The following is a 46612-nucleotide window of genomic DNA, read 5'->3' as shown; positions in this document are numbered from 1 at the left end:
CCATCCGCAGCAGCTCGACCAATGGCTCGCCGGCGTGACCAGCCGCGATGGCAAGCCTGCCGCCGAGGTCGTCAAGGCTTCGCTGGCGAACTGACACCCGCCGCCTGCCCGCCTCGTGCCTGCAGGCCGAGGCCGCGGCTGAAAAGGACGGACAGGCGCCGTCCCTCTGCTCCAGGCGTCCGCCACCAGCCCAGGCCGTTAGCGGCGCCCCCTCGCCTCAGCGTCTCGACGCCATCGCCTCGAACACCCCGTCCTTGCGGATCAGGGCATGCATCAGGGCGGCGGCCACGTGGATGACGATAAGTGCAAAGAAGCCCAATGCCAGCGTCTTGTGCGCGGTCCAGAGCGCCGCGTGCAGGCTGTCGTTGGGTGGCAGGATGGCGGGCAGTTGCAGGCCAAGCACGACCACCGGGTAATCGGCAGCCGAGAGCATCCCCCAACCGATCAGCGGCAGCAGGATCATCAGCCCGTAGAACACCCAGTGCGAGGCTTTGGCCGCCAGCTTCATCGGCTCGGGCATGACCGCTGGTAGCGGCGGTGCGCCGTAGCGCAGGCGCACGACCAGGCGGATCAGGCCGAGGATCAGGATGAGGATGCCCAGTGGCTTGTGGATGGAGACCAGGGTCAGGTAGCGCGGCGCGACGGTGGAAACCATGCCGACGCCGATGAACAGCATGGCCAGGATGGCCACGGCCATGAGCCAGTGCAGACCGCGCTGCAGCGGCGTGAAGTGCGTATGGGACGTGCTCATCGCTTGGCCTCCTGGGCAGCCGTGTGCGGATAGGCGTCGGCTTCGGCGGTACGGCGGTTGAAGGACACCGAATAGGCGGCGGAGCGCGCCGCTGGGAAGGGATCGTCCGAGACCTGCAGACCGGGCGGGAGCACCGTGGGATCGAAGTTGAGGTCGCGACAGGGACCGTCGGGCTCAGGCTGGATGGCCTGGACCACCAGGGTGCCCGCCGTGACCTTGCGCCGGTCGTCCGGCCAGACCTGGCTCGGGTCCGCCGTGGGATCGCCGGCATTGGCCAGGGTGAGCTGTAGCGTCCAGCGCTGGGGCGCCGCCCCTACCCGCTGAGTCAGGTCGCTGGCGAGGAAGTCGGCACCCTTGGCCTTGAGTTCGTCCGCCGAGAGGGGTTGCACGGGCGCCGCAGGCAGGAAGGACCAACGCACCGCCTGGCGCTCGCCCTTGTCGTTCTCGAGGATGAAGCTGTTGAGGCTGTTGTAGCGCTCCTGCACATAGGAGGAAGTCCAGGGCGCCGTGGTGGCCCAGCCAAGGAAGTTCTTGAATTCGGGATGAGCGGCAATGAAATTCTTCATGGCAGCGGGATCGCTCTTGTTCGCCCCGGCCTGCAACAGGGCATAGAACGCCTGGGGCGTGGCGACCGGGAAGAAGGGTGCATCGATCATCGCCGAGCGCCATTCGCGGCCGTCCGGCGTAGCCACCCTCAGGCTGAGCCCACGCACCCGGGCGCTGGGATCGGCGGCGACCGGATCGGGCGTGGCCAGGTTGAAGCGCCCCACCACCGGGTAGGCACCCGCGGCGAACAGTTGAGCACGCGACAGACCGGCGGCAGCACCGTTGGACTCGAAGGTGCCGGTGAAACAGATGCCCTTGGCATGATTGCGGCGAAACCCGGGCACGGCGCCGGTAGGCGGCGCCAGGGTATCGACCAGCTTGGTCGGGGTGAGCCGCGCCGGCGTCAGCCAGCCGGCGGTATAGGCGAAGGCGCCTACCGCCACGACCACGACCCCACCGATGAGCAACCAGGAACCGAGATGAGATGAAGCGGACCGGCCAGCCATCGAGCCTCCCTAGAGCGCAGCACTGATAGGAAAGACCCTAGTGGATGAACGTGAATTGCGCTAAACGATGGCGGCCGCAGGCGACGAGCGGTAAAGGCTCATCCGCGCAGGCCAGCGCGCCCTGTTCCGGTTTCCCGAGCCCCCTGGTCTAGCTACAGCCCCGCCAACAGGCGGGCATCCCTGCCCTCTTCCACCGCTCGCGACCTGGCCGCGACACCCGCTCTTCAAGCCAGCTTGAAGCGCCGCACCAGCGTTTGCAGCTCCCCTGCCAGTTCCGACAGTTGCTCGCTGGCGCCCACCGTTTGCCGATTGCCATCGCTGCTCTGCACCGAAAGATCACGGATACTGATGAGGTTGCGATCCACCTCACGGGAGACGTGGGCCTGTTCTTCGGCAGCGGTGGCGATCTGCAGGTTGCGCTCGTCGATCAGGCGCACGGCCTGGAGGATGTCGCTCAGCGCCGCGCCGGCTTCCTGGGCCACGGCGTAGGTGGCCTGGGCCTGGTTGGTGCTGAGTTGCATGGAATCCAGGGCTTGGGCCGAGCCCTGCTGGATCGCCTGGATCATCTGTTCGATCTCGCGCGTCGAGGTCTGGGTGCGGTGCGCCAGGGCTCGCACCTCGTCGGCGACCACCGCGAAACCGCGGCCCTGCTCACCGGCCCGGGCGGCTTCGATGGCAGCGTTCAGCGCCAGCAGGTTGGTCTGCTCGGCGATGGCACCGATCACGCCCAGCACCTGGCTGATGTCCTGCGCCTGGCCGGCCAGTCCCTCGACCTGGACCGAGGTCGACTGCACCTGCTGACTGAGACGCTGCATGGCGTCCAGCGCCTGGCCGACCTTGGCGTTGCCGCTCTCCGCGGCGGCGCTGGATTCGCGCGCGGCCTGGGAGGTGGACGCCGCGTTGCGAGCCACCTCTTCCACCGCGGCGCTCATCTCGGTGACCGCCGTGGCGGCCTGGTCGATCTCGGCGTTCTGGTGGGACAGCGTGCGACTGGCGCCATCGGTCACGACCGTCATGGTCTGGGCCGTCTCGCTCAGGCGCTGGGACGAATGCGAGATGCCGTGCAGGGTAGCCTTGAGGTTGTCCTGCATCTGCGCCAGGGCGCGCATCAGGCCGGCGGCTTCATCGGCGCCGCTCGGATCGATCTTGCCGGTCAGTTCGCCTTGGGCGATGGCATTGGCCACGGCCAGGGAGTCGCCGATGGGCAGGGCCAGGCTGCGCGTCAGCCGCCAGGCCAGCAGCAGCGTCATCAGCACCGCCAGCGCCATGATGGCCAGGACGACGCCCACGCTGTGCTCATAGATGTCGGTGGCGGATTGACCGGCCAGGCGAGCGCCCTCGGCGTTGAACTCACGCAGCCGGGTGAGTTGCTCCTGATAGGCTTCCGCCCGGCCCCGCTGTTCGCCATTGGCCAGGCTGAGCGCCTGGTCGTGGTCGGTCCTGGCCAGGGTGACGACGCGATCCAGGCCATCGAGATAGTTCTTCATCTGCGCGGCAGCCTGCTCGAAACTGGCCCGCCCTTCAGCCGTCGTGATGAGATGTTCGCGATAGTAGTTCGTCCGCGCGTTCATCACGTCGCGATTCTGCTCGATCTGGCGGGTCGCCATGTTGATGGCGGCACTGTCTTCGGTGGCCAGCAGGCGGATGCTTTCCAAACGAGTGTGTAACAGCGCGACCTGGATATCGTCAGCCGTTTGCACGCTCGCCAACCACTTGGCCTCCATCGCCTGCTCGGTGGCGCGCAGGGCGCCGAGCTGGATCAGGGCGAAGACGCCCAAGAGGATCACGAACAGGGTGACCGCACCGAAACACAGGGTGGCGCGGGGAGCGATACGTAGCGAGCGAAGATTCACGGCGGACTCCTTGGATCGGCGAAAGCGATCCTCTAGAGCCCTTTAATCGACTTACTATTGTATTTCTTTAGCGCAATTCTGATTACCCTACAATGAGAGCGTCCCCCAGGTCTTCGCAGCGCAACGATCTAGACTCGCGCCCCCTCCAGCCGCTCCACCATCTTCACCAACTCCGCCAGCGAGCCGGCCTGCAGCTTGCGCATGATAGCGGCGCGGCGCACCTTGACGGTGATTTCGCTGACGCCTAGCTGGGCGGCGATCTGCTTGTTGAGCAGGCCGGTGACCACCCGTGCCAGCACCGCTCGTTCACCCTCGTTGAGGGTGTCGACCCGGGCCTGCAACTCCTGCAATTGCGCGCGCTGCGCATGGGCTTCGTGGGCCTTGCGCAAGGCCTGGTCGATGGCATCGAGCAGGTCCTGGTCGCGGAACGGCTTGGTGAGGAATTCCAGGGCGCCCTGCTTCATCGCCCGTACCGACATGGGGATGTCGCCGTGACCGGTGATGAAGATGATCGGCAGGGCCAGGCCCCGGCGCTGCAATTCCTGCTGCAGATCCAGGCCGTTCATGCCCGGCATGCGCACATCGAGCACCAGGCAGCCCGGGGCATCCAGCGTGGCCCGTTCGAGAAAGTCGGCCGCCGAAACGTAGCTGCGGGTGGAGAGACCTACCGAGGCCAGCAGGTCTTCCAGGGCGGCGCGCACCGAGGCGTCGTCGTCCACCAGGTGGACCAGGGTGGGCAAGGCGTTATCCATCAGGGTTCCTGATCCTTTGGCAGGCTGCAGTAGACACCCGTCCCCCCTTCCGGCAGCGAGGTGGCCCAGATGCGTCCGCCGTGAGCTTCGACGATGGAGCGGCTGAGCGCCAGCCCCAGGCCCATCCCCTGCGGCTTGGTGGTGTAGAAGGCCTCGAACATCTGCTCGCGGGCGACGGGGGTCAAGCCGCGACCGCTGTCCTCCACCCCCAGGCGGAGGGCGCCGGCCGTGTCCTGCGCCACCTTGACGACGATGCGCCGCGCCTCGGGCGGTACGCCTTCCAGGGCATCGAGGGCATTGAGCAGCAGATTGAGGATGACCTGCTGCAGCTGGCTCTGGTCCGCCAGCAACGGCGGCAGGCCCTCTTGCAGTTGCAGCTCCACCGCCACCTGACGCTGGGCCAGTTCGCCGCGAACGAAATCCAGCACCTGCTCCACGGTGTCGGCAACGTTGAGCCAATCCTTGGCCACCTCGGCCTGGCGCACCAGGCCACGCACCCGGGCGATCACGGCACTGGCGCGATGGGCGTCGTCGATGACCCGTTGCGCCGCCTGCACGGCGCGCTCCACCTGCGGCGGCTCATTGCTCAACCAGCGCTGGCAGGCGTTGCCGCTGGCGGCGATGGCGGTCAGCGGCTGGTTCACCTCATGGGCGATGGAGGCCGCCAGTTCGCCGAGCTGGCTCAGCCGACTGGCCTGGGCCAACCGCGTCCGGGCCGCGTCGGCGGCACGCTTGGCGGCATCCAGGCGCAGTGCCAGGGCGGCGACCGCGACGATGGCCATGAGACTGATGATGCAGTTGACCAATCCGGCATCCCGGTCGCCGCTGCGGGTGGCGGCATAGCTGCAGAGCACCAGCAGCGCGCAGCCCAGGGCGGTGACGGTGACGCCGCGGGTGGACAGGAAACCCGCGGCCAGCAGGACTACCACCACCTGGAAGACGCCGATGGCGATCTCCCGGTCGGTAAAGGTATCCAGCAGGGCGATGCCCAGCGCCAGGGCGCAGAGGCCCCCTAGCCGCAGCCAGTGGGTAGTGGTGGCGAAGGGTCGTCGATCCATGGCGAGTCTCTCGTTCGAAGTTGCGCGCCCTCATGGAGCGGCTAACAAAACGTAGCGAGCGGCTGTCAGACGGGTGCGCGCGGCGCGCAGGAACCGCACCGGGCTCGCGTACGAGTGTATGGTTGATACATGAGGATTCCGAGCACTGCACGCGCCCGTCTGGCGGACGCGCAGTAGTTTTGTTAGTCGCTCCTAGCCCGGATTCTCCAGGCTGAACATATCGGCCGCTTGATCATAGGCGAAGAGCTCGCCGTAGCGCCCCCATTGAATGGCGCTGCCCAGGGTGCGAGCGGCGTCGGCTTCGTCCATGAAGTCCTCCAGCTCGTCACGGAAGCGGCGTGCCGGCGCCGTGTGGCCCTGGCGATCATCCAGCACCCGGCGGATGTGGCCCACCAGTGGCACGCAGTTGAGCAGTTGTCGAGCGAACAGCTGCTTGCGCACGTCCACCCCCGCCTCGACGTAGGCGCGGCCGGCTGGCAGCAGGTGCAGGTCCCCGCCTTCGAGCACGGCCAGGCGCAGCAGTTGCAACACCTCGGCCAGGGGGAAGAGTTCGTCCAGCGCGTAGCCCAGGCCGCCGGCCAGTTCCGGCAGGTCGGCGCGGCCCCGGTAGGGCTCGGCGTGGACCGCTTCCAGCAGGCCCGCCAGGGCGTTGGTGGAGACGCTCGGCAGCAGCATGCCGAGGCCGCTGCCGGGGAACACGTTTTCGTGGGGCGTCGGCGTGGTCTCCCCAGTCATGCGCACGTAGATTTCCTCCACCAGTTCGCGGAAGGCCGGATCGTGCCGATTGCGCGGCTGCGGCAGGTCGATGCGGATCTCGCTGGCGACCCGGCCGGGGTTGCTGGAGAAGATCAGTACCCGGTCGCAGAGCAGCACGGCTTCGGCGATGTTGTGGGTGACCATGAGGATGGAGCGGATCGGCATGCGGCCCTCCACCCAGAGGTCCAGCAGGTCGGTGCGCAGGGTCTCGGCGGTGAGCACGTCCAGCGCCGAGAAGGGCTCGTCCATCAGCAGCACGTCCGGATGCACCACCAGGGCACGGGCCAGGCCGACGCGCTGGCGCATGCCGCCGGACAGTTCCTTGGGATAGGCACTCTCGAAGCCGTCCAGGCCGATCAGGTCGATGGCCGCCAGGGCCCGGCGCCGACGCTCCTCCAGCGGCACGTGCAGCGCCTCCAGGCCGATCTCGACGTTCTGCAGCACGGTCAGCCAGGGAAACAGGGCGAAACTCTGGAACACCATGCTGACGCGGGCGCGCTGGCCGTCGTCCTTGGGCGGGAAGTCGACGGTACCGCCGCTGGGGGTAAGCAGCCCGGCGATGGAACGCAGCAGGGTCGACTTGCCGGAGCCGGAGCGGCCCAGCAGGCCGACGATCTCGTTCTCGTGCAGGGTCAGGGAGACTTCGTCCAGCACGACCCGGGCCGGGCCACCGGCGTTGCCATAGAGCTGGCGGACGTTCTGGACGTCGATGAGGGGACGCTGGTTCAAGGTGTTCAGGTTCATGGCGTTTCTCCTCTGGAGCCTGTTTAAAGGCTAGCGAGCTAGAGACAGACAAGGCGGAAATGGCTGAGGAAGCGGACCGGGCTCGCGCTCGAGTTTACGAGCGGTAAATGAGCATTCCGACCGGGCTGGCGACCCAGGCCATTTCCAACGCAGTTCGGCCGACGCGCAGCAGCCTTTGAACAGGCTCTTAGTCGAGCCGTAGGCGCCGCTCGGCGTAGGCATACAGGGGCCGCCAGAGCAGCCGGTTGAATCCGAGTACGAAGACCGACATCACCACGATGCCCAGGGCCACCCGGGGAAAGTCCCCGGCGGTGGTCATCTGCGCGATGTAGGCGCCCAGGCCATGGGCCTGCAGGCGTTCGTTACCCCAGCTCACCACCTCGGCGACGATGCTGGCGTTCCAGGAGCCGCCGGCTGCGGTCAGGGCGCCGGTAACGTAGTAGGGAAAGATCGCCGGCAGGGCCAGTTGCCGCCACCACTGCCAGCGCTTGAGGCCGAACAGCCGGGCCGCCTCGCGCAGGTCGTTGGGCAGCACGCTGGCACCGGCGATGACGTTGAACAGGATGTACCACTGGGTGCCCAGCACCATCAGCGGCGACAGCCAGATGTCCGGATTGAGGTGGAAGCTGACGATGCCCACCACCGCCACCGGGAACAGCACGTTGGCCGGAAAGGCGGCCAGGAACTGGGCCACCGCCTGCAGGCGCTGGGACCAGCCCGGGCGCAGGCCGATCCAGACGCCGATGGGCACCCAGATCAGGCTGGCAACGGCGATCAGCAACAGCACCCGGACCATGGTGATCAGCCCCAGGCCGAACACCGAGACCACCTCGACCCAGTAGACGCCTTCGGCGATGAAGCGGAACAGTGCATAGACCCCATAGGGCAGCACCAGCAGCAGCAAGGCGTACCAGAGCACATCCAGCCCCCGCTGCAGCCAGGCACGACTCTGCGGCGCCAGCTGCCAGTGCGGCCAGCCAAGGCGGACCCGCGGGGTGGCGAGCTGGCTGCAGAAGCTACCGAAGCCGGCCAGCGCGCGGCCCAGGCGGGCCCGGCGGACCAGGTCGTAGACCCAGGAGCGCGGTACCTGCTGGCTGGCGGTCTGCTCGACACGGAAGCGATCGGCCCAGGCCACCACGGGGCGGAAGAACAGCTGGTCGTAGAGCAGGATCACCAGCCCCATGGCCAGCACCGCCCAACCGATGGCGGCGATGTCCTGCTTGGCGATGGCCAGCGCCAGCCAGGAACCGATGCCCGGCAGGTTGATGGTGTTGTCGCCGACGGTGATGGCTTCCGAGGCCACCACGAAGAACCAGCCGCCGGACATGGACATCATGGTGTTCCACACCAGGCCGGGGATGGCGAACGGCAGCTCCAGGCGGAAGAAGCGCCGCCAGGGGGACAGCCCGAACTGGCGGCTCACCGCCTGCAGATCCTCGGGCACGGTGCGCAGCGACTGGTAGAAGCCGAAGGCCATGTTCCAGGCCTGGCTGGTGAAGATGGCGAAGATGGCCGCGCACTCGGCACCCAGCTGGCGTCCCGGGAACAGGCCCAGGAAGAAGCTGACGGTGAAGGTCAGGAAGCCGAGGATGGGCACCGACTGCAGGATGTCGATGGCGGGCAGGATCAGCAGCTCCGCCTTGCGGCTCTTGGCGGCCAGGGTCGCGAAGACGAAGGTGAACAGCAGCGAGGCGCCCAGGGCGATGAACATGCGCAGGGTGGTGCGCAGGGCGTACTCGGGTAGCCGCGCCAGGTCCAGGGTCATGGGATCGGCGTCGAGCACGGCCAGGGGCGCGCGCATCTCGCTCACCCCGTGCCAGACCAGGGCCAGGGCGATGACGCCGAGCAGCACGCAGAGACCATCGGCCCAGAGGGAGGTCGGACGGTGCCGCGGCAGGCGCGGCGCCACGGCAGGGCTGTAGAGGCCAGGCAGCGTCTTCATGGCGTACCTCGTGAATGACGGGTCTAGGGAGAGCGGTGGGCCACCTGCCACACAGGTGCCAACCGCCGGCCTAATCTAGGTCCGCCGCCGCGTCCAAGCCATTGAAACGATGGATGTCTGGCTATACCAAGGTATATCCGGCCAGGTAGCTCCGTGCGGACCGCCGCCCGCGCCCTGAAGCCGGTGCCAGGGCAAAACCTTCATCTCACTGTCATCGTCCCGACATCTGACGCCGGCATTGTCTGCCCTCGATGAGATCGATCTCAAACGAGGCAGTCATGACCGATCTGAAACAGGTGGCGGAAGAGGCCGGGGTGTCCAGGGCCACGGCGGCACGGGCGTTTGCCAGTCCCGAACAGGTACGCGAGAGCACCCGCGAGCGGGTAATGGCCGCCGCGCGCGCACTCAATTTCCGGCCCAACCTGCTGGGCCGCCAGTTGCGCCAGCAGAGCACCCAGCTGATCGGCGTGGTGGTACCCAGCCTGCTCAACCCGGTGTTCGCCGAGCAGTTGCACGCCATGGAACGCACCGCCCGCGGCCAGGGCTATTCGCTGGTGGTCGCCACCACCGACTACCAGCCAGAACGCGAGGCGGCAGTGGTGGAAGAGCTGCTGCGCCAGCGCGTGGCCGGACTGGTGCTGACGGTGGCCGATGCCGACCGCAGCCAGGTGCTGGCCGAGCTGAGTCGCGAGCGTACGCCCTTCATCCTCGCCTATCACGAACCCCAGAGACCCTATGCGGCGGTGGCGGTGGACAACCGCCAGGGTATGGCCATGGCCACCGAGCACCTGCTCGGCCTGGGCCATAGGCGCATCGCCCTGGTCTCGGGACCGGCCCAGCAGTCGGATCGCGCCGAACGCCGCTTCGCCGGCTACTGCCAGGCCATGGCCGCCGCCGACCTGCCGACCCTGCCGCGCCTGGAGTTGGCCAGCCACATCGATGCCGACTGGGCGCAACTGGCCCCGTTGCTGGAACGCCATGCCCCGACCGCCCTGCTCTGCACCAATGACCTGCTGGCCATCAGCGTCATCGCCGAGCTGCAGCGCAATGGCTTACGCGTCCCCGACGAACTCTCGGTGGTGGGCTTCGATGGCATCGCCATGGGCGCCCGCCTCGAACCCAGCCTGTGCAGTGTCATGCAGCCCCTGCAGAGCCTCGGCGCCCTCCTCGTCACCGAACTGCTGGCGCTGATCGCCGGCAGTGCCATCCACCAGCAGTGCCTGCCCTGCCTCGTCCGTCCCGGCTCCAGTGCCGGTCCTCTGAAGGAGCCTTACCGATGAAATCCCGTTTCCCCTTGCGTCGCCTGCTGGCCGGCGTAGCCCTGGCCTGTGGCCTGGCCAGTGCCCAGGCCGCCGAAACCGCCATCTGCTACAACTGCCCGCTGGAATGGGCCGACTGGGGCGCCCAGCTCAAGGCCATCGCCGCCGACACCGGCATCGAGGTACCCCAGGACAACAAGAATTCCGGCCAGTCCCTGGCGCAACTGGTGGCCGAGCGCGAAGCCCCGGTGGCCGACGTCGTCTACTACGGGGTGACCTTCGGCATCCAGGCGGAAAAGGCCGGCGTGCTGGCCCCTTACCAACCCAAGCACTGGGACCAGGTACCCGCTGGCCTCAAGGACCCCCAGGGTGAATGGACCGCCATCCATTCCGGCACCCTCGGTTTCATGGTCAACACCCAGGCCCTGGGTGGCAAGCCGGTACCGCAGCGCTGGGCCGATCTGCTCAAGCCCGAGTACCGCGGCCTGGTGGGCTACCTGGATCCTTCCAGCGCCTTCGTCGGCTACGTCACCGCCGTGGCGCTCAACCAGGCACTGGGCGGTAGCCTCGATGACTTCGGGCCGGCCATGGCCTTCTTCAAGAAGCTGGCCGCCAACGATCCCATCGTGCCCAAGCAGACCGCCTATGCCCGCCTGCTGTCCGGCGAGATCCCGATCCTGATCGACTACGACTTCAACGCCTACCGTGCCCGCTACAAGGACAACGCCCCGGTGGCCTTCGTCATCCCCCAGGAAGGCAGCCTGACCGTGCCCTACACCATGAGCCTGGTGAAGGGCGCACCGCATCGCGCCAATGGCGAAAAGGTGCTGGACTTCGTGCTGTCGGACAAGGGCCAGGCGCTCTGGGCCCAGGCCTATCTGCGCCCGGTGCGGGATGTGCCGCTGCCGGACGAGGTCAAGGCGCGCTTCCTGCCCGCCGCCGACTACGCCCGCGCCGGCACCGTGGACTACGGCCACATGGCAGCGGTCCAGGAAGCCTTCGCCAAGCGCTACCAGGCCGAGGTGCGCTGAGATGCAGGGCCTCGCCGTTCCTCTCGGGCGCCCCCGGGTGCCGCGCCGGCTACCCTGGCCGGTGCTCGTCGCCCTGGCCCCGGCGAGCGCCTTTTTGCTGGCCTTCTGGCTGCTGCCGCTGGCCCAGCTGCTGGTACTCGGCGCCCGCCCGGACGCCGCCGGCAGCTCCGGCTACTGGCAGGTGCTGACCAGCGCCGGCTATCTGTCCGGACTGGCCCAGACGGTGGCCCTGGCCGCCGTCACCACCCTCGCCACCCTGCTGGTAGCCGGCATCGCCGGCTGCTTCCTGGCGCGCCATGCCTTCGCCGGGCGCAGCCTGCTGGTGGCGCTGCTGACCTTTCCGCTGGCCTTTCCCGGCGTGGTGGTGGGCTTCCTGATCATCCTGCTGGGCGGTCGCCAGGGCCTGTTCGCCGGTCTCGGGCGCAGCCTGTTCGACGCGCCCTGGGTGTTCGCCTATTCACTGTTCGGGCTGTTTCTCGGCTATCTCTATTTCTCCATTCCGCGGGTCATCCTCACGGTGATGGCGGCCTGCGAGACCCTCGACACCAGCCTGGAAGAAGCGGCCCGCTCCCTGGGCGCCGGCCTCTTCGCCGTGGTGCGCGATGTGCTGATCCCCGGGCTGACCCCGGCGCTGCTCTCCAGTGGCGCGCTGTGCTTCGCCACCGCCATGGGCGCCTTCGGCACCGCCTTCACCCTGGGCACGCGGCTGGCGGTGACGCCCATCGCCATCTACGACACCTTCACCAACTTCGCCAACTTCGGCGTGGCCGCGGCGCTCTCGGTGGTGCTCGGCCTCGTCACCTGGCTGGTCCTGTTGCTGGCGCGCCGCCTCGGCGGCGTCCAGGGAGACCTGCGATGAACCGCCCCCTGCGTTTCTGGCTGCAACTGCTGTTCACCCTGCTGGTAGCGGCCTTCCTGCTGGTACCGGTGCTGCTCTCGGTACTCGCGGGCCTCACCCGCAACTACTTCCAGGGCGTCGCCAGCGGCCTGACCCTCGACTGGGTGGTGCAGGTCTGGCAGGCCTATGCCCCCACCGTCTGGCTGTCGCTGCAACTGGCGCTGGGCACGGCGGCCCTCGCGGTAGTGCTCGGCGTACCGGCGGCCTATGCCTTGGTGCGGCTGGACAATCGTTTCGCCCGCGCCTTCGAAGAGCTATTGGTGCTCCCGGTAGCCATGCCCGGTTTCGCCTCGGCCCTGGCGCTACTGCTGACCTACGGCCACCTCGGCGGCTTTCGCCGCAGCCCGGCGATCATCCTGGTGGGCCACCTGCTGTTCACCCTGCCCTTCCTGATCCGCCCGGTGATGGCGGTGCTCAGGCGCAGCCAGTTGCCCCAGTTGGAAGAAGCCGCCGCCAGCCTGGGCGCCGGTCCCTGGCAGCGCTTCTTCGGCGTGGTGGTGCCCAATGCCCGCGCCGGCATCCTGGCCGGCAGCCTCATGGTGATCACCCTGTCGCTGGGTGAATTCAACCTCACCTGGATGCTGCATACGCCCCTGACCAAGACCCTGCCGGTGGGCCTGGCCGACAGCTACGCCTCGGCGCGGCTGGAGGTAGGCTCCGCCTACACCCTGATCTTCCTCTGTCTGATCGTGCCGCTGCTGGTCGCCCTCCAGGCCCTCAGCGCCCGCCTCTCCCGTGGAGCCCTGCGATGACCCAAGGTACCGCCGTCCGCCTGCGCCACTGCGCCAAGACCTTCCCCGGAGGCCGCCAGGTGCTGCAGCCCCTGGACCTCGACATCCACCCGGGCGAGACCCTGGTGTTCCTCGGGCCCTCCGGTTGCGGCAAGACCACCACCCTGCGCCTGATCGCCGGCCTGGAGCAGCCCGATGCGGGTGGCCAGGTGCTGTTCGACGACCGTGACGTCACCAGCCTGCCCATCGAGCGGCGCGACGTCGGCATGGTGTTCCAGAACTACGCCCTGTTCCCCAACCTGGACGTGGCCGGCAACATCGCCTACGGCCTGAAGATCCGTGGCCTGCCGCGCGCCGAGCGAGACGCCCGGGTCGCCGAACTGCTGGCCATGATGCAGCTCGAGGCCCTGGCCGAGCGGCGCATCCAGCAACTCTCCGGCGGCCAGCGCCAACGCGTGGCCCTGGCCCGGGCGCTGGCGCCACGCCCCCGGGTGCTGCTGTTCGACGAGCCCCTGGCCGCCCTGGACGCCCAGTTGCGCGAGCAACTGCGCGCCGACATCGGCGCCCTGCTGCGCGAACTGGGCACCACCGCGGTCTACGTCACCCACGACCAGCAGGAAGCCCTGGCCCTGGGCGACCGCATCGTGGTGATGGGCGAAGGCCGCATCGCCCAGATCGGCTCCCCGACGCAGATCTACCAGAGACCGGCCAGTCGCTTCGTCGCCGGGTTCGTCGGCCAGCTCAACAGCTTCGAAGTCCGCGCCCACGGCGCTAGCGAGGTGGCGGTCGCCGGTGGCCTCCTGCCCTGGACCGGTCCCGCCGGCACCCTGTTCTGTCGCCCGGAGCACCTGGAGCCCAGCGCTACACCCGCGCACCTCACCGGCGTGCTGGTCGGGCAGTTCTTCCAGGGCGCCCATTCGCGGCTGCTGGTGGAGGTGGGTGCCGGCCAGCCACTGCTGGTGGACACCGCCCAGAACGTCGGGGCGCAGCCGGGCGATCTGCTGCACCTGAGCGTCCGCCCCAACGCCCTCTTCACCCTGGCTTCTTGATTCGGAGACACCCCATGCACGCGCCTTTCCTGCTGGCCCAGCTCAGCGACCTGCACATCAAGGCCGGCGGCCGGCTGTCCTACGGGGTGGTCGATACCCTGGGTGCCCTGCGCACCGCGGTGGACCGCCTCAACGCTCTGCAACCGCGCCCCGACGCCCTGGTCATCACCGGCGATCTGGTGGACTTCGGCACCCCCGGGGAGTACGCCACCCTGCGCGAGGTGCTGGCCGAGCTGACCATGCCCTTCTTCGTCATCCCCGGCAATCACGATGACCGCGCCGCCCTGCGCGCCGCCTTCGCCGACCACCCCTATCTGCCGCCCCAGGGCCCCCTGGACTGGCAACAGGACTGCGGCCCGCTGCGGCTGATCGGGCTGGACACCCATATTCCCGGCGAGCACGGCGGCCGGCTCGATGCGGCGCAACTGGCCTGGCTCGACGACCAACTCAGCCGCGCGCCCCAGCAGCCGACCCTGGTGCTGCTGCACCATCCGCCCTTCCCGGTCGGCATCGGCCACATGGACCGCATCGGCCTCCAAGGCGGCGCCGAACTGGAAGCGGTGGTCCGCCGCCATCCCCAGGTGGAGCGACTGCTCTGCGGCCACCTGCACCGGCTGATCCAGCGGCGCTTCGGCGGCACCCTGGCCTGCGTCTGCCCGGGCGTCTCGCACCAGGTCGAGCTGGACCTGCGCGAGGCGGCACCGTCGCGCTTCCGCCTGGAGCCGGCGGGTCTGTTGCTGCATCGCTGGGCCGATGAGGCGCTGGTCACCCACCACCTGCCCCTGGGCGACTATCCCGGGCCTTATCCCTTCTTCGCTGCCGACGGCCAGTTGCTGGACTGAACCGCTCTGCAACGCCCTGTTATGGGTAACTACTGTCACGAATTGCGCTCTTTTCGCTCCAAGACAGTGCAATTCGTAACACCCCTTTCCAACGACAGCCGCCTTCCCTCCCGTCATCCCTGGCTTCCGGATTCTGGCACGACCCTTGCCGTGTCAGATTGGATACAAAAATCCAGGAAGCCAAATCATGCCGCTCTCTGCCCTGTCCCGTTCGCTGCCGCTCAGCGCTGAAGAAGAGGCCTATCGCCATCTGTTGCAGGCCATCTGCGCCGGCCGCTATCGCAACGGCGACCGGCTGATCGCCGAGGACATCGCGACGACCCTGGGCATGAGCCGCATGCCGGTACGTAGCGCTTTCCAGCGCCTGGCGGCCGAGGGCCTGGTGACCTTGCGGCCGCACCGCGGCGCCGTGGTCAGCGGGCTGGATCTGGAGGCCATGCGCGAGGTGTTCGAGATGCGCAGCGTCCTCGAAGGACTGGCGATCCGCCTGGCCACGCCCCATGTCGGCCCGCGGGAGATGACCCGCCTGGAGCGGCTGCTGGAGGATATGGACGAGGAACAAGACCCCGCTGCGTGGCTGGCGCAGCACCGCGCCTTCCACGAATACCTCTGCAGCCTGGCCGGTCGACCGCGACTGCTGCGCCAGATCATCGGGCTGTACGCTCTGATCGAGCCGCACATGCTGCTCTGGCTGCATTCCGACCGCCCGCTGTCGGCGCGTGACGAGCACGCGCCCATCCTCGCCGCCCTGTATTCGGGCGACGCCGCCGAGGCGGAGCGAGTGCTGCGCACCCACATCGAAGACACGGTGCCCGACCTCTTGAGTTTCATCGAACGATCGGGCGACCAGACCCGAACCCAGCCCCTCCGCTGAGCTATCCCATCTGCCCACCCTAGTCCTTCCGGAGAACACCATGATCCGTCAACGGCTTTCCTGCAGTTTGCTCGCCCTGACCCTCGTCGCCGGCTTCACCCAGGCCGCCCCGCAGATCCCCGAGCGCCTGGCCAAGGCCTCCAAGATCACCTATTGCGGCGCCCTGGATACCCCACCCATCGGCTTCTTCGATGAAGCCCAGAAGCCCAAGGGCCTCACCGTCGACCTCGGTGCCGAGATCGCCAAGCGCCTCGGCGATAAGCAGGTCGACTGGCGCGTGGTGCCCTTCTCCGGCCTGATCCCGGCGCTGCTGGCCGGCCAGTGCGATCTGCTGATCGACCAGCTGTTCGACAAGCCCGAGCGCCGCCAGGTGATCGACATCGTCAACTACATGTATTCCAGCCAGGCGGTGGTGGTCCCCGCCGGCAACCCGGGCGGCGTCCACACCCTGGACGACCTCAGCGGCAGGAAGGTGGCGGTGCTCAACGGCTCCACCATCCGCACCCTGCTCGAAGCACATAGCGAAGAGCTGAAGAAAGCCGGCAAGGCGCCCCTGAAGCTGGTGGCCTACAACACCGACACCGACGCCTTCCAGGCCCTGCGCCTGCGCCAGGCCGACGCCTATGGCACCACCGTGGAAACCGCCGCCTACTACCAGGGCGTGGCACCCGGCCAGTTCGAGACCGGCGTACCGGCCTTCGCCCGTATCCTCACCGGCATCGGCGTGCGCAAGGACGATACCCAGCTCAGCACCGCCCTCACCCAGATCCTCGCCGACATGAAGGCCGATGGCAGCTACGCCACCCTCATGGCGAAGTGGCACCTGGAAGGCGACAAGCTCGATTAAGGGAAGACCACGATGAACTTCAGCTGGGATGTGTTCTGGCAGTACCTGCTGCACCCGAGCGACGTCTACCTCTACGGCCTCGGCCTGACCTGCGTCATCGCCGTCGGCGCCATGCTGCTGGGCTGCGTGCTTGGCCTGCTGGCGGCGCTGGCACGGCTGTCGCGCTACCGGGCGCTGCAATACCCGGTGCGCTTCTATGTCTGGCTGATGCGCGGCACGCCGCTCCTGGTGCAGATCGTCTTCCTCTACACGGCCCTGGCGGCCGGCGGCATCTTTCGCTTCGAGGACCTGGACCTGGGGTTCCTGGTGATCCCCGGTAACGTCCAGGCGGCGATCATCGCCCTGGCGCTGAACGAGGGCGCCTACATGGCCGAGATCATCCGCGCCGGCATCGGTGCGGTGGATCGCGGCCAGTACGAGGCGGCCCGCTCCCTGGGCATGACCCCGGCCAAGCTGATGCGCCGCATCGTGCTGCCCCAGGCCCTGCGGGTGATCATTCCGCCGCTGGGCAACGAGTTCAACGTGATGCTCAAGAACACCACGCTGGTCAGCGTCATCGGGGTGCAGGAGCTGTTGCTCAGCACCCAGATGATCACCTCGGCGACCTTCCGCGTCTTCGAGCTGTACCTGGTGGTAGCCATCTACTTCCTGGTGCTGACCACCCTCTGGGGCTTCTTCCAGAGTTGGCTGGAGCGCCGCTTCGGCAAGTCCGACGGCCCGCGGCCCACGGCCACGGGGCGCCTGTTCAGCCTGCAAGGCTTCAAGCTAAGGGGACGCTGATCATGACCAAGCTGCAAGATCCCATCATCCAGGCGGAGGCGGTCTACAAGGCCTTCGGCGAACTGGAGATCCTCAAGGGCGTGTCCCTGAACGTCCAGCGGGGTGAAGTGGTGGTGCTGATCGGCGCCTCCGGCTCGGGCAAGACCACCTTCATCCGCTGCCTCAACCACCTGGAGGACATCCAGGGCGGCACCATCCGCGTCAATGGCGAGCTGATGGGCTTTCGCGAGCGCGCCAACGGCTCCCGAGTGCGGGATTCCGAGCGCAACATCGCCCGCCGCCGTCGTGACATCGGCATGGTGTTCCAACGCTTCAATCTCTTTCCGCACATGATGGTGTTGGAAAACATCATCGAAGCGCCCATCCAGGTACTCGGCGTGGCCCGCGCCGCCGCCGTGGAGCAGGCCCGCGCCCTGCTCGCCCGGGTGCGACTGTCCGATAAGGCCGACCATTACCCGGTCCAGCTCTCCGGCGGCCAGCAGCAACGCGTCGCCATCGCTCGCGCCCTAGCCATGAAGCCCCAGGCCATGCTGTTCGACGAACCCACCAGCGCCCTCGACCCGGAAACCGTGGGCGAGGTGCTGCAGGTGATGAAGGAGCTGGCCGAGGACGGCATGACCATGGTGGTGGTGACCCACGAGATGGGCTTCGCCCGCGAGGTGGCCGACCGCGTGGTGGTGCTGCACCAGGGCGAGCTGATCGAGGAAGGCCCGCCCGCCCAGGTGTTCGGCAATCCCACTCATCCGCGCACCCGCGAATTCCTCAGTCGCGTGCTCTGAGCCGAAGCGCACCGATACCCGATTGAAAACGAAGAGCCTGCCATGCTGAATTTCTCCGCCCACGACTACCCCTACGCCTCCCAACGCCAGAGCGTCTTCGCGCGCAATGGCATGGTCGCCACCTCCCAGCCGCTGGCCGCGGAAGCCGGCATCGCCATGCTGCGCCAGGGCGGCAACGCCATAGACGCGGCCATCGCCACCGCGGCCGCCCTCACCGTGGTGGAACCCACCGGCTGCGCCATCGGCGGCGACGCCTTTGCCCTGGTCTGGGTCAAAGACCGGTTGCACGGGCTGGATGCCAGCGGCCACGCCCCGGCCAGCCTGGACATCGCCACGGTGAAGGCCGCCGGCCACGAACGCATGCCGGTGCACGGTTGGCTGCCGGTGACGGTGCCGGGCTGCCCGGCGGCCTGGGCCGAACTGTCGCGTCGTTTCGGCAAGCTGCCCTTCGCCACCCTGTTCGAACCCGCCATCGCCCTGGCTCGCGACGGCTTCCCGGTATCGCCGGTGGTCGCCCACCAGTGGCGCATCGCCCAGGCCGAGTACCAGGCCAGCCGGGACAAGGCACCGGAACTGGCGGCCTGGTTCGACACCTTCCTCGTCGACGGTAACGCACCCGTCGCCGGCCAGCTGTTCCGCAACCCGGCCCAGGCGCGCACCCTGGAGGAACTGGCGCAGACCCAGTGCGAGAGCTTCTATCGCGGCGCCCTTGCCCAGCGCCTGGCCGACCATGCCGCCGCCAGCGGCGGTCAGCTGAGCGCGGCGGACCTGGCCGGCTACCAGCCGCGCTGGGTGGAGCCGATCAAGGTCGACTACCGTGGCTATCAGGTGTGGGAGATCCCGCCGAGCGGCCAGGGCCTGATCGCCCTCATGACCCTGAACATCCTCAAGGGCTACGACTTCGACCAGCGTGACAGCCAGCTCACCTGGCACCGCCAGCTGGAGGCCATGAAGAAGGCCTACGCCGACGGCCTGCACTACATCACCGATCCCGAGCACATGAGAGTCGCCGCCAGCGCCCTGCTGGACGATGCCTACGCCGACCGCCGTCGCGCCGAGATCACCGACCAGGCCCAGGCGCCGCTGCATGGCGATCCCCAGGCCAGCGGTACCGTCTACATCGCCACCGCCGATGGCGAGGGCAACATGGTCTCCTTCATCCAGAGCGCCTACCACGGCTTCGGCTCCGGCGTGGTCCTGCCCGACAGCGGCATCGGCCTGCAGAACCGCGGTTCGGAATTCAGCCTGGATGCCGGGCATTCCAACGCCCTGGTGCCGGGCAAGCAGACCTTCCACACCATCATCCCGGGCTTCCTGACCCAGGGCGACGTGCCCATCGGCCCCTTCGGCGTCATGGGTGGCTACATGCAGCCCCAGGGTCATGTGCAGATGGTGATGAACCTGGTGGACTTCGGCCTCAACCCCCAGGCGGCGCTGGACGCCCCGCGCTGGCAGTGGCTGGGCGATCTGAAGGTCGGCATCGAGCAGGCGGCGTCCCGCGCCCTGGCCAGCGGCCTGGCCCGGCGCGGCCACCAGATCGAGATCGCCCACGACTCCACCGACTTCGGCCGCGGCCAGATCATCGTCCGCGACCCCGAGACCGGCGTGCTCTGCGGCGGCACCGAGCCGCGGGCGGATTCCCATATCGCGGTCTGCTGACCACTGGATAAGCCCCGCCCAGATGCGGGCGGGGCTGTACGTCAGAGCGCGATTCCAGCCGCCTTGGCCCGGGCGGCGTGCAGCTTGCGATAGCTGTCGAGTAGCCGCAGGTGCTTGTCGATCCCCTCCAGCTTGAGGCTGGTGGGCGTCAGGCCATGGAAGCGTATCTCGCCGGAGACCGAACCCAGGGCGGCGTCCAGCCGCTCGCTACCGAACATCCGGCGGAAGTTCACCTCGAAGTCGGCTAGTTCCAGCTCGTCGTCCATTTCCACTTCCAGCACCGCATTGAGCGCCTGGTAGAACAGGCCGCGCTCCACGGTGTTGTCGTTGAACTGCAGGAAGGTCTCCACCTCCTCCTTGGCCTCTTCGACTTGCTGCAGCGCCAGGTGGATCAGCAGCTTCAACTCCAGCACGGTCAGTTGCCCCCAGATGGTGTTCTCGTCGAACTCCACGCCGATCAGGGTGGCGATGCGGGTGTAGTCGTCCACCTGGGTATCGTCCAGGCGTTCCAACAGGGATTCCAGGGCCGCATCGTCCAGGCGGTGCAGGTTGAGGATGTCCTCGCGCACCGCCAGGGCCTTGTTGGTGTTGTCCCAGATCAGGTCCTCGACCGGATAGATCTCCGAATAGCCGGGTACCAGGATGCGGCAGGCCGGTGCGCCCAGCTCCTCGTACACCGCCATGTAGGCCTCCAGGTCCCGCTCGGCGAGGATGCCGAACAGGGTGGCGGCTTCCTGGGCGGTGGCGTCTTCTCCCTCACTGGAAAAGTCCCAGTCGACGAAGTCATGATCGGCCTTGGCGCTGAAGAAGCGCCAGGAGACCAGGCCGCTGGAATCGATGAAGTGTTCGACGAAGTTGTTCGGCTCCATCAGCGCCTGGCTTTCGAAGGTCGGCTGCGGCAGGTCGTTGAGGCCCTCGAAGCTGCGGCCCTGCAGCAGCTCGGTAAGGCTGCGCTCCAGGGCGATCTCCAGCCGTGGGTGGGCACCGAAGGACGCGAACACCCCGCCGGTGCGCGGATTCATCAGGGTCACGCACATCACCGGGAATTCACCGCCCAGGGAAGCATCCTTGACCAGCACCGGGAAACCCTGGGCTTCCAGGCCGCGGATACCCTCGACGATGGCGGGATAGCGTGCCAGCACCGCTTCGGGCACGTCCGGCAGCGCCAGCTCGCCTTCGAGGATCTCGCGCTTCACCGCTCGCTCGAAGATCTCCGACAGGCACTGCACCTGGGCTTCGGCCAGGGTATTGCCGGCGCTCATGCCGTTGCTGAGGTAGAGGTTCTCGATCAGGTTCGAGGGGAAGTACACCACCTCGCCATCGGACTGGCGCACGAAGGGCAGCGCGCAGATGCCACGCGCCGGGTTGCCGGAGTTGGTGTCGTACAGGTGCGAGGCACGCAACTCGCCTTCCGGGTCGTAGATCTTGCGGCAATGGCGGTCGAGGATTTCCCGGGGCAGCGCATCCTTGGGCCCGGGCTGGAACCAGCGCTCCGCCGGATGGTGGACGAAGGCGGCATTGCCGATGGCCTCGCCCCAGTACTGGTCGTTGTAGAAGAAGTTGCAGTTGAGCCGCTCGATGAATTCGCCCAGCGCCGAGGCCAGGGCCGCTTCCTTGGTCGCGCCCTTGCCATTGGTGAAGCACAGCGCCGACTGCACATCGCGCAGGTGCAACGACCAGACGTTGGGCACGATGTTGCGCCAGGAAGCGATCTCCACCTTCATACCCAGCTCGGCGAGGATGCCGGAGAGCTTGGCGATGGTCTCTTCCAGCGGCCGGTCCTTGCCGGGGATGTAGGTCTGGCTGCCGGTGTCGCTAGGCAGCAGCAGCGCCTGGGCATCGGCGTCCAGGCTTTCCACCGCCTCGATGATGAAGTCTGGACCAGCCTGCACCGCCTTCTTCACCGTGCAACGGTCGATGGATCTCAAGATGCCCTGGCGGTCCTTGTCGGAGAGATCGGCGGGCAGCTCGACCTGGACCTTGAAGGTCTGCTTGTAGCGATTCTCCGGGTCGACGATGTTGCTCTGCGCCAGGCGAATGTTGTCGGTGGGGATGTCGCGGGTCTGGCAGTAGAGCTTGACGAAATAGGCCGCGCAGAGCGCCGAGGACGCCAGGAAATAGTCGAAGGGCCCCGGGGCCGAGCCATCGCCCTTGTAGCGGATGGGCTGATCGGCGATCACCGAGAAGTCGTCGAACTTGGCCTCGAGCCTCAGGTTGTCGAGAAAATTGACCTTGATTTCCATGTACAGCGTTCCGGACGGCAGACTAATTGGCCGCCATTATCCCGGCTAAGAGCAGCTAACAAAACTACTGCGCGTCCGCCAGACGGGCGCGTGCAGTGCTCGGAATCCTCATGTACCACTCGTACACTCCGGTTCCTGCGCGCCGCGCGCGCCCGCCTGACAGCCGCTCGCGACGTTTTGTTAGCCGCTCTTCGAGCCGCCAGGGATACGCACCTCGTCGTCGCGGGTGCGACTAGCCCTGCTGGCGAGTCGCCGTGCTGACCACCGCGCGCAGGCCCAGCAGGTAGCTGTCCACCCCGAAGCCGGCGATCTGCCCCAGCACGATTTCGGCGAACACCGAGTGGTGGCGGAAGCTCTCCCGCGCATGGATGTTGGACATGTGCAGCTCCACCACCGGCACGGTGAGGATCGCCAGGGCGTCGCGGATGCCATAGCTGTAGTGGGTCCAGGCCCCCGCGTTGATCAGCACCCCGGCGACGCCCTCTTCGAACCCGAGGTGGATTCGCTCGACGATATCCCCTTCGTGATTGCTCTGGAAACTCTCCACCTCGACGCCGAGTTCAGCGCCCAGGGCCGCCAGGGTGGCGTCGATCTCGGCCAGGGTCACGGTGCCGTACTGCACCGGATCGCGCTTGCCGAACATGTTGTGGTTGATACCGTGCAGCATCAGGATCTTCATGGGTCCACTCAGGTCAGGGGGATGGTCAGCCGGTCGATGACCGGCCGGGTCTCGGGGCGCACGCCGCGCCACCAGGCGAAGGCTTCCGCAGCCTGTTCCACCAGCATGCCCACGCCATCGGCCAACTGCGCCACGCCTTGCTCCTGCGCCAGGTGCAGGAAGGGCGTCAGCCCCTTGCCATAGGCCAGCTCGTAGGCCAGCGCCGCCCGGGCGAAGACGCCCTCCGGTACCGGCGGCAATTCGCCGACCAGGCTGGCCGAGGTGGCGTTGATCACCAGGTCGAAGCGCTCCCCCACCAACGCCTCGTAGCTGCGCACGCTGAGCAGCGGATGATCGATCTCCTGGGCAAGCCCTGCGGCCTTCTGCCCATCGCGATTGACCATCACCAGCGCCTCCGGCCCGGCCGCGAGGAAGGGCAATAGCGCCCCGCGCACCGCACCGCCCGCGCCCAGCAGCAGTACGCGCTTGCCAGCCAGGGGCTGGCCGAGGTTGACCTCGATGTCGCGCAGCAGGCCGATGCCGTCGAAGTTCTCCGCCAGCACCCGCTCACCCTCGAACTTCAGCGCATTGGCCGCCTTGGCCAGGCGCGCCCGCTCGCTGGGCTCGGTGGCCAGCTGGAAGGCCTGCAGCTTGAAGGGCGCCGTGATGTTTAGGCCCCGCCCGCCCTGGGTGCGAAAACGTTGCACGTCACCGGCGAAATCCTCCAGCGAGCCTTCGATGGCGCCGTATTCCAGCTCCTGCCCGGTGGTGCTGGCGAACAGGCCATGGATGAGGGGCGACTTGGTGTGATTGATCGGGCGGCCGATCACCGCGTAGTGGTCGGTCATGCGGAGGGCTCCTGGCTGAACAGCACGCCGTCGGCCTGCAGCCGGGCGATGTCTGCCGCGCTATAGCCCAGGCTCTGGGCCACGGCGGCGTTGTGTTCACCGAGATCCGGCGCCACCTGGTTGATGGTGGTGTCGCACTCGGAAAAGCGGAACGGCAGATTGGGCATCCGCAGGGTACCGAAGCGCGGATGCTGCTGCTCCTGGATCATGCCGCGCGCCTTGATCTGCGGATCCTCGATCACCTCGTCGATGCGCTGCACCTTGGCGCAGGGCACATCGATCTCGTCGAGCAGCGCCAGCAGCCGCGCGACGGGATTGGCCGCCACCCAGGCCTTGACGATGGGCAGGATGGCTTCGCGGTGGGCGTTGCGGCCGGTGGAAGTGTGGAAGCGAACATCGCTGCCGAAACCCGGCTTGCCCGCATCCCGTTCCACCAGCGCGGCGAAGCGCTTCCAGGAGTCGTCCACCTGGGCGGCGATCACCAGGTCGCCGTCCTGGGCGCGGAACACCCCATAGAGGGTCGAGGTGGGCATGTCGTGGCCGGTCTGCTGCGGCAGGATCTCGCCGCCGGACAGGGTGTAGCACTGCACGGCGTACTCGTGCATGGACACCAGGGTGTCGTACAGCGCCATGTCGATGTGCTGGCCACGGCCACTGTTGACCCGGCCGAGCAGCGCCGCGTTGATGGCGGCCACCGCATGGGCGCCGGTGTACATGTCGCCCAGGGAGATGCGCAGCAGCGGCGGCGCCTCGCCCGGGGTGCCGACCATCTGCATGATGCCGCTCTTGGCCTCGGCGATCAGCCCGAAGCCGGCGCGATGGGCGTCGGGGCCGGTATGGCCGTAGGCGGAAATCGAGCAGTACACCAGCCGCGGATTGCGCGCGGACAGCTCCGCGTAGCCCAGCCCCAGCTTGTCCAGGGCGCCGGGGCGGTAGTTCTCGATGAAGACGTCGGCGCTGTCGCACAGCTGCTGCATGAAGGCCTTGCCGCGCGGGTCCTTCATGTTGACGCTGACGCCCTGCTTGCCCATGTTGAGTTGCAGGAAATAGCCGCTCTGCTGGTCATCCAGGACGAAGGCGTGCTGGCGACCGGCATCGCCGCTGCCGGGTCGTTCCACCTTGATCACCTCGGCGCCCAGCGCCGCCAGGCAGCGTCCCACGTAGGGGCCGGCGAGGAAGTGGCTGTAGTCGATGACCCTTAGGCCTTGCAGGGGCAGTGGCTGGCTCATACGGCGCCCTCCCGCCGCGGCACCATCAGCCGGTGCTCGCCGCGCTGGACGACCTCGCCCTTCTGGTTGATCAGCTCGGACGGCAACACTACGATGCCCCAGCCCGGCTTGCTCTTGCTCGGACGCATGGCGCCGACGCGCAGCTTCACGTGCAGCTCGTCGCCAACCCGAATCGGCAGCAGGAAATCCCAGGTCCAGCCCAGCGACATCCCCGGCAGGAAGCGATAGTCGCACTGGGTCTTCAGCCCATCGGCGATGGACAACCCCATCAGGCCATGGGCGACCAGGCCGCCGAAGTGACTGGCGTTGGCATAGTCCTCGTCGACGTGGACCGGCGTGTGGTCGCCGGTGAGGTCGGCATAGGCCAGGATGCGTTCCTTGGTGACCTGGTAGCTCGGCGTGATCGCCTCGTCGCCCTCGCGGGCGTCCTCGAAGTATTTTTCTTGTAGGGTCATGGTCGCTGTCACTCGGTTTGCCGGGCGTTGACGGCCAGGGCTTCGTGCACGGCGCGGGCAGGCACGGCCTGGATGAATTCCAGCGCCAGGCCATCGGGCAGGCGCAGCCAGTTATGGCCCTGGGGCATTTCCTCCACACCCGCGAAGCGGCGGGCGGCGGCCAGGGCGGCGTCGACGTCCTCACACATCAGCCCCAGGTGGCCCAGGCGCCCCTCGGGGCCGGCGAAGTCCGGCTTGCTCATGAACTGCATGCCGCCCAGCGTCCAGTACTGGGTGGGCTCCTCCAGGGTGCCGTGGACCTCACGCAGGGTCATGCCGAATACCTCGTGGAAGAAGCGGATGTGCCAGTGGATATCCTTCACCCAGATGGCCACGTGTTCCAGATAGGCCTTGGGAATGCTCATGGTTTGGCGTCCTCTTGTTGTCGGTCGGCCATGGCCCGCTCGATGCCCTTGATGCAGGCGACCAGCGTGGCGTTGACCGGGGTCGGTACGCGGTACTGCTGGCCGAGCCGCACCACCGCGCCATTGATGAAGTCAATTTCAGTGATGGAGCCCTTCTGCAGGCTCTGCAGCATGGAGGTCTTGAACGACGGCGCCAGCCCCTCGCGGGCCAGTTGCCAGGCCGCTTCCGGCTCCTGCAGCCCCAGCTCGACCCCGGCGGCGCGGGCCACCGCGATGGCTTCGGCCACCGCCTGCAAGGCGATGTCGCGCAGCAGCGGCTCGCTGTAGAGCTGGCCGTAGGTGAGCTGGGTGATGCCGGTGAGGGCCCCGGTGGCGACGTTCACCTGTAGCTTGTCCCACAGGGTGCCGCGGATGTTGGCGCTGACCGTGGTGGCGAGGCCCGCGCCGCCGAAGGCCTCGGCGACCGCCTGGACCCGCGGCGTGACCTGGCCGTCGAGTTCGCCGATGAGGGTCTGCTTGCCCGCCACCCCGCTGCGGATCCGCCCCGGTCCAAGCAGTACGCCGCCGACATAGGTCTTGCCGGCGATCACCCGCTCGCGGCCGACGATCTCGGCCAGCAGCTCTTCATGACCCAGGCCGTTCTGCAGCGAAAGCACCAGGGTATGGGGACCGACCAGCGCCAGCGCCTGGGTCATGGCCTCCGCGGTGGCGAAGGACTTGACCAGCACCACCACCAGATCGACCACGCCGATGGCCTCGGCGGCCACCGCAGCCCGAACCGGTACCCGGCGACTGCCGTCGGGCGTCTCGATCTCCAGGCCGTCCCGGCCGATGGCATCGATATGGGCATTGGGCCGGTTAAGCAGCCAGGTGTCGTGCCCCGCTTCGCTCAGCCAGGCACCGAAGGTACTGCCCAGCGCGCCAGCGCCGAGGATGCAGATTCTCATGGGATCAGGGCTCCTTGTTGAGCCCCTACCCTAGGCCGAGCCGCGATGTTGAGCTATACAATGAACTCAATTCGCCCATCAGGAATTCTGATAATGCCAGCCAGCGACGGCCTGCCGGAACCCAAGCTACTGCTGCTGTTCGAGGTGCTCTACAACACCGGTAGCGTCACCCGGGCCGCCGAACAGCTGGGCCAGAGCCAGCCCACCATCAGCCTCTGGCTGAGCAAGCTGCGCCAGCAGCTGCGCGATCCGCTGTTCGTGCGCACCCCCGGCGGCATGAAGCCTACGCCCCAGGCCGAGGCGCTGATCACCCCCTGCCGGGAAGTGCTGGAATCCCTGCGCCGCCTGGTGGACTGGGAAGTCGCCTTCGATCCGGCGACCGCCCAACGGCTGTTTCGCCTCTGCCTGAGCGACGCCAGCCATATCACCCTGCTGCCGCGCCTGCTGGAGCGGTTGCGCGAGATTGCCCCGGGGGTACGCCTGGAGCTGGCACGGATCGATGGCCACACCGAGCAGGCGCTGGAGATCGGCGAAGCGGACCTGGCCATCGGCTTCATTCCCTGGCTGGGCGGCGGCATCTACCAGCAGGTGCTGTTTCCCCAGGATTGGGTGTGCCTGGCCGGCCCGACGCACCCTCGCGTCGACGGCCGCCTGACGATCTCGGACTACCAGCGCGAAGGCCATGTCCAGGTCAGCGCCGGTACCGGCCAGAAACTGCTGGACGCCGGCCTGGTGCGGGCGCAGACGAAACGCCGGATCGTGCTGGAATTGCCCGGCTTCCTGGGCGTCGGCGCGGTGATCCAGAGCACCGACCTGCTGGTGACCCTGCCGCGCCACATCGGCCAGACGCTGGCCACCACCTACGGCCTGCGGGTCCTGGAATGTCCGGTGCCCATCGAGGGCTTCACGGTCAAGCAGCACTGGCACGCCCGTTATCACCAGGATGCCGGCAACCGCTGGCTGCGCGGCGTGCTGGTGGAGTTGTTCGGTCGCGCGCGCTAGTGTGGTGTTTCAGAAATTAACTGCACGATTTTGGCGGCGTTTTTTCGGCGTGGGCGTTGTTGCCACTCCTCGTCATAGCCCTGCCATGACTCGTCGCGGCGCCTAGCCCCGCCAAAAAATCACTCGCCAATTTCTGCGCGAACTTCTGAAACACCACACTAGGCGGTCTCGGCCGCAGCGGCCGGATGAGGGATAGGTGCACCGCCTGAGCCGTTCCCCCGCTTTTCTCCAGGCACAAAAAAAGCTGCCCTTGGGCAGCTTTCTTCGTCTCGTTCAGGCAGTTCAGAGGGCCTGAAGTGAGATATGTGGCGCGGCGGACGGGACTCGAACCCGCGACCCCCGGCGTGACAGGCCGGTATTCTAACCGACTGAACTACCGCCGCGCAGTGCGTGTACCTTGCGGAACACTTCCCGAGGAGATTGGTGGCTGATGACGGGATCGAACCGCCGACCCCCTGCGTGTGATGCAGGTGCTCTCCCAGCTGAGCTAATCAGCCATCCCCTTCGGGTGACGCGCATTCTGCTCGTAGCCCCTTGATCCGTCAAGGATTTTTCCAGTTTTATTTTTCACGAAAGCCTGCTCAAAGGCTCGCGAGCTAGAGCCAAACAAGGCGAAAAGACCTGAGGAAGCGGAGTTTACGAGTGGTAAATGAGCATTCCGAAGGTCTTTTCAACGCAGTTTGGCCGACGCGCAGCAGACTTTGAGCGCTAGTCGGCGTAGATCATCTTGCGGGTCATGCCGCCGTCCAGGGTGATGGCTTCGCCGGTGATGAAGCCGGCATTGCCGCCAAGCAACCAGGCCACGCAGGCCGCCACGTCCTCGACCGTCCCTACCCGCCCGACCGGATGCTGTCCGTGATCGGCGGCCGACAGCGGTTCGGCTTCACGCTCATGGGGATCGCGCGCGTCGATCCAGCCCGGACAGAGTGCATTCACCCGCACCTCCGGCCCCAGGCTGATGGCCAGGGCATGGGTCAGGGCGAGCAATCCGCCCTTGCTCGCGGCATAGGCTTCGCTGTGCGGCTCGGACTGCTGGGCGCGAGTCGAGGCGATGTTGACGATGGCACCCTGCTGTTCACGCAGGTAAGGCGCGCAATGCTTGGCCAGGAGCATGGGGCCATCCAGATTGACCCCGAGTACCCGGCGCCATTCGCCGAACGACAGGCTTTCCAACGGCTGGCCTTGCGCCGCGGCGAGCCCGGCGTTGTTGACCAGGGCATCCAGGCGACCGAACTGGCCGATCACCTGGGCGACAGCGGCCTCCACCTGGGTCTCGTCCGCCACGTCCAGGGCGACGAACCAGGCCCGCTCGCCGAGGGCCTCCGCCACCTTGGCACCGCGTGCCTGCTCGACGTCGGCTATCACCACGCGCCAGCCCTCGGCGATCAGCCAGGCGGCGATGCCGAGGCCGATGCCCCGGGCCGCGCCCGTGACCAGAGCGACCCGCGGCTCCACCGGTGCGAACAGCAGACTCATAGCGCCGCCAGTCCGCGGGCCAGGTCCTGCTGCAGGTCACCCAGGTCTTCCAGACCCACGGCAACCCGGATCAGGCTGTCGCGGATCCCGGCATTGGCCCGCTCGGCCGGTGACAGCCGCCCGTGCGAAGTGGTCGCCGGGTGGGCGATGGTGGTCTTGGTATCACCCAGGTTGGTGGTGATGGAGATCATCCGGGTGGCATCGATGAAGCGCCAGGCGGCGTCACGCCCGCCCGCCACCTCGAAACTCACCACCGCGCCGAAAGCCGACTGCTGGCGGCGGGCCAGGTCGTGCTGCGGATGGCTTTCCAGGCCGGCGTAGTGGACGCGCTCGATACCCGGCTGCCCTTCCAGCCAGCGCGCCAGCTCCAGCGCGGTCTGGCTGTGGGCCTGCATGCGGATCTTCAGGGTCTCCAGGCCCTTGAGGAACAGCCAGGCATTGAAGGGGCTGAGGGTCGGCCCGGCGGTGCGCAGGAAGCCCACCACCTCCTTCATCTGCTCGGCCCGGCCGGCCACCACGCCACCCATGCCGCGGCCCTGGCCATCGATGTACTTGGTCGCCGAATGGATGACGATATCGGCACCCAGCGCCAGCGGCCTTTGCAGCGCCGGGGTGCAGAAGCAGTTGTCCACTGCCAGCAGCGCGCCCTGGGCCTGGGCGATCTCGGCCAGGGCGGCGATGTCCACCAGCTCGGCCAGGGGGTTGGACGGCGACTCGACGAAGAACAGCCGGGTGTTGGGCTTGCAGGCCGTCCGCCAGGCCTCGAGATCGGCCAACGGCGGATAGTCCACCTCGATGCCGAAGCGCTTGAAGTACTTCTCGAACAGGCTGATGGTGGAGCCGAACACGCTGCGCGAGACCAGCACGTGGTCACCGGCGCTGCACAGGCTCATCACCATGGCCAGGATGGCTGACATGCCCGAGGCGGTGGCCACCGCCTGCTCGGCGCCTTCGAGGGCCGCGATGCGGGTCTCGAAGGTGCGCACCGTGGGGTTGGTGTAGCGCGAATAGACGTTGCCCGGCACCTCGCCGGCGAACCGTGCCGCCGCATCGGCGGCGGTCCGGAACACATAGCTGCTGGTCAGGAACAGCGCCTCGCCGTGCTCGCCTTCCGGCGAGCGCTGCTGCCCGGCCCGCACCGCCAAGGTCTCGAAGGCCGCGCCCTCGAGATCACTGTCCAGGCGTCCGGCATCCCAGTCTTGGCTCATGTGCAGCTCCTTAGTCGTTGTAGAGGTCGATGATGGCGCTCACCGCCTGGTGCTTGACCTTGGCGGCGTCGTTGCGCGCCTGCTCGATGCGATTCAGATAGGCGGCATCGACGTCGCCGGTGATGTACTCGCCATCGAACACCGCGCAATCGAACTGCTCGACCTTGGGCGCCTTGCGGGTACGCACGGCTTCCTTGAGGTCCTGTATGTCCTGATAGAGCAGCCAGTCGGCGCCGATCAGCTCACCGACTTCCTCGGTGGTCCGCCCGTGGGCGATCAGCTCGTGCACGCTTGGCATGTCGATGCCGTAGACGTTGGGGAAACGCACCGCCGGCGCCGCCGAGCAGAAGTAGACTTTCTTGGCACCGGCTTCGCGGGCCATCTGGATGATCTGCTTGCAGGTGGTGCCACGCACAATGGAGTCGTCCACCAGCATCACGTTCTTGCCGCGGAATTCCAGCTCGATGGCGTTGAGCTTCTGGCGCACCGACTTCTTGCGCGCGGCCTGGCCGGGCATAATGAAGGTCCGGCCAATGTAGCGGTTCTTGACGAAGCCCTCGCGGAACTTCACGCCCAGGTGGTTGGCCAGTTCCAGGGCCGCGGTACGGCTGGTATCCGGGATCGGGATGACCACGTCGATATCGTGGTCCGGGCGCTCGCGCTGGATCTTCTCGGCGAGCTTCTCCCCCATGCGCAGGCGCGCCTTGTACACCGAGATGCCATCGATGATGGAGTCCGGCCGGGCCAGGTAGACATGCTCGAAGATGCAGGGCGCGTACTGGGGATTCTGCGCGCACTGGCGGGTGTAGAGACGGCCGTCTTCGGTGATGTACACCGCTTCGCCCGGCTCCAGGTCGCGGATCAGGGTGAAACCGAGCACGTCGAGGGCGACGCTCTCGGAGGCGATCATGTATTCCACGCCGTACTCGGTGTGCCGCTGGCCGAAGACGATGGGGCGGATGGCATTGGGATCGCGGAAGCCGACGATGCCGTAGCCGGTGATCATGGCCACCACCGCATAGCCACCCCGGCAACGCTCATGCACCTCGGAGACGGCGGCGAAGACGTCGTCCTCGGTGGGCTGCAGCTTGTTGCGCACCGCCAGCTCGTGGGCGAAGACGTTGAGCAGCACCTCGGAATCGGAGTTGGTGTTGACGTGGCGCAGGTCGGATTCGTAGATCTCCCGCGACAGCTGCTCGACGTTGGTCAGGTTGCCGTTGTGCGCCAGGGTGATGCCATAGGGCGAGTTCACGTAGAACGGCTGCGCCTCGGCGGAGCTGGAACTGCCGGCGGTGGGATAGCGCACGTGGCCGATGCCCATGTGGCCGATCAGGTGCTGCATGTGTCGCTGCTGGAAGACGTCACGGACCAGGCCGTTGTCCTTGCGCAGGTACAGCTTGCCGTCCCGACTGGTCACGATACCGGCGGCATCCTGACCGCGATGTTGAAGGACGGTGAGCGCGTCGTACAACGACTGGTTGACGTTCGTCTTGCCCACGATACCTACGATGCCACACATGTGACGCGACCCCACTGTTTCAAGTGATGCGATGGCGAACCATCGCCGGATGACCCCGGCGGAGCGGAGCCTGGAAAACGGTTCAAGGAGCCTTGGGCCCCAGCTGCGGCAACAACTGCAGACTCGGCATGGGCGTCGAGCCCAGCCATTGGCCGGCAAAGCCCAACAGCAGATTCTTCGACCAATCGGCTACCAGGAGAAAATGCGGCACCAGTACCGACTGCTGCCACCAGCCATCCTGCTGGACCGGTCCGAGGCTCAAGAGCCCCACGGCCACGGTAATGAGCAAAGCACCGCGGGCCGCCCCGAAGGCCATGCCCAGGAAACGATCGGTGCCCGACAATCCGGTGACGCGGATCAATTCACCAAGCAAGAAGCTCACCAGGGCGCCCACGAGCAGGGTCAGCACGAAGAGAATGACACAGGCGGCGATCACCCGCCCGGAAGGTACCTGGATATAGTCCACCAGATAGGTGGAGAGCGCTCCGCCGAACACCCAGGTGACGCCGCCAGCGACGATCCAGGTGGCCAGCGACAGCGCTTCCTTGACGAAGCCGCGCCTGAGACTGATCAGGCTGGAAACGATGACGACGGCGACGATCGCCCAGTCCACCCAGGTGAAGCCCACGGCAAGGTCCACTTACAAAAAGGCCCTGCATTCTAGCAGAGCCTGATCACCGGGTTAACCGCGCTCCGGCTGAAAGCGTACGACGAAGCCCTTGACGCCATTCTGCTTGTTGAGCTGGTCGCGCAGCCGATCGGCCTCGCTCCGCTCTATCACTGGCCCGACGAAGACCCGGTTCATGCCATCGGCGGTACGCACGTAGGCGTTGTAACCCTGGCTGCGCAGCTTGGCCTGCAGCGCATCGGCACTGGGACGCGATGACAGGCTGGCAAGCTGGACCGACCAGCTGACCGGCAGATTGGCTGCGCCCAGCCGCGTATCGGGCTTGGCTGCCGGTGCGGGGGTAGCGGCCGGCGCTGCAGGCGCAGTGGTCGGCGCCGCCTTGGCCACCGGGGCGGATGGAGCAGCCTGGGGCTGGGCTGGCGGCGGACTGGCCGGAGCGTTCTGCACCGGTGCCTGGCCGACGGTTCCGGCAATGGGCGTCTGCGGCTTGCCGAGCGGCTTGGCCGGATCGTCGGGCACCACTTCCACCGGCGGCGCCTCGGGCGTCTGCACCGGTTGCACCTCGGTGCTGGGCACGGTCGGCGCAGCGGGTTGCGGCGGGGTCTCGACCACCACCTTGCGGGCATCGTCCTGGCGGCTGAAGAGCATGGGCACGAAGATGATGATCAGCGCCAGCAGCACCAGCGCTCCGATGACTCGTTGCTTGAGCATGGGTTAGGCCTCCGCGGATTCGGATAGAGGATCGAGCTGCGCGAGCACCTCGGCGACGCTGTAGAAGGAGCCGAACACGACCACCTCGTCGTCCGCGGTGCTGGCCGCCAACTGGGCATCGAAGGCGGCGGCCAGGGAAGCATGGGCCTCGGCCTGGGCGCCCCGGGCGGTGAGGATGGCTGCCACCTCGGCACCGTCGCGACTGCGGCCGGTCGGCAGCGTGGCTACCGCCCAATTGGCGAAGAGTCGCTCCAGCGGTGCCAGGATACCGTCCAAGTCCTTGTCCGCCAGCACCCCGAACACGGCGCGGCGTACGCCTGCGACAGGCTTCATGGTCAGACGGCGCGCCAGGTACTCGGCCGCATGCGGATTGTGGGCCACGTCCAGCAGCACCTGGCGCCTCTCCCCTGCCCACGCGACCTGGCGACGATCCAGCCGACCGGTCATGCGTGTGGCCAGCAGCGCCGCGGCGATCCGCTCCGGATGCCAGGGCAGTCCGAGCAGGGCATAGGCCTGCAACGCCAGGGCGGCATTCTCCATGGGCAGATCCAGCAGCGGCAGGCCGGCCAGTGTCAGGCCGTTACCCTGGGCATCGCGGCCACGCCAGAACCAGCTGGCACTCTCGACCTGCAGATCGAAGGCTTCGCCCCGCTGCAGCAAGGGCGCGCCCAGACGCTCGGCGGCCTGGGCCAGCTCGACCGGCGGCTGCGGGTCGCCACAGAGGGCGGGCTTGCCGGCGCGGAAGATGCCGGCCTTTTCCACCGCCACGCTTTCGCGGGTGTCGCCCAGCCATTCGGCATGATCCAGGCCGATGCTGGTGACCAGCGCCAGGTCGGCGTCGATCAGGTTCACCGCATCCAGGCGGCCACCAAGCCCGACCTCGAGGACGGCGACGTCCAGCTGGGCACGCTCCAACAGCCAGAAGGCTGCCAGGGTGCCCATTTCGAAATAGGTCAGGCTGATCTCGCCGCGCGCAGCCTCTACCGCAGCGAAGGCGGTACAGAGGTCGTCATCGCTCGCCAGGGTGCCCTCGACGTCCACCCGCTCGTTGTAGCGCACCAGGTGCGGCGAGGCGTAGACGCCGACCCGCTGGCCGTTGGCGCGCAGCAGGCTGGCGAGAAAGGCGCAGGTAGAGCCCTTGCCGTTGGTGCCGGTGACGGTCACCACCCGCGGCGCCGGCCGGGCCAGGCCCAATCGCTGCGCGACCTCGCGCACCCGGTCCAGGCCCATGTCGATCGCCGAGGGATGCAGCTGCTCGAGATAGGCCAGCCACTGCGCGAGGCTGCGCGAAGGCATCAGGCCGCCGGAGCCGGCTGGTGCTGGAAGGTCGCCAGCAGGCGGGCCAGGCGATCACGCAGCTCCCTGCGCGGCACGATGATGTCGACGGCGCCGTGGTCCAGCAGGAATTCGCTGCGCTGGAAGCCTTCCGGCAGTTTTTCGCGCACGGTCTGCTCGATCACGCGGGGACCGGCGAAGCCGATCAGCGCCTTGGGCTCGGCGACGATGACGTCACCCAGCATCGCCAGACTCGCGGAGACGCCACCATAGACCGGATCGGTCAGCACCGAGATGAAGGGGATGCCCTCTTCGCGCAGGCGCGCCAGCACTGCGGAGGTCTTGGCCATCTGCATCAGGGAAATCAGGGCTTCCTGCATCCGCGCACCGCCCGAGGCGGAGAAGCAGATCAGCGGGCAGCGCTCTTCCAAGGCCACGTTGGCGGCACGGACGAAACGCTCACCCACCACGGCCCCCATGGAGCCGCCCATGAAGGAGAATTCGAAGGCGCAGACCGCCACCGGCATGCCCTTGAGGGTGCCACGCATGGAGATCAGCGCGTCTTTCTCGCCGGTCTCCTTCTGCGCCGCGGTAAAGCGATCCTTGTACTTCTTGCTGTCGCGGAATTTCAGCCGATCCACCGGCTCCAGTTCGGCACCCAGCTCTTCACGCCCGTCGGCATCGAGGAAGATGTCCAGCCGGCGACGCGCGTTGATGCGCATGTGATGACCGCACTTCAGGCACACGTCCAGGTTCTTTTCCAGCTCCGGACGATAGAGGACCGCTTCGCAGGCCGGACACTTGTGCCAAAGACCTTCCGGTACCGAACTGCGCTTCACCTCGGACCGCATGATGGAAGGAATCAGTTTGTCGACCAGCCAATTGCTCATGCATCTCTCTCCACTTGCATGGGCTCCCAGCGCGACCTAGGCCACGCCTTCCTTGAGCATCCGTATATAGGGTTCGGCAATGCCCGCTCGGGGGCCACTACCACGTCTCAATGCCGCCTCCGCCGGAGTCGGACTTCAGGCCTGCCGCGGCGGGCCTGTCGAATATGTCGCAGGTGTGGACGGTCACCGCCCTGCGAGGGTCACATCAGGGGATCGGGGCACTCCGCACGGCGGCAATGAATCGCGCGATCTCAGCCGCGTCCTTGATGCCCTTGGCCTGCTCCACGCCGCCACTCACATCCACCCCATAGGGCCGCGCCGCCGCGATGGCCGTGGCGACGTTGTCCGCCTCCAGGCCGCCGGCAACGATCAACGGTAGCGGCAGCTCCCGCGGCACGCGCGTCCAGTCGAAGGCCTGGCCGGTGCCACCGGGCACACCGGCGACATAGGTGTCGAGCAGCAGCCCGCGAGCGCCGGCGTAGTCCTGGGCGATGGCGGCGAGGTCGATGTCTTCGCGCATGCGCAGCGCCTTGATGTAAGGGCGACGATAGCGGGCACACTGGGCCGGCGTCTCGTCGCCGTGGAACTGCAGGAGATCCAGGGGCACGGCGTCCAGCGTTTCCTCGATCTCGCAGGGAGAGGCATCGACGAAGAGCCCCACGCTGGTCACGAAGGGCGGCAAGGCCGCCACGATCTGCCGGGCCTGGGCCGCGCTGACCGCCCGCGGACTGCGGGCGTAGAACACCAGGCCGATGGCGTCGGCACCGGCCGCCGCGGCGGCCAGGGCATCCTCGACCCGGGTGATCCCGCAGATCTTCACTCGAACGTTAGCCAAACTGGAATGACCTCGTCCCAAATCGATGGATGTTAGCAGACCGCCCGTCCAGCGTCAGCCTTGGGGGTCATCCAACTCGGGGATATGCCCGAGGAACAGCGGCCCCAGCGGGCGCTCGGGCAGGGGCAGGTGCTCGGGATACTCGGCCCTTACCAGATAGAGGCCATAGGGGTGAGCGGTGACGCCGCCCAGGCGCCGCTCCCGCGCGGCCAGGACCTCGCCCACCCACTCCACTGGCCGCTCGCCGCAACCGACCGCCATCAGCACCCCGGCGATGTTGCGCACCATGTGATGCAGGAAGGCATTGGCGCGGATGTCGAGGACGATCAGTCGCCCGCTCTGCCAGAGACGCAGGTGATGGATGGTCTTGATCGCCGACTTGGCCTGGCAGGCCTTGGCCCGGAAGGAGGTGAAATCATGCGTACCGAGCAGCACCTGGGCCGCTTCGCGCATGGGCTCGACGCGCAAGGGGCGATGATTCCAGGTGACCTCCTCTGCCAGGTGCGCGGGTCGGATCGGATCGTTGTAGATCACATAGCGGTATCGCCGGGCCATGGCACTGAAGCGGGCATGGAATTCGTCGCTGACCGGCTTGACCCAGGTCACGCTGATATCCGAGGGCAGATTGGCGTTGGTGCCCATCACCCAGGCCTTGAGCGGCCGGGAAACGGGAGACTCGAAATGCACCACCTGGCCGGTGGCGTGCACGCCACAATCGGTTCGTCCGGCACAGTGAAGGGCGATGGGCGCCGCGGCGACCTCGGACAGCGCGTCTTCCAAGGTCTCCTGAACGGAGCGCACCCCGGGTTGCTGGCGTTGCCAGCCGCGATAGCGAGCACCCTTGTACTCGACGCCGAGCGCGATGCGTTGCGGAGGGACGATGATCGTGGGGTCTAGAAAATCCAAGGCGACAGTCAGGCGAAAAAAAGGGGAGGCAGCTTATAGCGCCTCCCCTCCTCTGCCAAGTGCAACAGGCATCAGCTGAGCTGGGCGAGGATCTCCCGGGCCTCCTGCTGTTGCCCGGCATTGCCCTCGGCCAATACCTCGTCGAGGATGTCGCGGGCCCCTTCGGGATCGCCCATGTCGATGTAGGCGCGCGCCAGGTCCAGCTTGGTCGCGGTCTCGTCCTCACCGGAGAGGAAGTCGAAATCGTCCAGGCCGTCCCCGGCGGCGCCCCCCTTCGTGGTCTCGGCATCGAACTGGCGGGAGGCTTCCTGCAGGCGCGCGGCGAATTCCTCGTCGCTCTCGCGCTTGGGTGCCGGCCGCTCCTCGAGGTCGGATAGGTCGAAATTGGCCGGCAACTCGCTGTCGGCGGCCGGCTCACGGGGCGTCAGCGGCTCATCGAAGGCCGAATCCGCCGCGGACGGCGCACTGGTTTCGTCCTGCGCCAGGTCGCCTTGGCGTTCGAATTCGCTGAAATCCAGGGCAAAGTCATCGTCCTTGGCCGTCGGACTGGCAGGCGAGCCGGCGGGGGCCGGATCGAAATTGAGATCGAAGTCGAAATCGTCGCGGGCATCCCGGCTACCGGCCTGGGCCTCGGCGAAGGCTTCGCCGAACAGCGGCTCTTCGGCCGGACCGGCGGCCGGACGAGGCTCGTCGTTGCCGAAATCATCCAGTGACAGGTCGAAGTCCTGGCTGTCCTCGGTGGCCGAGAACCCCTGGTTACGTGATGACTCCTCACTCAACTCGTGGGCGGCGGCCAGGGCCGCGGCCCCCACGGTGGCGGCGCCCACGGCCACGGTGGCCATGGCCGGATAGCGCGATTTCAGGTGATCGACCGCCGGCTGGGCACCACCGATTTCCTTGAGTTCGCTCTCCTCGCGCTGGAAGCCGTCCTTGTCGCCCATCTCGGCGTAGACTTCCATGAGCTTGAGGCGCAAGTCGGCTCGGTGGGGTTCCTGGTCGCTGGCCTTCTTGAGCACTTCGGCCGCCTGGCTGAAGCGCCCGTAGGCCATGTAGATGTCCGCCTGGCCGAGGGCGTCATCCTGAGCATCGGCGTCGCGGCTGGCGTCCTGGGGATTCTGGCTCAGCTCCAGACCGGCGAGGCCGTGGTGATCGCCGAGTTCCGGGTCCGGATCGAAGGCGGTATCGGTACGCGCCGCTTCGGCATCACGGGCGCGCTCGGCTTCCTTCACCGCATTGCGCCGCGAATTGACCATCAGCAGCACCAGCAGAGCCAGCAAGGCGCTGCCACCGATGATGCCGAGCCACAGCGGGTTGCTGAGGATGTCGTCAAGGAAGCTGTTGGTCGCCTCCGTGGGCTGCGTAGCCGGCGTGCTTGGCGTGACGGGGATGACCTTGGGTTCGCTGGCGGCCGGCGGAGCCGTGCCGGTTCCGGCCTCGCTGGCGGGCGGCGTGGTGGGTTGGGCGGGCGGCGTCTCCACGGGCGGCGTAGCGGCTGGCGCGGCCGCGCTAGGCTCCTGGGCAACTGGCGGCGCGCCGTTCACCGACGGCGTTGCCGTAGCCGGCGTCTCGGGCGTACTCGGCGCGGGCTGGCCCGCAGCCTGGGGATTGGCCATGGTGGCCTGCATGCGGGCGAGCTGGGCATCCTTGAGCTGCATGATCTTCTGCAGCTTGTCGAGCTGCGATTGCAGGTCACCCAGACGGCTCTTGAGTTCGTCGTTCTCGCGGCGCGTGGTATCCAGGCTTTCCTGGGTCACGGCGAGGCGATCGGCCAGGGCCTGGTCGCTACCCTTGCCACCCTTGCCGTTGGCGGCATCGCCAGGCTTGTTCGCCGGCTGGCCGGAGAGCAGCTTGAGGTTGTCCCTGGGGGCAGCGGCAGCGGGCGCCTCGGTGGTACCCGGTTGGCTGGAGGCGTCCACCTGGCGGCGCGGCGTGCCGGACGCGGCGCTGTCGCCGCCCTGCTTCCAGGTACGGGTCTGGCGCGCGATCTCGGCCACGGCTTCACGTTGGGAGCGCGTCTTGACCTGGGCCTGGTCGGGCAGGCGCAACACCTGGCCGCTCTTCATCAGGTTGATGTTGCGGTCGATGAAGGCGTCCGGGTTGAGGTCCTGGATCGCCAGCATGGTCTGGTCGACGCTGACACTGCCCGAAGGCCGGTTGCGCGCGGCGACTTCCCAAAGGGTATCGCGGGCTTCGGTGGTGTAGGTACCGGGCGCCTGGGGAGCAGTGGGGGCCGGCGCAACGGGCGCCGCCGCCGGGCGCGGGGCTTCCGGCGCGGTCGCTCGAGGCCGAGGGGTCGCCGGGACCTGGGGGGCGAAGGGTGCCGCGGCCGCCTGCGGGGTATACAGCGGCGGATCGAGCAGCACGGTGTACTCGCGGAGGATGCGTCCGCTGGGCCAATTCACCTCGAGCAGGAAATTCAGATAGGGTTCGCGCACCGGGCGTGCCGAGGTGACGCGGATGACCGTGCGGCCATTGCGCGTTTCCGGCGCGAACTTCAGATCGTTCAGGAAGAAGGCGCGATCCACGCCGGCCTTGCCGAACTCTTCGGGAGAGGCAAGGCTGGGCCGCAAGTCGGCGGAGCCGAGATCACGCAGGTCCGACAGATCGATGGTGGCATCGAAAGGCTGGTTGAGAGCGGAATTGAGGTGGATCTCCCCCAGGCTAAGGGCCTGGGCCGCGCCGGACATCAAGGCGCTCGCCGCTGCAATTGCCCGCACCAGTTTCTGAACTCGAACCATGACCGTCCCTTTTTAGAAGCTATCGACCGCGCCATGAGAGCGGCGCCTGTGTCCATCGCTGCGTGCTGCGTCAACGCCCTCGTCGCTCAGGCGACCAAGGCGAAACGTTTCACGGAGTATCTTTTAGGCCGACTGTTTAAGCAACAATTCGGCCAGCTGAACGGCCGTCAGCGCCGACAATCTGACGTTGTCCGCCACCAACCAGCATTCCAGCCTCCGCGCATCCCGCGGATGCAGCCGTACCCGCCCCACCAGTACCTCCTCCCGCCCCAGGGCATCACCCACTGCGGAAGGACAATCAACGTCCTCATCGAGCGCCAGCCCGGGCTCGTCACCCAGGGCCTCCAGCACCTGCTGCAGCTCCCAGGGCTCCACGCCCCTCAGGCTCAGTGCCAGGCTGTCACCAAAGAACACGGGCGCCTGCAGCGCCGTGACGTCGAGCACCGGCAAGGTTTCGCCCAGTACCTGCTGACATTCGTCCAACAGACGATGTTCCTGGGCAGTATAGCCATCCGCTGCCGGAGCACCGGTACGACCGAGCAGGTTGAACGCCAGCTGGCCTTCGAACAGCCGGGCCTCGACCGGGCGACCGTTGAGCAACTCGGTGGCCTGGCGCGCCAGTTCCTCGACACCGCCACGCCCAGCACCGGAGGCGGCAAGACAGGCGGTCAGGGAAGCGTCGGCCAGGGTGTTGAGGCGGGCCAGCACCGCCGCCACGCTGGCGGCGGCCTGGGCGGCGGCGAGGGGTACGCCGAGCCAGGGCGCGGCGGGCAGGCGATCGAGGCGCTCGCCGTTGATGCGCGGCAGCACGGACGCCGCGGCCGAGGCGCCGCTGAGGTCGAGTACCGCGCAGCCGGCGGCGGCCAGTTGCGGCTTCAAGGTCTCCACCACGGCGGCCGGGGCGGCGAGAATGACGATGCCGACCTGGGCGAAATCGAAGCCTTCGAGCCCCGTGACTCTCAGGTTGCTGCCTCGGAAGGGCAGATTCTGCCCCGCCGATTCACCGCTGGCGAGCAGGTGCAGGCGCCCGAGGGGCACGTCACGCTCGTCCAGCAGCTCGCGAATGGCTTCGCCGTAGGCGCTGGTCGCACCAACGAGGGCGATATCTCTGGCAGTCATGATAGGCGGTCCAAAACGAAAGAGGGCCGCACTTTACTGGCGGCCCTCCTCTACTGGCAAACGTTTAACTAGTAGCCTACTGCTCCAGCAGGATACGCAGCATGCGCCGCAGCGGCTCCGCGGCGCCCCATAGCAGCTGGTCGCCGACGGTGAAGGCGCCCAGGTACTGGGAACCCATGTTGAGCTTGCGCAGACGACCGACCGGCACGCTCAGGGTGCCGGTGACGGCGGCCGGCGTGAGCTCGCGCACGCTGACATCGCGGTTGTTCGGCACCAGCTTGACCCAGGGGTTGTGCTGGCTGATCAGACCGTGGATGTCGGACAGCGGCACATCCTTGTTCAGCTTGATGGTCAGCGCCTGGCTGTGGCAGCGCATGGCGCCGATGCGCACACAGATGCCGTCCACCGGGATGGGGTTCTTGAAGCGGCCGAGGATCTTGTTGGTCTCGGCCTGGGCCTTCCACTCTTCGCGACTCTGGCCGTTGGGCAATTCCTTGTCGATCCAGGGGATCAGGCTGCCGGCCAGGGGCACGCCGAATTGCTCGGTGGGGAAGGCTTCGCTGCGCAGGGTCTCGGCGACCTGGCGGTCGATGTCGAGGATGGCGCTGGCCGGATCGGCCAGGCTGTCGGCGACGGCGGCGTGGGTCGCGCCCATCTGGCGGATCAGCTCGCGCATGTTCTGGGCACCGGCGCCGGAGGCGGCCTGGTAGGTCATGGCGCTCATCCAGTCCACCAGACCGGCTTCGAACAGCCCACCCAGGGCCATCAGCATCAGGCTGACGGTGCAGTTGCCGCCGATGAAGTCCTTGCGGCCATCGGCCAGGGCCTGGTCGATGACGCGACGGTTGACCGGGTCCAGCACGATGACGGCGTCGTCCTGCATGCGCAGGCTGGAAGCCGCGTCGATCCAGTAGCCTTTCCAGCCGGCCTGGCGCAGCTTGGGGAACACCTCGCTGGTGTAGTCGCCGCCCTGGCAGGTGAGGATGACGTCGAGGGTCTTCAGCTCGTCGATGCTGTAGGCATCCTTGAGCGGCGCCACGCCCTTGCCGATGGCCGGGCCTTCACCGCCGACGTTGGAGGTGGTGAAGAACACGGGCTCGATCAAGTCGAAATCCCGCTCTTCGAGCATGCGCTGCATGAGCACGGAGCCCACCATGCCACGCCAACCGATCAGACCTACACGCTTCATCGCTACTGCACCTTTGTTGTCTTGAGGACGGCCGCCTCCCCCGGCGGCCGATCAGATTAACGCCTTACGAGCGCCCCTACTACTGCTTCGCCCATCTCGCGGGTACCGACCCGCCGTTTGCCTTCCGACCAGATGTCACCGGTCCGCAGCCCCTGGTCGAGCACCTTGCCCACGGCCGCCTCGATGGCTTCGGCCGCGTCGGCGGCGCCGAAGGTATAGCGGAGCATCATGGCCACCGAGAGGATGGTGGCCAGCGGATTGGCTACGCCCTGGCCAGCGATATCGGGCGCCGAGCCATGGCAGGGTTCGTACATCCCCTTGTTGTGGGCGTCCAGGGAAGCCGAGGGGAGCATGCCGATGGAGCCGGTGAGCATCGAGGCTTCGTCGGAGAGGATGTCGCCGAACATGTTGTCGGTGACGATGACATCGAACTGCTTGGGCGCGCGGACCAGCTGCATGGCGGCGTTGTCGACGTACATATGGCTGAGCTCGACGTCCGGATAGTCCTTGGCCACCTCCTCCACCACTTCGCGCCACAGGCGACTGGATTCCAGCACGTTGGCCTTGTCCACCGTGCACAGCTTGCGACCGCGCAGGCGGGCCATGTCGAAGCCGACGCGGGCGATCCGACGGATCTCGCCTTCGCTGTACGGCAGAGTGTCGAAGGCCTGGCGTTCGCCATTCTCCAGCACCCGGGTCTCGCGCGGCGAGCCGAAATAGATGCCGCCGGTCAGTTCACGGACGATGAGGATGTCCAGCCCCGATACCACTTCGGGCTTGAGGGTGGAGGCCTCGGCCAGTTGCGGATAGAGGATGGCCGGGCGCAGGTTGCCGAACAGGCCCAGGGCGGAGCGGATCTTCAGCAGGCCGCGCTCGGGACGGATGTCGCGCTCGAGCTTGTCCCACTTGGGACCGCCCACGGCGCCCAGCAGCACGGCGTCGGCGGCGCGGGCACGTTCCAGGGTCTCGTCGGCCAGGGGCACGCCATAACGGTCGATGGCAGCGCCGCCCAGGTCGTCATGGACCAACTCGAAACCCAGCTCGTAGTCGCGGTTGACCGTCTCCAGCACCTTGACCGCCTCGGCCATGATTTCCGGACCGATGCCGTCGCCCGGCAGGATGAGGATCTGCTTGCTCATTGTCGTTTCCTGTTCCAAATCAGATGGGCTGGGCCCAGAGAACCATGACGTCGACGCTGAAGGAGCCGTCGCGGTCGATTTCGAAATACTGGCGGACTTCCTGGCCGATCTTGTTCTGCAGGCTACGGATGGCCTGGCACTGGGGCTCGGGCGTACGCATGCGTTCGGTCCAGCTGGCGAAGTCCAGGCGCAGGCGCTGGCGGCGGCAGCGGGTCACGCCCAGGCGGGCCATGTCCAGCAGGCGGTGCCACTCGGCCAGGGAGTAGTTACGCACATGGCTGATGTCGCGCAGGATCTCCACCGTCTGCAGGTAGGTGTCCAGGCGCGGGTTGGCCGGCGACACCACGTCGATGATGGCCATTTCGCCACCGTGTCGCAGCACCCGGCGCACTTCGCGCAGGGCCGCGCCGATGTCGCGCCAGTGGTGGGCGGAGTATCTACTGAAGACGAAGTCGAAGCTGGCATCGCCGAACGGCAGGTGCTCGGCCATGCCGGGCTGGACACCAATGTTGTCCAGGCCCTGCTCGGCGGCGCTGCGCTTGACCACCGAGAGCATCTCCTCGGCCAGGTCGAGGGCGATGACCTGCCCTGCCACCGGTGCCACGTTATAGCTGACGTGACCGCCGCCACAGCCGAGGTCGAGGACCTTGGCATTCTCGCGGCGTGCCACGGCGTCGCGCAGTTCGAGCAGTTCGGCGCCTTGGGCGTGGACGGCACTGGTCAGATAGGCCTCGGCGGTGGCGCCGAATTGCTGCTGTACGTGTTGCTCGTGTTCACCGCTCATGGAGCCTCCGGGAAAGCGCCGATCCCGGGGATCGGCGGCTGGGTCAAGCGCTGGGGAACATCCAGGGACTGCTCTGGCGATAGCGGGCTTCGAAGCTCGCGATGGCGTCGGCATCCTGCAGGGTCAGGCCGATGTCGTCCAGGCCGTTGAGCAGGCAATGCTTGCGGAAGGCATCGATCTCGAACGCCAGGGCCACGCCATCGGGCCGGCGCACGGTCTGGCTCTCGAGGTCGACCTCCAGTTGGTAGCCCTCGTTGGCCTCGACCTGACGGAACAGCTCGTCCACGTCGGCATCGCCGAGGATGATCGGCAGCAGGCCGTTCTTGAAGCTGTTGTTGAAGAAGATGTCGGCGAAGCTGGGCGCTATCACCGAGCGGAAGCCGTAGCCATCCAGGGCCCAGGGCGCGTGCTCGCGGCTGGAACCACAACCGAAGTTCTCGCGGGCCAGGAGGATGCTGGCGCCGGCATAGCGCGGCTGGTTGAGCACGAACTCGGGGTTGAGCGGCCGCTTGCTGTTGTCCTGGCCGGGCTGGCCGACATCCAGGTAGCGCCATTCGTCGAACAGGTTCGGGCCGAAGCCGGTGCGCTTGATCGACTTGAGGAATTGCTTGGGAATGATCTGGTCGGTGTCGACGTTGGCACGATCCAGGGGCGCGACCAAACCGGTGTGCTGGGTAAAGGCTTGCATGGTCAGGCTCCTCAGGCGGTGGCGAAGTCGCGGACGTCGACGAAACGACCGGCGATGGCGGCAGCGGCGGCCATCGCCGGGCTCACCAGGTGGGTACGGCCACCGGCGCCCTGACGGCCTTCGAAGTTGCGGTTGGAGGTGGAGGCGCAGTGCTCGCCACTCTCCAGGCGGTCGGCGTTCATCGCCAGGCACATGGAGCAGCCCGGCTCACGCCACTCGAAACCGGCTTCGATGAAGACCTTGTCCAGGCCTTCACGCTCGGCCTGGGCCTTGACCAGGCCGGAGCCCGGCACCACCAGGGCCTGCTTGAGGGTGGCGGCGACCTTGCGGCCCTTGGCCAGGGCAGCGGCGGCACGCAGGTCCTCGATGCGGGAGTTGGTGCAGGAACCGATGAAGACGCGATCCAGCACGATGTCGGTGATCGGCTGGTTGGCCTTGAGGCCCATGTATTTCAGGGCGCGCTCGATGGAGCCACGCTTGACCGGATCGGCTTCGCGGGCCGGGTCCGGCACCTGCTGGTCGACGGCCAGGACCATCTCGGGCGAGGTGCCCCAGCTGACCTGCGGCTTGAGCTGGGCGGCGTCGAGTTCGACCACGGTATCGAAGTGGGCATCGGCATCGGACACCAGGCCGCGCCACTGGGCCACGGCGGCTTCCCAGACGGCGCCGGTGGGCGCGAAGGGACGACCCTCGACGTAGTCGATGGTGGTCTGGTCCACCGCCACCATGCCCACGCGGGCACCGGCCTCGATGGACATGTTGCAGATGGTCATGCGGCCTTCCATGGACAGCGCACGGATGGCGCTGCCGGCGAATTCGATGGCATGGCCGTTACCGCCGGCGGTGCCGATCTTGCCGATGATGGCGAGGACGATGTCCTTGGCGGTGACGCCGAAGGGCAATTCACCCTCCACCTTCACCAGCATGTTCTTCATCTTCTTGGCCACCAGGCACTGGGTAGCGAGCACGTGCTCGACCTCGGAGGTACCGATGCCATGGGCCAGGGCGCCGAAGGCACCGTTGGTGGAGGTGTGGGAGTCACCGCAGACCACGGTCATGCCGGGCAGCACGGCGCCCTGCTCCGGGCCGATCACATGGACGATGCCCTGGCGCACGTCGTTCATCTTGAACTGGGTGATGCCGAAGTCGTCGCAGTTCTCGTCCAGGGTCTTGACTTGGATGCGCGAGGTCTCGTCCTTGATGGAGTCGAGGCCTTCCTTGCGATCGGGCGTGGTGGGCACGTTGTGATCGAGGGTCGCGAGGTTGGCGTCCAGGCGCCAGGGCTTGCGGCCGGCCAGACGCAGGCCTTCGAAGGCCTGGGGCGAGGTCACCTCGTGGATGATGTGGCGGTCGATGTAGAGCAGCGCGGAACCGTCGTCGCGCTGCTTGACCAGGTGCATATCCCAGAGTTTGTCGTAGAGCGTCTTGCCAGCCATGGATCGATTCCTCATCAGGCGTGGAACGGCACGGGCCTTTGCATGCCCTTGGTGCTTGTGGGGTCAAAGATAGCGCGCTAGGCTCGCATGAAACAAATTCATCTTTTTCATGAAGCGCATAACCAATAGGAATTCGAAGTCTTGGACCTCGCCAATCTGAAGGCCTTCGTCGCCGTCGCCGAAACGGGCGGCTTCTCCGACGCCGGCGAGCGCCTGCACCTGACCCAGCCCGCGGTGAGCAAGCGCATCGCCGCGCTGGAGCAGCAGCTGGAGCTGCGGCTGTTCGACCGCATCGGCCGCGAGGTCAGCTTGACCGAAGCTGGCCGTGCCCTGCTCCCGCGCGCCTATCAGATTCTAGGCGTGATCGATGACACTCGCCGCGCCTTGACCAATCTCAATGGTGCCATCGGCGGCCGCCTGACACTGGCGACCAGTCATCACATCGGCCTGCATCGCCTACCGCCGATCCTGCGGCGCTTCACCCGGGAATATCCGGAGGTGGCACTGGATATCCGTTTCCTCGACTCCGAGGCGGCTTACGACGAAATCCTGCATGGCCGGGTAGAACTGGCCATCATCACCCTGGCGCCGCAGACCGCGGCGCCGATCAAGGCAGTGCCGGTATGGA

At 67.2% G+C, this 46612-nt stretch carries 43 protein-coding genes, 2 tRNA genes, 2 other RNA genes and 1 pseudogene (1 of these 48 cut by a window edge); 14 read left to right on the top strand and 34 right to left on the bottom strand.

Going from position 1 to position 46612, the window contains the following annotated elements; translation table 11 throughout:
• Nucleotides 1-217: 217 nt before the first annotated feature.
• The 9 genes and pseudogenes from RND78_RS02470 to RND78_RS02435 form a co-directional block, all read right to left on the bottom strand.
• The gene (locus RND78_RS02470) at nt 218-751 is read right to left on the bottom strand and encodes a cytochrome b (RefSeq protein ID WP_312725772.1); all 534 of its coding nucleotides are present in this window, start codon (nt 749-751) and stop codon (nt 218-220) included.
• Nucleotides 748-1803 carry a catalase family peroxidase gene (locus RND78_RS02465; protein WP_312725769.1) on the bottom strand — a complete coding sequence of 352 codons (1056 nt, stop codon included), beginning with the start codon at nt 1801-1803 and terminating at the stop codon, nt 748-750. The genes RND78_RS02470 and RND78_RS02465 overlap by 4 nt, the downstream gene beginning before the upstream one ends.
• A gap of 224 nt (nt 1804-2027) precedes the next feature.
• Nucleotides 2028-2819: a methyl-accepting chemotaxis protein gene (locus RND78_RS28130; RefSeq protein ID WP_409457010.1), complete on the bottom strand. Its 792-nt coding sequence runs from the start codon at nt 2817-2819 to the stop codon at nt 2028-2030.
• Nucleotides 2820-2888: 69 nt separating this feature from the next.
• A pseudogene (locus RND78_RS28125) lies at nt 2889-3656 on the bottom strand (MCP four helix bundle domain-containing protein); the annotation flags it as partial.
• 128 nt (nt 3657-3784) lie between these two features.
• Nucleotides 3785-4408: a response regulator transcription factor gene (locus tag RND78_RS02455; protein WP_312725765.1), complete on the bottom strand. Its 624-nt coding sequence runs from the start codon at nt 4406-4408 to the stop codon at nt 3785-3787.
• On the bottom strand, nt 4408-5466 hold the full coding sequence (locus RND78_RS02450) for an ATP-binding protein (protein WP_312725763.1): 1059 nt from the start codon (nt 5464-5466) through the stop codon (nt 4408-4410). Before RND78_RS02450 ends, RND78_RS02455 begins: the two co-directional genes overlap by 1 nt.
• Nucleotides 5467-5505: 39 nt before the next feature.
• A non-coding RNA gene (locus RND78_RS02445) (sX9 sRNA) lies at nt 5506-5576 on the bottom strand.
• Between the two features lie 82 nt (nt 5577-5658).
• Nucleotides 5659-6966, bottom strand: a complete 1308-nt coding sequence (locus RND78_RS02440) for a nitrate/sulfonate/bicarbonate ABC transporter ATP-binding protein (protein ID WP_312725761.1) — start codon at nt 6964-6966, stop codon at nt 5659-5661.
• A gap of 187 nt (nt 6967-7153) precedes the next feature.
• On the bottom strand, nt 7154-8908 hold the full coding sequence (locus tag RND78_RS02435) for an ABC transporter permease subunit (protein WP_312725758.1): 1755 nt from the start codon (nt 8906-8908) through the stop codon (nt 7154-7156).
• Nucleotides 8909-9186: 278 nt separating this feature from the next.
• On the opposite strand from RND78_RS02435, the gene RND78_RS02430 reads away from it, so the two are divergent.
• From RND78_RS02430 to RND78_RS02380, 11 genes are all read left to right on the top strand, one after another.
• A complete protein-coding gene (locus RND78_RS02430) occupies nt 9187-10188 on the top strand; it encodes a LacI family DNA-binding transcriptional regulator (RefSeq protein WP_312725757.1) in 1002 nt (333 codons plus the stop codon).
• Nucleotides 10185-11198, top strand: coding sequence for an ABC transporter substrate-binding protein (locus RND78_RS02425; RefSeq protein ID WP_312725754.1), 1014 nt, complete (start codon nt 10185-10187; stop codon nt 11196-11198). Before RND78_RS02430 ends, RND78_RS02425 begins: the two co-directional genes overlap by 4 nt.
• A 1-nt stretch (nt 11199) precedes the next feature.
• Nucleotides 11200-12057 carry an ABC transporter permease gene (locus RND78_RS02420; protein WP_312725752.1) on the top strand — a complete coding sequence of 286 codons (858 nt, stop codon included), beginning with the start codon at nt 11200-11202 and terminating at the stop codon, nt 12055-12057.
• Nucleotides 12054-12848, top strand: coding sequence for an ABC transporter permease (locus tag RND78_RS02415; RefSeq protein ID WP_312725750.1), 795 nt, complete (start codon nt 12054-12056; stop codon nt 12846-12848). Before RND78_RS02420 ends, RND78_RS02415 begins: the two co-directional genes overlap by 4 nt.
• The gene (locus tag RND78_RS02410; RefSeq protein ID WP_312725748.1) at nt 12845-13876 is read left to right on the top strand and encodes an ABC transporter ATP-binding protein; all 1032 of its coding nucleotides are present in this window, start codon (nt 12845-12847) and stop codon (nt 13874-13876) included. Before RND78_RS02415 ends, RND78_RS02410 begins: the two co-directional genes overlap by 4 nt.
• 14 nt (nt 13877-13890) lie before the next feature.
• Nucleotides 13891-14718, top strand: a complete 828-nt coding sequence (locus tag RND78_RS02405; protein ID WP_312725745.1) for a phosphodiesterase — start codon at nt 13891-13893, stop codon at nt 14716-14718.
• Nucleotides 14719-14905: 187 nt separating this feature from the next.
• Nucleotides 14906-15592, top strand: a complete 687-nt coding sequence (locus RND78_RS02400; protein WP_312725742.1) for a GntR family transcriptional regulator — start codon at nt 14906-14908, stop codon at nt 15590-15592.
• Between the two features lie 40 nt (nt 15593-15632).
• Nucleotides 15633-16439: an ABC transporter substrate-binding protein gene (locus RND78_RS02395; RefSeq protein ID WP_312725739.1), complete on the top strand. Its 807-nt coding sequence runs from the start codon at nt 15633-15635 to the stop codon at nt 16437-16439.
• Nucleotides 16440-16451: 12 nt separating this feature from the next.
• Nucleotides 16452-17219 carry an amino acid ABC transporter permease gene (locus RND78_RS02390; RefSeq protein WP_312725736.1) on the top strand — a complete coding sequence of 256 codons (768 nt, stop codon included), beginning with the start codon at nt 16452-16454 and terminating at the stop codon, nt 17217-17219.
• Between the two features lie 2 nt (nt 17220-17221).
• Nucleotides 17222-17998: an amino acid ABC transporter ATP-binding protein gene (locus RND78_RS02385; RefSeq protein ID WP_409457005.1), complete on the top strand. Its 777-nt coding sequence runs from the start codon at nt 17222-17224 to the stop codon at nt 17996-17998.
• Nucleotides 17999-18040: 42 nt separating this feature from the next.
• Complete coding sequence (locus RND78_RS02380) at nt 18041-19657, top strand: gamma-glutamyltransferase family protein (protein ID WP_312725732.1); 1617 nt, start codon at nt 18041-18043, stop codon at nt 19655-19657.
• A gap of 41 nt (nt 19658-19698) precedes the next feature.
• Here RND78_RS02380 and RND78_RS02375 read toward each other — a convergent pair whose 3' ends face one another.
• Nucleotides 19699-21900: an OsmC domain/YcaO domain-containing protein gene (locus RND78_RS02375; protein WP_312725729.1), complete on the bottom strand. Its 2202-nt coding sequence runs from the start codon at nt 21898-21900 to the stop codon at nt 19699-19701.
• Between the two features lie 110 nt (nt 21901-22010).
• On the opposite strand from RND78_RS02375, the gene RND78_RS02370 reads away from it, so the two are divergent.
• Nucleotides 22011-22086: non-coding RNA, sX9 sRNA (locus tag RND78_RS02370), on the top strand.
• 46 nt (nt 22087-22132) lie between these two features.
• Here the strand turns inward: RND78_RS02370 and aroQ are convergent.
• From aroQ to RND78_RS02340, 6 genes are read right to left on the bottom strand one after another with little or no spacing between them, the layout of a single operon-like run.
• The gene (gene aroQ, locus RND78_RS02365) at nt 22133-22579 is read right to left on the bottom strand and encodes a type II 3-dehydroquinate dehydratase (RefSeq protein WP_312725726.1); all 447 of its coding nucleotides are present in this window, start codon (nt 22577-22579) and stop codon (nt 22133-22135) included.
• Nucleotides 22580-22587: 8 nt separating this feature from the next.
• Complete coding sequence (aroE, locus tag RND78_RS02360) at nt 22588-23406, bottom strand: shikimate dehydrogenase (protein ID WP_312725723.1); 819 nt, start codon at nt 23404-23406, stop codon at nt 22588-22590.
• Nucleotides 23403-24635 (bottom strand): CoA transferase, encoded by a 1233-nt coding sequence (locus tag RND78_RS02355; protein WP_312725720.1) that lies wholly within the window; start codon nt 24633-24635, stop codon nt 23403-23405. Before RND78_RS02355 ends, aroE begins: the two co-directional genes overlap by 4 nt.
• Nucleotides 24632-25090, bottom strand: a complete 459-nt coding sequence (locus RND78_RS02350; protein ID WP_312725717.1) for a MaoC family dehydratase — start codon at nt 25088-25090, stop codon at nt 24632-24634. Before RND78_RS02350 ends, RND78_RS02355 begins: the two co-directional genes overlap by 4 nt.
• Nucleotides 25091-25098: 8 nt before the next feature.
• Entirely contained in the window at nt 25099-25494 is a 396-nt protein-coding gene (locus RND78_RS02345; RefSeq protein ID WP_312725714.1) for a VOC family protein, read from the bottom strand.
• The gene (locus RND78_RS02340) at nt 25491-26441 is read right to left on the bottom strand and encodes a 2-dehydropantoate 2-reductase (protein WP_312725711.1); all 951 of its coding nucleotides are present in this window, start codon (nt 26439-26441) and stop codon (nt 25491-25493) included. The genes RND78_RS02345 and RND78_RS02340 overlap by 4 nt, the downstream gene beginning before the upstream one ends.
• A gap of 93 nt (nt 26442-26534) precedes the next feature.
• On the opposite strand from RND78_RS02340, the gene RND78_RS02335 reads away from it, so the two are divergent.
• Nucleotides 26535-27443 (top strand): LysR family transcriptional regulator, encoded by a 909-nt coding sequence (locus RND78_RS02335; RefSeq protein WP_312725708.1) that lies wholly within the window; start codon nt 26535-26537, stop codon nt 27441-27443.
• 306 nt (nt 27444-27749) lie between these two features.
• Here RND78_RS02335 and RND78_RS02330 read toward each other — a convergent pair.
• From RND78_RS02330 to leuC, 18 genes are all read right to left on the bottom strand, one after another.
• A tRNA-Asp gene (locus tag RND78_RS02330) sits at nt 27750-27826 on the bottom strand.
• Between the two features lie 38 nt (nt 27827-27864).
• A tRNA-Val gene (locus RND78_RS02325) sits at nt 27865-27940 on the bottom strand.
• A gap of 211 nt (nt 27941-28151) precedes the next feature.
• A complete protein-coding gene (locus RND78_RS02320) occupies nt 28152-28919 on the bottom strand; it encodes an SDR family oxidoreductase (RefSeq protein WP_312725705.1) in 768 nt (255 codons plus the stop codon).
• Nucleotides 28916-30127, bottom strand: coding sequence for an O-succinylhomoserine sulfhydrylase (locus RND78_RS02315; RefSeq protein WP_312725703.1), 1212 nt, complete (start codon nt 30125-30127; stop codon nt 28916-28918). The genes RND78_RS02320 and RND78_RS02315 overlap by 4 nt, the downstream gene beginning before the upstream one ends.
• A gap of 10 nt (nt 30128-30137) precedes the next feature.
• Entirely contained in the window at nt 30138-31646 is a 1509-nt protein-coding gene (gene purF / locus RND78_RS02310; protein ID WP_312725700.1) for an amidophosphoribosyltransferase, read from the bottom strand.
• Between the two features lie 82 nt (nt 31647-31728).
• Entirely contained in the window at nt 31729-32274 is a 546-nt protein-coding gene (locus RND78_RS02305) for a CvpA family protein (RefSeq protein WP_312725699.1), read from the bottom strand.
• A 54-nt stretch (nt 32275-32328) separates the two neighbouring features.
• Nucleotides 32329-32985 carry an SPOR domain-containing protein gene (locus RND78_RS02300; RefSeq protein WP_312725697.1) on the bottom strand — a complete coding sequence of 219 codons (657 nt, stop codon included), beginning with the start codon at nt 32983-32985 and terminating at the stop codon, nt 32329-32331.
• A gap of 3 nt (nt 32986-32988) precedes the next feature.
• On the bottom strand, nt 32989-34281 hold the full coding sequence (folC, locus tag RND78_RS02295; RefSeq protein ID WP_312725695.1) for a bifunctional tetrahydrofolate synthase/dihydrofolate synthase: 1293 nt from the start codon (nt 34279-34281) through the stop codon (nt 32989-32991).
• A complete protein-coding gene (accD, locus tag RND78_RS02290) occupies nt 34281-35150 on the bottom strand; it encodes an acetyl-CoA carboxylase, carboxyltransferase subunit beta (protein ID WP_312725692.1) in 870 nt (289 codons plus the stop codon). Before accD ends, folC begins: the two co-directional genes overlap by 1 nt.
• A gap of 205 nt (nt 35151-35355) precedes the next feature.
• Nucleotides 35356-35985: a phosphoribosylanthranilate isomerase gene (locus RND78_RS02285; protein WP_312725690.1), complete on the bottom strand. Its 630-nt coding sequence runs from the start codon at nt 35983-35985 to the stop codon at nt 35356-35358.
• A 54-nt stretch (nt 35986-36039) separates the two neighbouring features.
• Nucleotides 36040-36903: a tRNA pseudouridine(38-40) synthase TruA gene (gene truA, locus RND78_RS02280; protein WP_312725790.1), complete on the bottom strand. Its 864-nt coding sequence runs from the start codon at nt 36901-36903 to the stop codon at nt 36040-36042.
• Nucleotides 36904-36962: 59 nt separating this feature from the next.
• The gene (locus RND78_RS02275) at nt 36963-39578 is read right to left on the bottom strand and encodes a FimV/HubP family polar landmark protein (protein ID WP_409457004.1); all 2616 of its coding nucleotides are present in this window, start codon (nt 39576-39578) and stop codon (nt 36963-36965) included.
• Nucleotides 39579-39752: 174 nt separating this feature from the next.
• Nucleotides 39753-40748, bottom strand: coding sequence for an aspartate-semialdehyde dehydrogenase (locus RND78_RS02270; protein ID WP_312725688.1), 996 nt, complete (start codon nt 40746-40748; stop codon nt 39753-39755).
• A 76-nt stretch (nt 40749-40824) separates the two neighbouring features.
• On the bottom strand, nt 40825-41937 hold the full coding sequence (gene asd / locus RND78_RS02265) for an aspartate-semialdehyde dehydrogenase (RefSeq protein WP_312725687.1): 1113 nt from the start codon (nt 41935-41937) through the stop codon (nt 40825-40827).
• A 56-nt stretch (nt 41938-41993) separates the two neighbouring features.
• Nucleotides 41994-43076 carry a 3-isopropylmalate dehydrogenase gene (gene leuB / locus RND78_RS02260; protein ID WP_312725685.1) on the bottom strand — a complete coding sequence of 361 codons (1083 nt, stop codon included), beginning with the start codon at nt 43074-43076 and terminating at the stop codon, nt 41994-41996.
• A 19-nt stretch (nt 43077-43095) separates the two neighbouring features.
• Entirely contained in the window at nt 43096-43860 is a 765-nt protein-coding gene (locus RND78_RS02255) for a class I SAM-dependent methyltransferase (protein WP_312725682.1), read from the bottom strand.
• Nucleotides 43861-43903: 43 nt separating this feature from the next.
• Nucleotides 43904-44548 (bottom strand): 3-isopropylmalate dehydratase small subunit, encoded by a 645-nt coding sequence (leuD, locus tag RND78_RS02250; protein WP_312725680.1) that lies wholly within the window; start codon nt 44546-44548, stop codon nt 43904-43906.
• Nucleotides 44549-44559: 11 nt separating this feature from the next.
• Entirely contained in the window at nt 44560-45984 is a 1425-nt protein-coding gene (leuC, locus tag RND78_RS02245) for a 3-isopropylmalate dehydratase large subunit (RefSeq protein ID WP_312725678.1), read from the bottom strand.
• 141 nt (nt 45985-46125) lie between these two features.
• Between leuC and RND78_RS02240 the strand changes: the two genes are divergently transcribed.
• Nucleotides 46126-46612: the 5' portion of a LysR family transcriptional regulator gene (locus RND78_RS02240; protein ID WP_312725676.1), read on the top strand. Its footprint extends 389 nt past the window's final position; the window shows 487 of its 876 coding nt (coding positions 1-487); it begins with the start codon at nt 46126-46128; its stop codon lies beyond the right edge, outside the window.

This window comes from Pseudomonas oryzihabitans, assembly GCF_032027545.1.
GTDB lineage: Bacteria > Pseudomonadota > Gammaproteobacteria > Pseudomonadales > Pseudomonadaceae > Chryseomonas > Chryseomonas oryzihabitans_F.
The sequence above is the reverse complement of the archived record's forward strand: the minus strand, read 5'-3'. Positions and strand labels throughout refer to the sequence as shown.

Coding starts and splice junctions, on each gene's coding strand:
- RND78_RS02470 (WP_312725772.1), bottom strand. CDS start 751: ATGAGCACGTCCCATACGCACTTCACGCCGCTGCAGCGCGGTCTGCAC.
- RND78_RS02465 (WP_312725769.1), bottom strand. CDS start 1,803: ATGGCTGGCCGGTCCGCTTCATCTCATCTCGGTTCCTGGTTGCTCATC.
- RND78_RS28130 (WP_409457010.1), bottom strand. CDS start 2,819: ATGACGGTCGTGACCGATGGCGCCAGTCGCACGCTGTCCCACCAGAAC.
- RND78_RS02455 (WP_312725765.1), bottom strand. CDS start 4,408: ATGGATAACGCCTTGCCCACCCTGGTCCACCTGGTGGACGACGACGCC.
- RND78_RS02450 (WP_312725763.1), bottom strand. CDS start 5,466: ATGGATCGACGACCCTTCGCCACCACTACCCACTGGCTGCGGCTAGGG.
- RND78_RS02440 (WP_312725761.1), bottom strand. CDS start 6,966: ATGAACCTGAACACCTTGAACCAGCGTCCCCTCATCGACGTCCAGAAC.
- RND78_RS02435 (WP_312725758.1), bottom strand. CDS start 8,908: ATGAAGACGCTGCCTGGCCTCTACAGCCCTGCCGTGGCGCCGCGCCTG.
- RND78_RS02430 (WP_312725757.1), top strand. CDS start 9,187: ATGACCGATCTGAAACAGGTGGCGGAAGAGGCCGGGGTGTCCAGGGCC.
- RND78_RS02425 (WP_312725754.1), top strand. CDS start 10,185: ATGAAATCCCGTTTCCCCTTGCGTCGCCTGCTGGCCGGCGTAGCCCTG.
- RND78_RS02420 (WP_312725752.1), top strand. CDS start 11,200: ATGCAGGGCCTCGCCGTTCCTCTCGGGCGCCCCCGGGTGCCGCGCCGG.
- RND78_RS02415 (WP_312725750.1), top strand. CDS start 12,054: ATGAACCGCCCCCTGCGTTTCTGGCTGCAACTGCTGTTCACCCTGCTG.
- RND78_RS02410 (WP_312725748.1), top strand. CDS start 12,845: ATGACCCAAGGTACCGCCGTCCGCCTGCGCCACTGCGCCAAGACCTTC.
- RND78_RS02405 (WP_312725745.1), top strand. CDS start 13,891: ATGCACGCGCCTTTCCTGCTGGCCCAGCTCAGCGACCTGCACATCAAG.
- RND78_RS02400 (WP_312725742.1), top strand. CDS start 14,906: ATGCCGCTCTCTGCCCTGTCCCGTTCGCTGCCGCTCAGCGCTGAAGAA.
- RND78_RS02395 (WP_312725739.1), top strand. CDS start 15,633: ATGATCCGTCAACGGCTTTCCTGCAGTTTGCTCGCCCTGACCCTCGTC.
- RND78_RS02390 (WP_312725736.1), top strand. CDS start 16,452: ATGAACTTCAGCTGGGATGTGTTCTGGCAGTACCTGCTGCACCCGAGC.
- RND78_RS02385 (WP_409457005.1), top strand. CDS start 17,222: ATGACCAAGCTGCAAGATCCCATCATCCAGGCGGAGGCGGTCTACAAG.
- RND78_RS02380 (WP_312725732.1), top strand. CDS start 18,041: ATGCTGAATTTCTCCGCCCACGACTACCCCTACGCCTCCCAACGCCAG.
- RND78_RS02375 (WP_312725729.1), bottom strand. CDS start 21,900: ATGGAAATCAAGGTCAATTTTCTCGACAACCTGAGGCTCGAGGCCAAG.
- aroQ (WP_312725726.1), bottom strand. CDS start 22,579: ATGAAGATCCTGATGCTGCACGGTATCAACCACAACATGTTCGGCAAG.
- aroE (WP_312725723.1), bottom strand. CDS start 23,406: ATGACCGACCACTACGCGGTGATCGGCCGCCCGATCAATCACACCAAG.
- RND78_RS02355 (WP_312725720.1), bottom strand. CDS start 24,635: ATGAGCCAGCCACTGCCCCTGCAAGGCCTAAGGGTCATCGACTACAGC.
- RND78_RS02350 (WP_312725717.1), bottom strand. CDS start 25,090: ATGACCCTACAAGAAAAATACTTCGAGGACGCCCGCGAGGGCGACGAG.
- RND78_RS02345 (WP_312725714.1), bottom strand. CDS start 25,494: ATGAGCATTCCCAAGGCCTATCTGGAACACGTGGCCATCTGGGTGAAG.
- RND78_RS02340 (WP_312725711.1), bottom strand. CDS start 26,441: ATGAGAATCTGCATCCTCGGCGCTGGCGCGCTGGGCAGTACCTTCGGT.
- RND78_RS02335 (WP_312725708.1), top strand. CDS start 26,535: ATGCCAGCCAGCGACGGCCTGCCGGAACCCAAGCTACTGCTGCTGTTC.
- RND78_RS02320 (WP_312725705.1), bottom strand. CDS start 28,919: ATGAGTCTGCTGTTCGCACCGGTGGAGCCGCGGGTCGCTCTGGTCACG.
- RND78_RS02315 (WP_312725703.1), bottom strand. CDS start 30,127: ATGAGCCAAGACTGGGATGCCGGACGCCTGGACAGTGATCTCGAGGGC.
- purF (WP_312725700.1), bottom strand. CDS start 31,646: ATGTGTGGCATCGTAGGTATCGTGGGCAAGACGAACGTCAACCAGTCG.
- RND78_RS02300 (WP_312725697.1), bottom strand. CDS start 32,985: ATGCTCAAGCAACGAGTCATCGGAGCGCTGGTGCTGCTGGCGCTGATC.
- folC (WP_312725695.1), bottom strand. CDS start 34,281: ATGCCTTCGCGCAGCCTCGCGCAGTGGCTGGCCTATCTCGAGCAGCTG.
- accD (WP_312725692.1), bottom strand. CDS start 35,150: ATGAGCAATTGGCTGGTCGACAAACTGATTCCTTCCATCATGCGGTCC.
- RND78_RS02275 (WP_409457004.1), bottom strand. CDS start 39,578: ATGTCCGGCGCGGCCCAGGCCCTTAGCCTGGGGGAGATCCACCTCAAT.
- RND78_RS02270 (WP_312725688.1), bottom strand. CDS start 40,748: ATGACTGCCAGAGATATCGCCCTCGTTGGTGCGACCAGCGCCTACGGC.
- asd (WP_312725687.1), bottom strand. CDS start 41,937: ATGAAGCGTGTAGGTCTGATCGGTTGGCGTGGCATGGTGGGCTCCGTG.
- leuB (WP_312725685.1), bottom strand. CDS start 43,076: ATGAGCAAGCAGATCCTCATCCTGCCGGGCGACGGCATCGGTCCGGAA.
- RND78_RS02255 (WP_312725682.1), bottom strand. CDS start 43,860: ATGAGCGGTGAACACGAGCAACACGTACAGCAGCAATTCGGCGCCACC.
- leuD (WP_312725680.1), bottom strand. CDS start 44,548: ATGCAAGCCTTTACCCAGCACACCGGTTTGGTCGCGCCCCTGGATCGT.
- leuC (WP_312725678.1), bottom strand. CDS start 45,984: ATGGCTGGCAAGACGCTCTACGACAAACTCTGGGATATGCACCTGGTC.